General features: G+C 68.8%; 58 protein-coding genes (2 of these 58 only partly in view). 28 read left to right on the top strand and 30 right to left on the bottom strand.

The features are described 5' to 3' along the window. On the bottom strand, positions 1-488 hold the 5' end (the start) of the coding sequence (locus tag OG555_RS22500) for an MFS transporter (protein ID WP_329474491.1). It extends 745 nt beyond the left edge of the window; 488 of the gene's 1,233 nt are visible here — the first part of the coding sequence; the start codon lies at positions 486-488; the stop codon falls past the left edge of the window. Positions 489-517: 29 nt separating this feature from the next. Beyond that, entirely contained in the window at positions 518-1,279 is a 762-nt protein-coding gene (locus OG555_RS22495; RefSeq protein WP_329474490.1) for a phytanoyl-CoA dioxygenase family protein, read from the bottom strand. 116 nt (positions 1,280-1,395) lie between these two features. Between OG555_RS22495 and OG555_RS22490 the strand changes: the two genes are divergently transcribed. After that, the gene (locus OG555_RS22490) at positions 1,396-2,040 is read left to right on the top strand and encodes an AraC family transcriptional regulator (protein ID WP_329474489.1); all 645 of its coding nucleotides are present in this window, start codon (positions 1,396-1,398) and stop codon (positions 2,038-2,040) included. 14 nt (positions 2,041-2,054) lie between these two features. Next, positions 2,055-2,600, top strand: a complete 546-nt coding sequence (locus tag OG555_RS22485) for an NUDIX hydrolase family protein (RefSeq protein WP_329474488.1) — start codon at positions 2,055-2,057, stop codon at positions 2,598-2,600. A gap of 13 nt (positions 2,601-2,613) precedes the next feature. Here OG555_RS22485 and OG555_RS22480 read toward each other — a convergent pair whose 3' ends face one another. After that, positions 2,614-3,342 carry an SDR family oxidoreductase gene (locus tag OG555_RS22480; RefSeq protein WP_329474487.1) on the bottom strand — a complete coding sequence of 243 codons (729 nt, stop codon included), beginning with the start codon at positions 3,340-3,342 and terminating at the stop codon, positions 2,614-2,616. 100 nt (positions 3,343-3,442) lie between these two features. On the opposite strand from OG555_RS22480, the gene OG555_RS22475 reads away from it, so the two are divergent. Then, complete coding sequence (locus OG555_RS22475) at positions 3,443-4,282, top strand: helix-turn-helix transcriptional regulator (protein WP_329474486.1); 840 nt, start codon at positions 3,443-3,445, stop codon at positions 4,280-4,282. 9 nt (positions 4,283-4,291) lie between these two features. On the opposite strand, the gene OG555_RS22470 is transcribed toward OG555_RS22475, so the two are convergent. Beyond that, positions 4,292-6,094: a DEAD/DEAH box helicase gene (locus OG555_RS22470; protein WP_329474485.1), complete on the bottom strand. Its 1,803-nt coding sequence runs from the start codon at positions 6,092-6,094 to the stop codon at positions 4,292-4,294. A 139-nt stretch (positions 6,095-6,233) separates the two neighbouring features. Between OG555_RS22470 and OG555_RS22465 the strand changes: the two genes are divergently transcribed. Continuing rightward, positions 6,234-6,500, top strand: a complete 267-nt coding sequence (locus OG555_RS22465) for a DUF3039 domain-containing protein (RefSeq protein ID WP_329474484.1) — start codon at positions 6,234-6,236, stop codon at positions 6,498-6,500. Between the two features lie 9 nt (positions 6,501-6,509). Here the strand turns inward: OG555_RS22465 and OG555_RS22460 are convergent, their stop codons facing one another. From OG555_RS22460 to OG555_RS22435, 6 genes are all read right to left on the bottom strand, one after another. Further along, positions 6,510-7,067, bottom strand: coding sequence for a YqgE/AlgH family protein (locus OG555_RS22460; RefSeq protein ID WP_328523413.1), 558 nt, complete (start codon positions 7,065-7,067; stop codon positions 6,510-6,512). A 7-nt stretch (positions 7,068-7,074) separates the two neighbouring features. After that, positions 7,075-7,455, bottom strand: coding sequence for a VanZ family protein (locus OG555_RS22455; RefSeq protein ID WP_329474483.1), 381 nt, complete (start codon positions 7,453-7,455; stop codon positions 7,075-7,077). Positions 7,456-7,468: 13 nt separating this feature from the next. After that, positions 7,469-8,899 carry an NAD-dependent malic enzyme gene (locus OG555_RS22450; RefSeq protein ID WP_329474482.1) on the bottom strand — a complete coding sequence of 477 codons (1,431 nt, stop codon included), beginning with the start codon at positions 8,897-8,899 and terminating at the stop codon, positions 7,469-7,471. 160 nt (positions 8,900-9,059) lie between these two features. After that, complete coding sequence (locus OG555_RS22445; RefSeq protein ID WP_329474481.1) at positions 9,060-10,205, bottom strand: CaiB/BaiF CoA transferase family protein; 1,146 nt, start codon at positions 10,203-10,205, stop codon at positions 9,060-9,062. Positions 10,206-10,251: 46 nt separating this feature from the next. Then, positions 10,252-11,196 (bottom strand): alpha/beta fold hydrolase, encoded by a 945-nt coding sequence (locus OG555_RS22440; protein ID WP_329474480.1) that lies wholly within the window; start codon positions 11,194-11,196, stop codon positions 10,252-10,254. Beyond that, positions 11,193-13,016, bottom strand: coding sequence for a hypothetical protein (locus tag OG555_RS22435; protein WP_329474479.1), 1,824 nt, complete (start codon positions 13,014-13,016; stop codon positions 11,193-11,195). Before OG555_RS22435 ends, OG555_RS22440 begins: the two co-directional genes overlap by 4 nt. A gap of 74 nt (positions 13,017-13,090) precedes the next feature. On the opposite strand from OG555_RS22435, the gene OG555_RS22430 reads away from it, so the two are divergent. Then, positions 13,091-13,843 (top strand): MerR family transcriptional regulator, encoded by a 753-nt coding sequence (locus OG555_RS22430; RefSeq protein ID WP_329474478.1) that lies wholly within the window; start codon positions 13,091-13,093, stop codon positions 13,841-13,843. A gap of 516 nt (positions 13,844-14,359) precedes the next feature. After that, positions 14,360-14,581, top strand: a complete 222-nt coding sequence (locus tag OG555_RS22425; RefSeq protein ID WP_329474477.1) for a hypothetical protein — start codon at positions 14,360-14,362, stop codon at positions 14,579-14,581. A gap of 90 nt (positions 14,582-14,671) precedes the next feature. Here the strand turns inward: OG555_RS22425 and OG555_RS22420 are convergent, their stop codons facing one another. The 3 genes from OG555_RS22420 to OG555_RS22410 are packed head-to-tail and all read right to left on the bottom strand — an operon-like array spanning position 14,672 to position 17,692. Beyond that, the gene (locus tag OG555_RS22420) at positions 14,672-14,866 is read right to left on the bottom strand and encodes a hypothetical protein (RefSeq protein WP_329474476.1); all 195 of its coding nucleotides are present in this window, start codon (positions 14,864-14,866) and stop codon (positions 14,672-14,674) included. After that, positions 14,863-16,179, bottom strand: a complete 1,317-nt coding sequence (locus OG555_RS22415; protein ID WP_329474475.1) for a hypothetical protein — start codon at positions 16,177-16,179, stop codon at positions 14,863-14,865. Before OG555_RS22415 ends, OG555_RS22420 begins: the two co-directional genes overlap by 4 nt. A gap of 55 nt (positions 16,180-16,234) precedes the next feature. Beyond that, on the bottom strand, positions 16,235-17,692 hold the full coding sequence (locus tag OG555_RS22410) for a flavin-containing monooxygenase (protein WP_329474474.1): 1,458 nt from the start codon (positions 17,690-17,692) through the stop codon (positions 16,235-16,237). A gap of 72 nt (positions 17,693-17,764) precedes the next feature. On the opposite strand from OG555_RS22410, the gene OG555_RS22405 reads away from it, so the two are divergent. Both OG555_RS22405 and OG555_RS22400 read left to right on the top strand, forming a co-directional pair. Continuing rightward, positions 17,765-18,418: a TetR/AcrR family transcriptional regulator gene (locus tag OG555_RS22405; protein ID WP_329474473.1), complete on the top strand. Its 654-nt coding sequence runs from the start codon at positions 17,765-17,767 to the stop codon at positions 18,416-18,418. A gap of 18 nt (positions 18,419-18,436) precedes the next feature. Then, positions 18,437-18,895 carry an HIT family protein gene (locus tag OG555_RS22400; RefSeq protein WP_329474472.1) on the top strand — a complete coding sequence of 153 codons (459 nt, stop codon included), beginning with the start codon at positions 18,437-18,439 and terminating at the stop codon, positions 18,893-18,895. 23 nt (positions 18,896-18,918) lie between these two features. Here the strand turns inward: OG555_RS22400 and OG555_RS22395 are convergent, their stop codons facing one another. Next, positions 18,919-19,530 carry a maleylpyruvate isomerase N-terminal domain-containing protein gene (locus OG555_RS22395; protein WP_329474471.1) on the bottom strand — a complete coding sequence of 204 codons (612 nt, stop codon included), beginning with the start codon at positions 19,528-19,530 and terminating at the stop codon, positions 18,919-18,921. A gap of 206 nt (positions 19,531-19,736) precedes the next feature. On the opposite strand from OG555_RS22395, the gene rox reads away from it, so the two are divergent. Then, a complete protein-coding gene (gene rox, locus OG555_RS22390; RefSeq protein ID WP_329474470.1) occupies positions 19,737-21,164 on the top strand; it encodes a rifampin monooxygenase in 1,428 nt (475 codons plus the stop codon). 25 nt (positions 21,165-21,189) lie between these two features. Here rox and OG555_RS22385 read toward each other — a convergent pair whose 3' ends face one another. Next, positions 21,190-21,792, bottom strand: coding sequence for a class I SAM-dependent DNA methyltransferase (locus OG555_RS22385; protein ID WP_329474469.1), 603 nt, complete (start codon positions 21,790-21,792; stop codon positions 21,190-21,192). A gap of 1,064 nt (positions 21,793-22,856) precedes the next feature. Between OG555_RS22385 and OG555_RS22380 the strand changes: the two genes are divergently transcribed. The 7 genes from OG555_RS22380 (at position 22,857) to OG555_RS22350 (ending at position 29,123) form a co-directional block, all read left to right on the top strand. Beyond that, positions 22,857-24,146 (top strand): MFS transporter, encoded by a 1,290-nt coding sequence (locus tag OG555_RS22380; RefSeq protein WP_329474468.1) that lies wholly within the window; start codon positions 22,857-22,859, stop codon positions 24,144-24,146. 123 nt (positions 24,147-24,269) lie between these two features. Next, positions 24,270-25,184 (top strand): ABC transporter ATP-binding protein, encoded by a 915-nt coding sequence (locus tag OG555_RS22375; RefSeq protein WP_329474467.1) that lies wholly within the window; start codon positions 24,270-24,272, stop codon positions 25,182-25,184. Next, the gene (locus OG555_RS22370) at positions 25,181-25,915 is read left to right on the top strand and encodes an ABC transporter permease (protein WP_329474466.1); all 735 of its coding nucleotides are present in this window, start codon (positions 25,181-25,183) and stop codon (positions 25,913-25,915) included. Before OG555_RS22375 ends, OG555_RS22370 begins: the two co-directional genes overlap by 4 nt. A gap of 37 nt (positions 25,916-25,952) precedes the next feature. Beyond that, the gene (locus OG555_RS22365; RefSeq protein ID WP_329474465.1) at positions 25,953-27,080 is read left to right on the top strand and encodes a sensor histidine kinase; all 1,128 of its coding nucleotides are present in this window, start codon (positions 25,953-25,955) and stop codon (positions 27,078-27,080) included. Next, positions 27,077-27,685 (top strand): response regulator transcription factor, encoded by a 609-nt coding sequence (locus tag OG555_RS22360; RefSeq protein WP_329474464.1) that lies wholly within the window; start codon positions 27,077-27,079, stop codon positions 27,683-27,685. Before OG555_RS22365 ends, OG555_RS22360 begins: the two co-directional genes overlap by 4 nt. Positions 27,686-27,728: 43 nt before the next feature. Next, positions 27,729-28,826 (top strand): sulfite oxidase, encoded by a 1,098-nt coding sequence (locus OG555_RS22355; RefSeq protein WP_329474463.1) that lies wholly within the window; start codon positions 27,729-27,731, stop codon positions 28,824-28,826. Between the two features lie 81 nt (positions 28,827-28,907). Next, complete coding sequence (locus OG555_RS22350) at positions 28,908-29,123, top strand: hypothetical protein (protein ID WP_329474462.1); 216 nt, start codon at positions 28,908-28,910, stop codon at positions 29,121-29,123. Positions 29,124-29,126: 3 nt separating this feature from the next. Here OG555_RS22350 and OG555_RS22345 read toward each other — a convergent pair whose 3' ends face one another. Beyond that, on the bottom strand, positions 29,127-29,423 hold the full coding sequence (locus tag OG555_RS22345) for a hypothetical protein (protein WP_329474461.1): 297 nt from the start codon (positions 29,421-29,423) through the stop codon (positions 29,127-29,129). Positions 29,424-29,547: 124 nt separating this feature from the next. On the opposite strand from OG555_RS22345, the gene OG555_RS22340 reads away from it, so the two are divergent. Genes OG555_RS22340 through OG555_RS22330 form a run of 3 tightly spaced genes read left to right on the top strand, consistent with a single transcriptional unit; the run spans position 29,548 to position 31,614 of the window. After that, the gene (locus tag OG555_RS22340; protein ID WP_329474460.1) at positions 29,548-30,246 is read left to right on the top strand and encodes an ABC transporter ATP-binding protein; all 699 of its coding nucleotides are present in this window, start codon (positions 29,548-29,550) and stop codon (positions 30,244-30,246) included. Between the two features lie 11 nt (positions 30,247-30,257). After that, positions 30,258-30,989: an ABC transporter permease subunit gene (locus tag OG555_RS22335; protein WP_329474459.1), complete on the top strand. Its 732-nt coding sequence runs from the start codon at positions 30,258-30,260 to the stop codon at positions 30,987-30,989. After that, the gene (locus tag OG555_RS22330) at positions 30,979-31,614 is read left to right on the top strand and encodes a TetR/AcrR family transcriptional regulator (RefSeq protein WP_329474458.1); all 636 of its coding nucleotides are present in this window, start codon (positions 30,979-30,981) and stop codon (positions 31,612-31,614) included. The genes OG555_RS22335 and OG555_RS22330 overlap by 11 nt, the downstream gene beginning before the upstream one ends. Here the strand turns inward: OG555_RS22330 and OG555_RS22325 are convergent, their stop codons facing one another. The 7 genes from OG555_RS22325 to OG555_RS22295 form a co-directional block, all read right to left on the bottom strand. Continuing rightward, positions 31,615-33,069 (bottom strand): multicopper oxidase family protein, encoded by a 1,455-nt coding sequence (locus OG555_RS22325; protein ID WP_329474457.1) that lies wholly within the window; start codon positions 33,067-33,069, stop codon positions 31,615-31,617. Further along, complete coding sequence (locus OG555_RS22320) at positions 33,062-33,475, bottom strand: hypothetical protein (protein ID WP_329474456.1); 414 nt, start codon at positions 33,473-33,475, stop codon at positions 33,062-33,064. Before OG555_RS22320 ends, OG555_RS22325 begins: the two co-directional genes overlap by 8 nt. Beyond that, positions 33,472-33,918, bottom strand: a complete 447-nt coding sequence (locus tag OG555_RS22315) for a DUF1707 SHOCT-like domain-containing protein (protein WP_329474455.1) — start codon at positions 33,916-33,918, stop codon at positions 33,472-33,474. Before OG555_RS22315 ends, OG555_RS22320 begins: the two co-directional genes overlap by 4 nt. Before the next feature lie 170 nt (positions 33,919-34,088). Next, complete coding sequence (locus tag OG555_RS22310; protein WP_329474454.1) at positions 34,089-35,444, bottom strand: ABC transporter substrate-binding protein; 1,356 nt, start codon at positions 35,442-35,444, stop codon at positions 34,089-34,091. A gap of 8 nt (positions 35,445-35,452) precedes the next feature. Beyond that, positions 35,453-36,337 (bottom strand): carbohydrate ABC transporter permease, encoded by an 885-nt coding sequence (locus tag OG555_RS22305; RefSeq protein WP_329474453.1) that lies wholly within the window; start codon positions 36,335-36,337, stop codon positions 35,453-35,455. Continuing rightward, positions 36,334-37,275, bottom strand: a complete 942-nt coding sequence (locus OG555_RS22300) for a carbohydrate ABC transporter permease (protein WP_329474452.1) — start codon at positions 37,273-37,275, stop codon at positions 36,334-36,336. Before OG555_RS22300 ends, OG555_RS22305 begins: the two co-directional genes overlap by 4 nt. Positions 37,276-37,308: 33 nt before the next feature. After that, complete coding sequence (locus OG555_RS22295) at positions 37,309-39,432, bottom strand: alpha-galactosidase (RefSeq protein WP_329474451.1); 2,124 nt, start codon at positions 39,430-39,432, stop codon at positions 37,309-37,311. A gap of 302 nt (positions 39,433-39,734) precedes the next feature. Here OG555_RS22295 and OG555_RS22290 point away from each other — a divergent pair, with 302 nt between their 5' ends. The 3 genes from OG555_RS22290 to OG555_RS22280 all read left to right on the top strand — a co-directional run bounded on the left by OG555_RS22290 (position 39,735) and on the right by OG555_RS22280 (position 42,388). Further along, positions 39,735-40,307 (top strand): helix-turn-helix domain-containing protein, encoded by a 573-nt coding sequence (locus OG555_RS22290; protein ID WP_329474450.1) that lies wholly within the window; start codon positions 39,735-39,737, stop codon positions 40,305-40,307. Continuing rightward, positions 40,304-41,017 (top strand): SRPBCC family protein, encoded by a 714-nt coding sequence (locus OG555_RS22285; RefSeq protein WP_329474449.1) that lies wholly within the window; start codon positions 40,304-40,306, stop codon positions 41,015-41,017. The genes OG555_RS22290 and OG555_RS22285 overlap by 4 nt, the downstream gene beginning before the upstream one ends. Positions 41,018-41,236: 219 nt before the next feature. After that, positions 41,237-42,388 (top strand): hypothetical protein, encoded by a 1,152-nt coding sequence (locus tag OG555_RS22280; RefSeq protein WP_329474448.1) that lies wholly within the window; start codon positions 41,237-41,239, stop codon positions 42,386-42,388. Between the two features lie 63 nt (positions 42,389-42,451). Here the strand turns inward: OG555_RS22280 and OG555_RS22275 are convergent, their stop codons facing one another. Further along, complete coding sequence (locus OG555_RS22275) at positions 42,452-44,755, bottom strand: M4 family metallopeptidase (protein WP_329474447.1); 2,304 nt, start codon at positions 44,753-44,755, stop codon at positions 42,452-42,454. 366 nt (positions 44,756-45,121) lie between these two features. Between OG555_RS22275 and OG555_RS22270 the strand changes: the two genes are divergently transcribed. Further along, on the top strand, positions 45,122-46,822 hold the full coding sequence (locus OG555_RS22270) for an FHA domain-containing protein (RefSeq protein WP_329474446.1): 1,701 nt from the start codon (positions 45,122-45,124) through the stop codon (positions 46,820-46,822). An 18-nt stretch (positions 46,823-46,840) separates the two neighbouring features. On the opposite strand, the gene OG555_RS22265 is transcribed toward OG555_RS22270, so the two are convergent. Further along, complete coding sequence (locus tag OG555_RS22265; protein ID WP_329474445.1) at positions 46,841-47,257, bottom strand: MarR family winged helix-turn-helix transcriptional regulator; 417 nt, start codon at positions 47,255-47,257, stop codon at positions 46,841-46,843. A 110-nt stretch (positions 47,258-47,367) separates the two neighbouring features. Here OG555_RS22265 and OG555_RS22260 point away from each other — a divergent pair, with 110 nt between their 5' ends. The 3 genes from OG555_RS22260 (at position 47,368) to OG555_RS22250 (ending at position 49,967) form a co-directional block, all read left to right on the top strand. Next, positions 47,368-48,249: an MBL fold metallo-hydrolase gene (locus OG555_RS22260; protein ID WP_329474444.1), complete on the top strand. Its 882-nt coding sequence runs from the start codon at positions 47,368-47,370 to the stop codon at positions 48,247-48,249. A gap of 72 nt (positions 48,250-48,321) precedes the next feature. Then, positions 48,322-48,759, top strand: a complete 438-nt coding sequence (locus OG555_RS22255) for a MarR family transcriptional regulator (RefSeq protein ID WP_329474443.1) — start codon at positions 48,322-48,324, stop codon at positions 48,757-48,759. Then, positions 48,756-49,967, top strand: a complete 1,212-nt coding sequence (locus tag OG555_RS22250; protein ID WP_329474442.1) for an epoxide hydrolase family protein — start codon at positions 48,756-48,758, stop codon at positions 49,965-49,967. Before OG555_RS22255 ends, OG555_RS22250 begins: the two co-directional genes overlap by 4 nt. 2 nt (positions 49,968-49,969) lie before the next feature. On the opposite strand, the gene OG555_RS22245 is transcribed toward OG555_RS22250, so the two are convergent. The 3 genes from OG555_RS22245 to OG555_RS22235 are packed head-to-tail and all read right to left on the bottom strand — an operon-like array spanning position 49,970 to position 51,466. Beyond that, positions 49,970-50,176 carry a hypothetical protein gene (locus OG555_RS22245; protein ID WP_329474441.1) on the bottom strand — a complete coding sequence of 69 codons (207 nt, stop codon included), beginning with the start codon at positions 50,174-50,176 and terminating at the stop codon, positions 49,970-49,972. A 29-nt stretch (positions 50,177-50,205) separates the two neighbouring features. Then, positions 50,206-50,640 (bottom strand): MarR family winged helix-turn-helix transcriptional regulator, encoded by a 435-nt coding sequence (locus OG555_RS22240; protein WP_328523453.1) that lies wholly within the window; start codon positions 50,638-50,640, stop codon positions 50,206-50,208. A gap of 31 nt (positions 50,641-50,671) precedes the next feature. After that, positions 50,672-51,466, bottom strand: a complete 795-nt coding sequence (locus OG555_RS22235; protein WP_329484855.1) for an alpha/beta fold hydrolase — start codon at positions 51,464-51,466, stop codon at positions 50,672-50,674. Positions 51,467-51,878: 412 nt separating this feature from the next. On the opposite strand from OG555_RS22235, the gene OG555_RS22230 reads away from it, so the two are divergent. Next, a complete protein-coding gene (locus OG555_RS22230; protein WP_329474440.1) occupies positions 51,879-53,675 on the top strand; it encodes a SulP family inorganic anion transporter in 1,797 nt (598 codons plus the stop codon). Positions 53,676-53,944: 269 nt separating this feature from the next. Further along, positions 53,945-54,424: an NUDIX hydrolase gene (locus OG555_RS22225; protein WP_329474439.1), complete on the top strand. Its 480-nt coding sequence runs from the start codon at positions 53,945-53,947 to the stop codon at positions 54,422-54,424. A gap of 52 nt (positions 54,425-54,476) precedes the next feature. Here OG555_RS22225 and OG555_RS22220 read toward each other — a convergent pair whose 3' ends face one another. Then, the gene (locus tag OG555_RS22220; RefSeq protein ID WP_329474438.1) at positions 54,477-55,691 is read right to left on the bottom strand and encodes an acyl-CoA dehydrogenase family protein; all 1,215 of its coding nucleotides are present in this window, start codon (positions 55,689-55,691) and stop codon (positions 54,477-54,479) included. Then, positions 55,688-56,027, bottom strand: partial view of a DapH/DapD/GlmU-related protein gene (locus tag OG555_RS22215; protein ID WP_329474437.1) — the end only. Its footprint extends 449 nt past the window's final position; the window shows 340 of its 789 coding nt (coding positions 450-789); its start codon lies beyond the right edge, outside the window — the gene reads right to left on this strand; it ends in the stop codon at positions 55,688-55,690. The genes OG555_RS22220 and OG555_RS22215 overlap by 4 nt, the downstream gene beginning before the upstream one ends.

Genomic DNA, 56,027 nt, shown 5'->3' with positions numbered 1-56,027 from the left:
CCGAGCAGCGGCCCGGCGGTGAAGCCCAGGTTGAACGCGGCCTGGCTGAGCGTGTTCGCGGCCGGCAGCAGCTCGGGCCGGATCAGCCGCGGGATGATCGCGGACCGGGCCGGGTTGTTCACCGCGAAGCACGCCGACTGGCAGGCCACGACGGCGTACAGGATCCACACCTGGTTCCAGTGCAGCTGCGACTGCAGCACCAGGATCATCGAGAGCAGCCACAGTCCGGATGACGAGACGAGCGCGAGGGTACGCCGGTCGATCGCGTCGGCCATCGCCCCGCCGTACAGGCCGAAGACGATCAGCGGCACCAGTGCGCACAACCCGACCAGCCCGACCGCGAACGTGGAGTGCGACAGCGCGTACACCTGGATCGACACGGTCACCGCGGTCATCTGCTGGCCGAGCTGCGACACCGTCGACCCGACCCACAACCGCCGGAAGTCCGCTGACTCCTTCAGCGGGCGGATGTCAGTCAGCAGCGGCACTCTGACAACTTATGTCATAGCGTGAAGTATCAGACCCGCGGGAAGTGTTCGTCATCGAACGGTTCGCCTACGGTCAGGCCGAGACCGTCGGTGACGACATGGCCGACACCGGTGTACGTGGTGGCCGCGTCGATGTAGATGGCGACGTGGGCGATGCGCGGATCGTCGGTGAGGTTCGGCGTCGCGGAGTGGGCCAGGTAGGCGTTGTGGAAGGTGCAGTCCCCTGCCCGCAGGGGGATCGTCAGCCGCTCCTCCCAGCGCAGGTCGGGCGCGGCCCGGAACATGTCGTCCCGATCGGCCAGATCCTGGCTGCGCAGATCCTGGTGGCGCTGCGAGCCGGGGATGAACGTCATGCACCCGCGCTCCACCGGTACATCGACCAGCGCGACCCACGCCGACAGCGAGGCCCGCGACCCGGCGTGCGGCCAGTACGGCGCGTCCTGGTGGAACTCGGTCGCCGCGCCGTTGTGCGGTGGCTTGATCAACAGCTGGTCGTGCCAGATCCGCACCGGCACCCCGGCCAGCGCGGTGGCGGCCGCGGCGAGCCGCGGGTCGAGGGTGAGCTCCCGCAGTACGGCGTCGTCCCGCCAGACGTTGACGTGCTGCTTGAAGATCGGCGACCCGTTCGCGTAGTCGTCCGCCGACGCGCTCGCCGCGATCGCGGCGTCGCGGAACCGGGCCGCCTCCTCGGTGCTGATGATGTTCCGGATCCGGACCACGCCGTCGCGGCGATAGGCCGAAATGGTCTCTTCATCCAGTACCGCGGGTGCCGTAGGGTCGGTCGTGGTCATCGGTGTGCTCCTCGAAATCCGTTGCCGGGAAGGTCCTTCCAGCCTGCGGTGTACCGGCCGTGGATGACAGGCAGTGGTTGACCAAGACTTGACCGATCTTGACCTGTGAGGTGCGCGTGCACAACGTTCTGAGCAGCGAGGTGTTCCCCGACCAGCGTCTCCCGGTCGCCGGTGAGCGGCTCGAGCTGGTCGCCGACGTCGCGCCGCACAGCCACGCGTTCTTCGAGATCGCGGTCGTCGTCGCGGGCCGGGGTACGCACGTCTCGGCCGCCGGCGAGGTGACGCTCCAGCCCGACTCGGTCGTCGTGCTGCGGCCGGGCGAGTGGCACGGGTACACCGACTGCGCCGGGCTGGTGGTGCGCAACGCGTACCTCGGTCCGGACGTCTTCGGGCTGCTGTCCGGCGCCCTGGTGCCCGGCGGACGAGCGTCGTACCCGGCCCATCCGGCGGTCCAGCAGGCGATGCGCTTGCTGGAGGCAAGCATCGACGAGCCGTGGACGCTGGACCGGCTCGCCGCGCTCGTCAACCTCGCGCCCGGGTATCTGGTCCGCTTGTTCGGCCGGACCGCGGGGATCTCCCCGATCGCCTACCTGGACCGCCTCCGCGCCGAGCGGGCCGCGGGCCTGCTGATCGAGACCGAACTGCCGATCGCGACCGTCGGCGCGATGGTCGGCTGGCACGACCCGAGCCACGCCAGCCGCCGCTTCCGCGCCACCTTCGGCCTCAGCCCCTCCCGCTACCGCTCCACCTTTCGACCGTAGGCAAAGATGGGGCCATGACGTCGCTGCGTACGCCTGACCCGAACCCCGGCTGGCTGTCCGAGTTCGCGCTTGCCGAGACCCGCTCGCGGGTCCCGATCCTGTACGTCGAGGCCGTCCCGGCCCGCGTCGACACCTTCGGCCAGATCGAGCAGATCGGGGTGCTGCTGCGCAGCTCGGCCGCAACCGGCGAGATCACCCGGACGCTGGTGTCCGGCCGCGTCCTGCACGGCGAGTCGATCCGCGACGCGCTCCAGCGCAACATCGAGAAGGACCTCGGCCCGGCAGCGTTCCCCCGGCTGCCGGTCAGCCTGGTGCCGGCCACGGTCGCCGAGTACCTCCCGTTCCCGGGCGTTTCACAACTGCACGATCCCCGCCAGCACGCGGTCGCGCTCGTGTACGTCGTACCGGTCACCGGCGAGTGCGACCCGCGCCAGGACGCGCTCGAGCTCACCTGGCTGACGCCGGCCGAGGCCCTCCAGCCGAGCCTGCTCGCCGACCTCGAGGGTGGCCGCGGGCAACTGCTCAAGCAGGCCCTCGCCTGGTCCGGCGCCATCGTCTAGCCTCGCGCCCGCGTCACCACGGCAGGCGGCCCGCTTCCGCGTGCACCTCGCCCGTCGCTCCGTCAGAGCCCAGGGTCGCCAGCCGGACCGCCACGGCGGCGCCCTCCGCGGGCGTGCGCGGCGCGTCCGAGCCACCCATGTCCGTCGCGCAGTTCCCGGGGTCGGCGGCGTTCACCAGGATCCCGGTAGCACGCAGCTCGTTGGCCAGCATCACCGTGACCATGTTCACCGCAGCCTTCGACGAGTTGTAGCCGAGCGTCAGTACGGTCGACATCCGCGACTCCGGATCCCCGACCTGAGCGAACGACGCCAGTGACGTCGACAGATTGACGATCCGCGCCTGCCCAGCCCGAGACAGCAGCGGCAACAGCGCCTGCGTCACCGAGACCAGCCCGATCACGTTGGTCTCGAACGCCGACCGCAGTACGCCGGACTCCACTCGCGACACCGCGTCGTCACCGACCGGGATGATCGCGGCGTTGTTCACCAGTACGTCGAGGCGCCCGTACGTGCTCTCGATCTCCTCGGCCGCGGACCGCACCGACTGCTCGTCGGTCACCTCCAGCTGGATCCCGGTCGCATCGAGGCCCTCGGCAACCAGTTCCTTGGCGGCGGCCTCGCCGCGGGCCAGGTCTCGCGAGCCCATCAGCACGGTGAACCCGGCCTGCCCGAGCTGCCGTGCGATCTCCTTGCCGATGCCCTTGTTGGCGCCCGTGACGAGCGCGATCTTGTGCGTGGTCATGCGGTCAGGCTGCTGCGGTCCGGCGTACCGAGGCAGAGCGAGTTGAGCCTGGGATCGGCAGTCCCTGGTTGCGGTTGGCGACGGCTGCGATTCTGGGTTCATGGATCGGGGACAGCTCGCGGAGTTCCTGCGCCTCCGACGGGAGGCGTTGCAGCCGGCCGATGTCGGTCTGCCGGCGGGCCTGCGGCGACGGACGCCGGGGCTGCGGCGGGAGGAGGTCGCGAGCCTCGCCACCATGTCGACCGACTACTACACCCGGCTCGAGCAGGGCCGCGGTCCACGCCCGTCCCGCGCGGTGCTGACCGGCCTGGCCCGCGCACTGCGGCTGTCCGACGACGAACGCGATCACCTGTTCCGGCTCGGCGGCGAGCAACCCGGTCCGCCTCCGGGTCCACCGGCCGACGTGCGGACCGGCGTACTGCGGATGCTGGCGCGGCTCGACGTACCAGGGCTCGTGCTGGACGCGAAGTACGACGTCCTCGCGTGGAATCCACTGGCGGCGGCGTTGATCACGGACTTCTCCGCCCTGCCGCCGCGGGACCGGAACCTGCTGCGCCTGCGGTTCCTGACCGACCGGCAGACCCGACTGTTCGGCGAGGACGCGACCCGGGAGTTCGCGCGGGAGGCGGCCGCCGACCTGCGGGCCGCGACCAGCACCTACCCGGACGATCCGGCCATCGCCCGGCTGGTGACCGATCTGCTCGACGGCAGCGCGGAGTTCGCGGCGATCTGGGCGCGGCACGAGGTGGGCCGTCAGCAGACCCTGTGCCAGACGATCCTCCACCCGGAGGTCGGCCGGATCGACGTGATCTGCGAGGTCCTGGTCATCCCGGAGCGCGATCAGCGCGTCGTGCTGTACACCGCCGACCCCGGCTCCCCGTCCGACCAGGCGCTCCGGCTCCTCGAGGTGATCGGCACCCAGGAACTGACCCGAGGCTGAAGGCCTGGGTCAGGCGCGGCGTTGAGTGGCCCAGTCACGGATCAGCTCGATGCGTTCCTTGAGCTGGGTGGAGGAGGCGTGGGCGGCGGCGGGGCCGCCTAGTTTGCGGCGGAGGTCGTTGTGGATCACGCCGTGCGGCTGGCCGGTGCGGTGGTGCCAGGCGGCGACCAGGCCGTTCAGCTCGCGGCGCAGGAGGGCGATCTGCTCGTGGGTGGCGAGCTCGGTCGGCGTGGGGTCCTCGCGCTCCTCGGCCGCCCCGCGCCGGGTCCGCTTCTGCGCCGCCAGCGACTTCGCCTGCCGTTCGCGCAGCAACTCCCGCACCTGATCCGGCTCCAGCAACCCGGGCAGGCCGAGGAAGTCGAGCTCCTCGTCGGAGGCCTGATCGCCACCGGTCCCGTAGTCACCACCGTCGAACACGACCCGGTCGAAGCTCGCGTCCGACCCGAGCGCCTCGAACTTCGCGTCCAGTTCGTCGCTGGCCGCCTCGGTCTGGTTCGCCTTGGCGAGCAGGTCGTCCTCGAGAGCGAAGATGTCGCCGTCCTCGTTGCTGTTCTTCCGCCCGAGCACGTGGTCCCGCTCGGCCTCCATGTCGGCTGCGAACCCGAGCAGCCGGGTCACCGACGGCACGAACACCGACGCCGTCTCGCCCCGCTTCCGGGCCCGCACGAACCGCCCGACCGCCTGCGCGAAGAACAGCGGCGTCGACGTCGGCGTCGCGTACACCCCGACCGCGAGCCGTGGCACGTCCACACCCTCGCTGACCATCCGGACCGCGACCATCCACCGCGAGTCCCCCTCGGAGAACCTCGCGATCTTCTTGCTCGCCGCCTTCTCGTCGGACAGCACCACGGTCGGCGCCTCGCCGGTCAGCTCCCGCAGCGTCTTCGCGTACGCGCGGGCCGTGTTCTGATCACCCGAGATCACCAGCGCGCCCGCATCCGGCATGTGCCGCCGGACCTCGGTCAGCCGCTTGTCCGCGGCCGCCAGCACCGCCGGCATCCACTCGCCTGCCGGGTCCAGCGCCGTACGCAGGGCCTGAGCCGTCAGGTCCTTGGTCAACGGTTCACCCAGCCGGGCCGCGACCTCGTCCCCGGCCTTGGTCCGCCACCGCATCTCACCGGAGTAGGACATGAAGATCACCGGGCGTACGACGTGATCGCGCAGAGCGTGACCGTACCCGTAGGTGTAGTCCGCTTTGCTCCGCGCGACGCCGTCCGGCCCGTGCTCGTACGTGACGAACGGGATCGGGTTGTCGTCACTGCGGAACGGCGTACCGGTCAGGCACAACCGGCGGGCCGCGGGCTCGAACGCCTCCCGGACACCGTCACCCCAGCTGAGCGCGTCGCCACCGTGGTGCACCTCGTCCAGGATCACCAGCGTCTTGAACCGCTCGGTCCGGACCCGGAAGGCCAGCGGGTTCACCGCGATCCCGGCGTACGTCACCGCGACGCCCTGGAAGTCCTTGTTGGTCTTGCCGCGCCGGCCGGCGAACGCCGGGTCGATCGCGATCCCGGCCCGATCGGCCGCCTCGGCCCACTGGACCTTCAGGTGCTCGGTCGGCGTCACCACCGTGACCCGCTCGATCTGCCGCCGGTGCAACAACTCGGCGGCCACGGTCAACGCGAACGTGGTCTTACCGGCTCCTGGGGTCGCCACGGCGAGAAAGTCCCGCGGCTGCTGGTCGAGATAAAGCTTGAGCGCCTCCGCCTGCCAGGCCCGCAGCTTGCTCGCGGTCCCCCAGGCGGCACGGTCCGGATACGCCGGCGGAAGCACGGCTGGTCCAGCTGGCACGCTCGAATCCACGGACGGCATACTCCCCCGTTAGTCGACTGTCGGCCGTGCAGGAACGTTACCTGACTTCGCCGGCAAACCTCGACCGGCGTGTCGCGGTACGGGCGGTCTGTGGAGAAAGTTCCCGGGTTCGCTGGAGTTGCGTTCTACACTTTGGGGCATGAGTACTCAGCTGACCCCTGGCGCCGAGACGGTCGTCGACGAGCGGACCCAGCCGTCGCTGGAAGAGCCCGGCGATCACGAGCGGTTCTCGCACTACGTGCCGAAGGACAAGCTGACCGAGGCGATGGTGATGGGCACGCCGGTGGTCGCGCTGTGCGGCAAGGTGTGGGTGCCGAGCCGAGACCCGCAGCGCTTCCCGGTCTGCCCGGAGTGCAAGGAGATCTGGGACTCGCTCAACCCCGGTGACGGCGGCGGCGAGGAGTAGGCCCGGACCTCAGTTCAGGGTCGGATCGTCCGGGTACGTCGCCAGGTACGCCATCTGATCGTTCTGGCGGCGGAGCACCCGGCGCCACAGGGTGTCCGGGTGCAGGCTGAACACGTCGTCGGGTTCGGACTCGACGACGTACCAGGCGCCCTCGGTGATCTCGCCCTCGAGCTGCCCGCTGGACCAGCCGGCGTACCCGGCGAAGATCCGCATCCGCTGGATCGCGCCCTCGAGCAGTGCCGGCGGTACGTCGAGGTCGATCAGCCCGATCCGCCCGAAGCACTCCCGCCATCCGGGCGGGTCCGCGGACTCGATCACCTCCGCGACGGCCAGCGCGCTGTCGGTGCCGACGGGACCGCCCATGAAGAGCACGCCCGGCTCGTTCACCGTGGTGGACCAGTCCGGGAGCACCCGGTCCACGGCCAGGTCGGCCGCGCGGTTCACCACCACCCCCAGCGCGCCGTCGTCGTCGTGATCCAGCAGCAGGATCACCGACCGGCGGAAGGGCGGCTCGTCGAGCAACGGGGTCGCCACGAGCAGCGAACCGGTCAGGGTCGTGGCCGTCATGACTCCATCATGTCGTACGACGGAGCACTCGGAAGGCCAGCCAGGCACCGAAAGCAACACCGGCGAGGTCCGCGATCGCGTCGAACGGATCGCCGTCGCGTTGCGGCAGCAGGTAGTGCTGCACGATCTCGCTGACAATCGCGTTCGCGACCAGTGCCGCCAGCAACCAGCGCGCCTGTACTCCGACCTTCAGCCCGAGGAATGCGACCGACGCGAACAGGAGGAAGTGCGCGATCTTGTCCACCTGCGGGATCCCGACGTGCGGACCAGCCTCCCGCGGCGCGTAGACGCCGTACAACTGCAGCACGCAGGCGGCGACGAAGCCGATCCGCCACGCCCACACCGTCACTCGCGACCCGGCCGTCGCCCCCGTCAGAGTAGATGTCACCCAACCACCGTACTCAGAGCGCCGGAGAGTCGTCCGGGAAGCTCTCGGCCGCCGGGGCCTTGCCGCCGGCCGCGTCGCGGACGGCGTGCGCGATGATCGTGTGCACCTCCGGGTGGAACACGCTGGGCACGATGTAGTCCGCGTTCAGCTCGTCGTCGGTGACGACACCGGCCAGCGCCTTCGCGGCGGCCAGCTCCATCTGGATCGACACCTTCGACGACTGCGCGTCGAGCAGACCGCGGAAGACGCCCGGGAAGACCAGCACATTGTTGATCTGGTTCGGGAAGTCGCTGCGCCCGGTCGCCACCACGGCCGCGTGCTCGTGCGCCGCGGCCGGGTCGACCTCCGGGTCCGGGTTGGCCAGCGCGAAGACGATCGCGTCCTTGTTCATGGTGGCGATGTCGGCGCCGGTCAGGATGTTCGGCGCGGAGACGCCGATGAACACGTCCGCCCCGCTCAGCGCACCCTTCAGGTCACCGCTGTACTTCGCCGCGTTGGTGTTCTCCGCGATCCAGCGCAGCTCCGGCGACAGCCCGTCGCGTTCGGTGTGGATGACGCCGGCGATGTCGGCGACGATCGCATCCCGCACGCCGGCCTCGATCAGCAACTTCAGGATCGCGGTGCCGGCCGCGCCCGCGCCGGACAGCACCACGCGGACCTCACCGATGTCCTTGCCGACCACGCGCAGCGCGTTGAACAGCGCCGCCAGCACCACGACCGCCGTACCGTGCTGGTCGTCGTGGAAGACCGGGATGTCCAGCTCCTCGCGCAGCCGCCTCTCGATCTCGAAGCAGCGCGGCGCGGAGATGTCCTCCAGGTTGATCCCGGCGAACCCGGGTGCGATCGCCTTGACCACCTGGATGATCGCCTCGGTGTCCTGGGTGTCCAGGCACAGCGGCCACGCGTCGATCCCGGCGAACCGCTTGAACAGCGCCGCCTTGCCCTCCATCACCGGCAGCGCGGCCTTCGGGCCGATGTTGCCCAGCCCGAGTACGGCGGAACCGTCGGTGACCACCGCGACACTGTTGCGCTTGATCGTCAGCCGGCGCGCGTCGTCCGGGTTCGCCGCGATCGCCAGGCAGACCCGCGCCACCCCCGGGGTGTAGATCATCGAGAGGTCGTCGCGGTTGCGGATCGGGTGCTTGGCCTCCATCGAGATCTTGCCGCCGAGGTGCATCAGGAACGTCCGGTCCGAGACCCGGGCGATCTCGACACCCGGTACGGCCCGCATCGCCTCGACCAGCCGGCCGGCGTGCTCGGTGTCGGCCGCGGCGCAGGTGACGTCGATCCGCAGCCGCTCGTGGCCGGACGCGGTCACGTCGAGTGCGGTGACCAGACCGCCGGCCTGCTCGACCGCGGTCGTCAGCTTGCTCACCGTCGAGCCACCCGCGGGCACCTCGAGGCGAACGGTGATGGAGTACGAAACACTCGGCAAGGCAGTCACGCGGGTGATCCTCTCATGTCACTGGTAAGCCCTGGAGGTTACGTACGTAATGTGCATGACAGATCAGCTCCGGACCGCCAGGCCATCACAACCGAGCGCCGACGGCACGACCGATCCTCGCGGTTACCGGGGAACGCCAATTGTGATGGCGTGGCGGTACCTACTCCTCCAGCCAGGCTCTGACCGACTCGTTGTGCTCGCCGAGTCGTGGCGGTGGGAGGTTGGTCTCGCGGGCACCGGCGTACGGCTGGTCGTCGAAGCGTAGCGGCGGACCGGGGAGCTGGATGCGGCCGAGCGTCGGGTGGTCGACGTCGATCAGCAAGCCCTGGGACAGCGTCTGCTCCCACTCGTAGACCTGCTGGAAGTCGCGGACCTTCCCGGCCGGAATCCCCTTGTCCGCAAGGCGTTCCAGCCACACGTCCGCCGACTCGGCCGCGAACGCCGTCTCGATCGCAGCCGTCAGCTGGTCGCGATGCGCCACCCGCTGCGCGTTGACCGCGAACCGTTCGTCCTCCGCATCGAGCCCGACGATCGGCGCGAACGTCCGCCACTGCCCCTCGCTGCCGACCGCGACCTGGATGCTGTCGTCGGCGGTGCGATACATCCCGTAAGGCGCGATCTGGGCATGGTGATTGCCGACCCGCTCGGGCAACTCGTGGGCCACCGTCCACTTCGTCCCGTGGAACGCGTGTACGCCGATCGTCGACGCGAGCAGGCTGGTCCGCACCACGCGGCCCTTCCCGGTGATCGATCGCTCGTGCAACGCCGCCAGCGCACCATACGCGCCGTACATGCCGGCCAGCAGGTCCGCGATCGGTACGCCGACCTTCGTCGGCTCGAACGCGCCGGTGATGCTCATCAGACCGCCTTCGCCCTGCGCGATCTGGTCGTACCCGGCCCGCCCGCCGTCCGGACCGTCGTGCCCGAAGCCGGTGATCGACAGGATCACCAGGCCTGGGTTGAGCTCGTGCAGCTGCCTGGTGGAGAACCCGAGCCGATCGAGCACGCCCGGCCGGAAGTTCTCGATCAGGACGTCGGCCTTGCGGACCAGCTTGGTCAGGAACTCCTTGCCCTGATCCGATTTGAGGTCGGCGGTCACCGATTCCTTGTTCCGGTTCGCGGACAGGTAGTACGTCGACTCCCCTTCGACGAACGGCGGTCCCCAGCCCCGGCTGTCGTCCCCACGCTCGGGCACCTCGACCTTGATCACCCGCGCGCCGAGGTCGCCGAGCATCATCGCCGCGTGCGGCCCGGCCAAGGCTCTGGTGAGGTCGACGACAACGACATCGGAGAGGAGGTTCTGCACGCCGCCACCCTAGGCGAGGACACGCGGAGCAGCCGTGACGCGACTCTCAGGCTGACGCCTTGCGCGCCAGGGAGGCCAGGCGGTGGGTCACGTCGCGGGGGCGTTCCTGCATGAGCATGTGGCCCGCGCCGGGGTACATCCACAGGCGTGCGGTCGGGAGCTCCGCGGCCATCCGGTTGGCGTGCCGGGGCGGAAGGAGCCGGTCGCGGGTCCCGTGCATGATCTCGACCGGCACCTGGTCCAGCACCTTCAACGCGTGCGACCGCTCGTGCTGCAGGATCGCCTCGAAGAACCCGCCGTACGACGGCCCCGGCACCGCAGCCAGGTCCGCCAGGAACAGATCCACCTCGGCCGGGTCGACCTTCTTGCCGAACACCAGCTGCTGCAACGCGGGCCGCTGCAGCCGGGCCGCCAACGCACGCGATGCCAAGGCCCGGCGAGCGGCCCGCTTGGCAGCTGCGCGGCGTTCGATCCGGGCGCTGACCAGCTTCATCGCGCGGGGAGCGACCACCGCAGTTGCGGGGTCGAGACGTCTGGGGATGCCGAAGGCGCCCTCCGCGATGTGACCGGACGATGTGCTGACCAGGGCGGCGGCCCGGATTCGGGAACCGAAGAGGTCGGGTTGCGCGTCGGCGAGGGCCATCAGGGTCATGCCGCCCATCGAGTGACCGGCGTAGACGACCGGGCCGTCGCCGACCACGGTGTCGAGCACCGTCACCAGGTCGTCGGCCAACTGCTCGATCCGCATCGAACCCGGCGGCGCCGCGTCCGACCGCCCATGGCCGCGGTGGTCGTAGCTGACGACGCGTACGGCGTCCGGTCCGAGGATCCGCGGCAGGTCCTCGACCTGGTTGTGCCACGACCGCGTCGAACACGTCCACCCGTGCACGAGCAGCACCGTCACCGGCGCGTCCACAGGTCCGGTCGTCTCGACGTTCAGCCGTACGCCGTCCGGCGTCGTCACACCCGACCGCTCCAACTCGATCGTCACGCACTCTCCCGTTCCCGCTCGTCGGCGGCCAGATGAGCCGCACGCAACCGCCCACCACGGGCTCCCCGTCCGACCAGCCAGGCGATCCCGGCGAGCTCGAGCAGCCCGACCACGCCCAGCAGGGCGTAGCCGCCGTTCCACATCCATCGTGGCACGTCGGTCCGCTCCTCGCGCCGCAGCACCTGTTGCTCGTTGATGAACTCGACCGGCTGCCCGTTCGACACCTGCACCGCCGGCTTCTCGATCGCCGCGTCCGCCGGCGCGTACACCCACGTCGCCACCAGGTCCCGCTGCCCCCGGTGCAGCCGGATCATCGACTTCCACTTCCCGTACATCGGCAGCGGGTCCGCCGACCGGTAGGTGCCATCGGCAACCTTCACCATCGGGTGCAGGACCATCCCGCCACCCTGCCAGGCCATCGCCGAGAACCACCGTGCACCATCGGCCGCATCACCCGGCCGCAGCGCGACCGTGACGTACGCCGTCGGCTCGGCCCCCGTGGCCACCCGCTCCAACGACACCGTCCCGGACACCCCGGGCGCGGCCGACCGCGGCACACAGAAGAAGACCACAGCCAGTACGGCGATCAGCCCGACGGCCCCGAGTTGGTGCGTACGACGGACCACGGCCGGCCGGGTGTGCCGGATCCCGACCGCACGTCGATCCCCCGCAACCTCGGCGTACCGGGTCGCGACCCAGGCTCCGACCAGACCCGCGCCGGCCCCGACGACAACGCCGTACCCGAGGGCTGACGGGAGCATCGACGACGGCCACGCGATCGGCATCCAGACGTGACTCCAGGCGTACTCCGCGACCACGCCGACCGTGCCGATCAGGATGCCGGCGACGAGCCCGAGGCGGAAGCGCCTCTTGTTGCCCAGGGCAAACGCCACCACCTCGACCAGGATCGCCTCGATGATCAACAGCGGGAAGTGGCCGACGATCTGCCCGAGCGGCTGTGCGACGGCCCAGGCGATGCCGCCGCGGATCACCAGATACACCGCGAGCGCGGCGAACGTCGTACCGGGACCGCGCCGCGCCCGCAGGATGGTGAACCCCATCGCGGCGCCGAACACGATCAGGATCGGCTGCAGGATCAACGGGAACTGCGGCACCCCGTAGTTGAACTCGGTGCTGAACAGGTCCCACGCGATCAGCAACGCGCCGACCGACACGATCTCCTGGAACAAGCGACGCTTGTTGAGGCCGATCAACTGCTCCACCTCCGCCAGCGCCAGCAGTCGCGCGAAGATCGAGAACACCACGCCGCCGATCATCAGCAAATGGGTCGGACCCCACAGCGTGACGTCCTCGCCGAACAGGCGGTGCCACAGATCGTCCAGCGGGAACCCGACCAGTGCGAACGTCCCGCACACCGTCACGAGCGCCGCGCTGCAGGGGATCCGCCAGCCCTTGGTCAGCTTGATCGTGCGGGCCGGCAGCGGCTTGCCGGCCAGGGCGATCGGCAGGACGCCGGAGACGATCACGCCGAGGATGCCGAAGAAGATCGGGTAGTGCGCCGGCGTCCCGAACGGTCCGGTGTCACGGCCGCGGTCGATGTGCACCGCGATGTCCCACCAGACCCCGAACGCGCAGGCGAGCAGCGACACGGCGTGCACGTACGGCGTCAGCGCGGCCCATCGGGGGACTCCGTCCAGTCTCCCGATGGTGTCCGCAAGCCGCCCTACCAGCGTGACGCGCCCGGTCCGTTCCCGCCACAGCAGGACGGCGAGTGCGACGTACATCAACGAGACCAGACCGGTGACGATCGCGATCTGGTCGAACGTCGCCGTACCGGTGGTCGCCAGTGGGATCGCCATGAACGGTCTCCTTAGATCCTTCATCGCTGATGTTACATCGACTATGTAACGTTGAGTCTGGAAGACTGTCAAGGGTGGACCAGAAGCCGGACGAGGACCTCACCGTCGACCAGCTCGCCGCCAAGGTGGGTATGACGGTGCGGAACGTGCGCGCGTACGCCGGGCGCGGCCTGATTCCGCCGCCCCGCCTGGCCGGCCGGACCGGGTACTACGACCAGGACCACGTGGCCCGGCTCACCCTGGTCCGCGAGCTGCTCGGCAAGGGCTACACGCTGGCCGCGGTCGAGCGGATGATGAGCGAGCTGCCCGACGGCGCGCTGGCGCTGGGCGTCGTCGAGACCCTGGTGAACCCGTGGACCCCGGCCGAGCCCGAGGTGCTCGACGAGTTCCAGCTGGCGGAGCGGGCCGGCGTACCGCACGATCCCGCGGTGATCGACCAGCTCGTCGAGCTCGGGATCGCCGAGCGCCAGGACGACGGCCGGCTCCGGATCTCGAACCCGGACCTGCTCCGCACCGGCCTCGAGGTGATCAAGCTCGGCGTCCCGATGCAGGCGATCTTCGAGATGCTCCCCAAGCTCTTCGCCCAGGCCGACGCGGTCGCGAAGACGTACGTCGAACTGTTCCGCAGCACCGTCTGGCGCGACTTCGCCGACGCCGGCCTCCCCGCCGACGGCTGGCCCGAGATCCAGCGCACCCTGGAAGGCATCATCCCGCTGGCCGGCCAGGCGCTGGTCGCCGCGTTCCGCGAAGCCATGGCCCGCGAGATCGAACAGGTCGCCTACGAAGAACTGGGCCTGGACCCCAAGGGCCTTCCCTCAGCCGGCTAGACCCGATCGCGCGGGTCGGCGTCTGGCGGCGGTTGCGGAGTACCACTGAGGCGAGCCCTGCCCTGAGGACGGCGGCGGCCGCGATCAGGGTCGCACGGCGAGGCCGGCATCACGGCGACCAGGAAGGCGATGAGCACACCCCCGAGCACCATGAACGTAGTCACGATCACCTAGTGCCCGCCCTGCGTACGCCGGAAACCACCGGGCCCGGTCTCGTCCCCTAGTGACCCCTGGACGTATCACCAGGGGTAGCTAGGGACTCAGATAGGTAAAGATCCGCATGTGCAGGACGGGCCTTACTTGGGACTGTTCTCTTACCAGGAACTCGAGGGCGGATCAGTCCCACCGCCCGCAGCAGGCAGGAGCACGACGATGCGTCAGATTCAGATCCGCCGGCGGCCGCGCACCACGACCACGACCACCCGCCGTCAGACCAAGGACCTCGACCTCCGTACGCCGTCCGGCCGCCCGCTGCCGTTCTGATCCAGTCCGCCTGTCCCCCGGAAGCCCACGACCATGAAGCTCAGACTGCACGTCCACCACGCGTTCACCGGCGGCTGGTGCGCCGACATCGACGACGACCTCGACCGCCAGCCCGACGACCCGTACTGGTGCGTCGACCAGTGGCCCACCCTCCAGGAAGCCATCGCCGCCGGCTGCGCCCAACTGGCCAGGCTCGCCACCACCACCCACCTGACCCGAGTCAGCGGCTACGCCGAACACGCCCTCGCTGCGTGAGTGGTCTGTACCGAAGAACGGGTAGTAGTGCCTCCCTCCGGGGGCCGGCAGGCGTGGGCGAGCCATCAACTCCCCCGGCTCGGGCGACCACTACGCGTTCTTCGGTACGGCGTCCTCGGACGGCAGGTCGCCGAGGTCGGCGTCCCTGTCGTCGTGGTCGTCGGGGTCGTCGTCGGGGAGGCTCGCCTCGTTGCGGCGGGCGATCCGGATGAACGCGACGATCAGCACGATCGGCCCGAGCACCATCGCCGTCTCCGGGACACCGCCCATGTGCAGCGCGATCATGACGCCGTCACCAGCGCGATCCCGCCGGCCGTGAACGCGACCATCGCCGCCAGCATCGGGTACTGCGCCCGCCGCAACTGCCGGCGCCGGAACAGTTCGGCAGCACGATCGTGCGCGGACACGACCCCAAGTACGTGTCCGAGCACGATCGCACCGATCTGGACCCCCGCGATCAACCCCGTGCCGAGGAACGCGTAGTCGATCCGCGTCCCGCTCGTGCCGAGCAGATCCCACCCACGCCCGAACGGATCCGTTGCGAGCAGCACACCCTCCTGCCCCTGGAACATCGCGAACGAGAAGTAGTGTGCCACCGCGTACCCGATCGCGATCGGGACCAGCGAATGCACGAACGCCCCCGGCAACCCGGCCGCCCCGACCGCGTCCGACCGGACCCGCACCGATCCCGTCGTCCGCGCCGCCAGCACGAACAACGCCGCGACGATCGCGACCGCAACCATCAGACCGAGCGTGTGTACGACGATGTGCTGCGTCCGACCGAGGTCGCCAGTCAGGCGCGTCCAGGCCGACCACCGCGAGATCCCGTCGAAAGCCGTTGACCCGAGCAACAAACACAGCAGCCCGACGATGCCTGGCTGCCGCGGCATCGTGGCCAGTCCGGCCAGCGGGTTCCGCAGTTCCAGCCGCCCGTCGGCGCCGCGACCGAACGGACTCAGTCGCGCGAGCACTTCGGCGTACACCTCGAAGCTGTCGCCGATCCTGAACCAGGCCGGTCCATAAACGATGCCCGCAGCAACATTCACCAACGCGTAGCCGGTCACGAAGATCGCGACGACGACCGGCTCGGAGCCGTCCGGGTACGCGAGCTCGAGCCAGAGGAAGCCGGCCAGCCCGGCAACCGCCGGCCAGTACGCGATCCCCTCCGGCAACGTCCGGTACGACGACCGCCGGGCCAGGCCCGCGATCGTGCGCAACGGGTTGGCCAGTCGCCAGATCGGGCCGCAGAGCAGGGAGAGCGGGATGATGCCGACCCAGATCCACACGTAGAGCCAGGTCGGGGCCGGGTTCAGCGCCGGCGAGCTGCTGCCGAACCATGCGGCGCCGAGCAGCATCACGAGCGCGGCCAGACCGGCAGCCTTCAGGACCCGGCGCAGCGTGCGATTGTCGACAATCCTCGTGATGACAATCAGCGAGCGCCCAGCGGCGACGTCGAATCGCGGCCGCGACCAGAACGCGGCCAGGGCGAAGAACGAGACTGCGACCGCAGCGCCGGCGGAGTAGATCGCCAGCCAGAGCGGCACCGGCAGATCGCCACGACCGCCGATCCCGTGCAGCGGCAGCAACAACTCCACCACGACAAGGCCCTCCGATCGCCAGGTATCTGACCGATCGAATGTAACACGGACGATGTCACATAGCGAGGGTCTGATACTCCGCAGGGTTGAAGCGCCGGGTCAACTGCCGGAACCGGAACGTGAACGACGGCCAGATCGTGGTGTTGCGGCCCTGCGCGTCGAGGTACCAACTGGTGCAGCCGCCACGGGTCCAGACCGTGTTGCGCATCGACGACCGGACGCCGTCGACGAACGCGCGCTGCACCTCCGGTCGCACCTCGACCTGCCGCAGCCCCTGGGCATCCATCGTCTTCAGGGCATCCAGGATGTAGGCGATCTGGGACTCGATCATGAACACCATCGAGCTGTGGCCGAGGCCGGTGTTCGGGCCGATCAGCAGGAAGAAGTTCGGGAAGCCGGAGACCGCCGTTCCGAGGTGAGCCTCCATGCCGCCGGACCAGGCTTCGCGCAGTGAGAGGCCGTCGCGGCCGTGGACCATGTCCATCACCGGCAGGTCGGTGACCCGGAAGCCGGTGCCGTAGATGATCGTGTCGACCTCGTGCTTCACGCCGTCCTCGGTGACGATCCCGGTCGGGGTGACCTCGGCGATCCCGTCGCTGACGACCTCGACGTTCGGCTGCACGATCGCCGGGTAGTAGTCGTCGGAGATCAGCACGCGCTTGCAGCCCAGGGTGAAGTCAGGGGTCAGCTCGGCCCGCAGCAACGGGTCGCGGACCTGATGGGCGAGATGTTTCTCGGCCATCTTCTGCGCCTGCGTCATGATCGCCGGCAGCTTCGCGAACCCGAGCACCATCGACTCGCGACCCCAGTAGATCGCCGCCCGGGCAACCTTCTGCGCCAGCGGGAAGCGACGGAACACCGCCTTCTCCACCTCGGTGATCTTGCGGTCCGGCCGCGGCATCACCCACGGCGGCGTCCGCTGGAACAGATGCAGTTCCTCGACCTCGGGCTGGATCGCCGGCACGAACTGGATCGCCGACGCGCCGGTCCCGATCACCGCCACCTTCCGGCCGCTCAGATCCAGATCGTGATTCCACTGCGCCGAGTGGAACACCTCACCCTCGAACGACTCGACCCCAGGGAGCTTCGGGTACGACGGTTCCGCGAGCGGACCCATCCCGGACAGCAGCACGTCCGCGACGAACTCACCTTGACTCGTCTGGATCCGCCAGCGACCGTCCTCCCAGCGCGCGGTCTCGACCGCATGCCCGAAGCGGATGTGCGGGCGGATGCCGAACCGGTCGGTGACCTTGCGCAGGTAGTCCTCGATCTCGGGCTGGGGTGAGAACGTCGACGACCACTCCGGGTTGGGCGCGAAGGAGAACGAGTACAGGTGCGACGGCACGTCACACCGGCAGCCCGGGTAGGTGTTGTCCCGCCAGGTCCCGCCGACGTCGTCCGCACGCTCCAGTACGACGAAGTCGTCGTACCCGGCCTGCTTGAGCCTGACCGCCATCCCGATCCCGGCGAACCCGGTCCCGACCACCACGATCCGGTGTTGCGTGGTCTCCATCAGCCCTCCAGTCGAGCCCTCCTCGAGCAACTTACTCCCAGTAAGTTACTCGGAGTCAGTTAGACTACGCAAGTGACCCCGACCACGGACCAGACGGCGGCCGACGTACCGGTGAAGCGGCGGCGCAACCGGGCCGCGCGGGAACGGGAGATCCTCGAGGCGGCGGAGCGGATCTTCGGCGAGCGGGGGTATCAGGGCACGTCGATGGACGACGTCGCCGCCGACGTCGGAGTGTCGAAGCCGCTGATCTACCAGTACTACGGCTCGAAGGACGGCCTGTTCCTCGCCTGCCTGGCGCGACTCCGGACTCAACTGCTGGAGACCGTCGCCGACGCGGTGATGGCTGCCCGCGATCCCGAGGACGCGCTGTACGCCGGATTCGTCGCCTGGTTCCGGTTCCTCGACGACCACCCGCAGGCGTGGTCGGTCCTGATCGACGAGGGCATGCTCTCCACCAACCCGGCCGCCGGCCCCGCCACCGCCGCGACCGACGAGGTCCGCGCCGCCTTCATCGAACTCATCTCCACGATGGTCCGGATGAACCTCCCGCCCGGCCGCACCGCCGACGACGAGGAGATCGAGATCGTTGCCCAAAGCATCTCCGGCGCCACCGAACGCCTGGCCATCTGGCGCAGCCGCACCCCCACCCCACCCACCCCCGAGAAGGTTGCCCGCACCCTCCAAAACCTCCTCTGGCAAGGCCTCCACACCCTCCGCACCCGCTGACCCAAACGGACGTCCTGAATGTTCAATCACGAGCCGGCTGACTACGAATGCCCGTTCTGCCGGCTAGCGTCCGGGGGCGAAGATCACCTGACCAGCCAAGACGACATCGTCCTGCGGGCGGACCGGGCACTTGCGTTCGTCGCCTCGCGTTGGTGGCCGAACAACCGGGGACACGTTCTGGTGGTGCCGACCACGCACCATGAGAATCTCTACGACCTGCCGGCACCCGCTGGCCATGCCGTTCACGACGCCGTCCGCGAGATCGCCATCGCCATTCGTCACACCTATCGCTGCGAAGGCGTCTCCACCAGGCAACACAACGAACCAGCCGGCTACCAGGACGCCTGGCACTACCACGTCCACGTCTTCCCGCGGTATCCCGGTGACAACCTCTACAACACCACCCACCTCCCCGACCCAGCGACCGCAGAAGAACGCCAACCCTACGTACGTCGCCTGCGCGCGCACCTCGCATGAGTGCACTGAGAGCGGAAGGTTGGCTAGTGGTCTGCGAGTGGTGCGCTGTGCCACCGCCACTTGCTGCCGACGTCAGGCAGTCCGGGGAGCGAGATCCGGCCAGTTGCCCATTGGAGCGCGGCCCAGGGATCGACGTCTGCTGAGCCGAGTGACGCGCACTCGGCCTGCCGGTCCGGGAACATGCGGGCGAGGACCCAGGCACAGACGTCCGACGGCGGCGCGAAGGGTAGGCCGAGACCGGCCGCGATGTCGCCGCCGTGGACGAGCAGTTCGATGCAGCCCATGCCGGCGGTTCCCTCGGCGTCGGCCATGCCGTACGGATGGAAACCGCGGTCGGTCGGCTGTGCCGCGCGTACGACGGCCGACAAGAGGCGACCGCAGGCCTCGAGGAGTTCCAGAACCTGGGCAGTGGTGGAGTCCTCGATGGCGCGGGAGAAGAAGCGCACGTAGTGCGAGGGAGCACGGCTGGCGAGCTGCATCGCGTAGGCCAGTTGGCAATGCGCGACGTGCTCAGCGGTGAAACGGCACGACCAGTCGAGCGAACCCGCTGGTGTCTGCCAGTCCCGATCAATCGCAGGCGTGAGCGCCGCCACCACGCTGTCGACTGCCCGATCCAGCTCGTCGGTCGCTTGCAACGAAATTCCTTCGGTCGTCGGGCCGGACACGACAAAGGCAAGGAGTCACGAACTCCTTGCCATATACAGGATATAGCGCACCTGGGGACTTGCCGCAAGGCCCGGGTCGTGCTGGAGAATCACCAGCCGGAGTCAGAAACCCGCAGAAACAAAGGACTTGCGGAGTGACTGGCGGACGAAGCCAATCTGGTGAATCGGGGTTTTTCGTGATTGACGTGATCATTGCCGGTGGCGGACCGACTGGCATGATGCTGGCGAGTGAGTTGCGGCTGCACGGCGTCCACGTGGTTGTGGTGGAGAAGGACGTGGAGCCGACCAAGATCGAGCGCTCGACCGGATTGCACGTGCGCAGCATCGAGGTGATGGACCAGCGCGGATTGCTGGAGCGGTTCCTCGCCCTCGGGAAGCAGTACCCGGTCGGTGCGTTCGTCGGCATCCGCAAGCCGCCGCCGGACCGGCTGGACACCGCGCACGCGTACATCCTCGGCATCCCGCAGACCACGACCGACCGCCTGCTGGCCGAGCACGCCGCCGAGGTCGGCACCGAGATCCGGCGCGGGTGCGAACTGGTCGGGCTGAGCCAGGACGACGACGGCGTCACCGTCGAGCTGGCCGACGGCACGCAGCTGCGTTCGCGCTATCTCGTCGGCTGCGACGGCGGCCGCAGTACGGTGCGCAAGCTGCTCGGCGTCGCCTTCCCCGGCGAGCCGAGCACGGTCGAGACACTCCTGGGAGAGATGGCGTTGGCCGCGTCGCCCGAGACACTGGCCGAAGCGAACGAGGAGATCCGCAAGACCCAGCTGCGGTTCGGCACCGCGCCCGTCGAGGACGGGTTCTACCGCGTCGTCGTACCCGCTGAGGGATTGGCCGAGGACCCCCGGGTCCCGCCGACTTTCGAGGAGGTCAAGCAGCAGTTGCGAGTGACCGCGGGCACGGACTTCGGCGCGCACTCACCGCGCTGGCTCTCCCGCTTCGGCGACGCCACCCGGCTGGCCGAGCGCTACCGGACCGGCCGCGTCCTGCTGGCCGGCGACGCGGCCCACATCCACCCGCCGGCCGGCGGGCAGGGCCTCAACCTAGGCGTCCAGGACGCGTTCAATCTCGGATGGAAGCTGGCGGCCGAGGTCAACGGCTGGGCGCCCGAGGGCCTGCTGGACACCTATCACACCGAACGGCACCCGGTCGCCGCCGACGTCCTGGACCTCACCCGCGCCCAGATGGAACTGATGGCCCTCGAGCCAGGTCCCCAGGCCGTACGCCGACTGTTGACGCAACTCATGGACTTCGACGACGTCCACCGCTACCTGGTCGAAAGGCTCACCGCGATCGGGATCCGCTACGACTTCGGAGCGGGAGACGAACTCCTCGGTCGCCGTCTCCGCGACGTACACCTCGAACGCGGCCACCTCTACGCCCAGATGCACAGCGGCCGAGGTCTACTCCTCGACCAAGCCGGCAAACTCTCGGTCGAAGGCTGGGCAGACCGGGTCGACCACATCGTCGACACCACTGCGGAACTCGACATCCCCACAGCGGCGCTCCTACGCCCCGACGGCCACGTCGCCTGGATCGGCGAAGACCAGCAGGACCTGGTCACCCATCTCTCCCGGTGGTTCGGCCCCGCCACCACCTGACCCACGGCCGCTCGCCGAAGGTCCGTTATCGATCGACAGCTACACGCCGCGCGACGATGGCGGCATGGGGTCGTTTCCCGTCAGCGCGAGTCACCGTCGCTTCGACCTGAAAGCCCGATGCCGCCAGCCGCTGCGACATCTCCTCGACCGACCAGAAGTAGGCGGTCGTCACGGTGTGCGCGAACGGCTCGACCTGGGCGCCTTCGAACATGCCGAGCAGCAGACTGCCACCGTCGCACAGGCACCGTGCGAACTCGTCGAGGATGCGGGGCACGTCATCCGGATCGGTGTGGATGATCGAGTACCACGACAGGATCCCCGCCACCGAGCGATCGGGTACGCCGAGGTTCGTCAGCTCCCCGACACGGTAGGGAACGGCGGGAAACCGCGAGCGGGCGATGTCCACGAACCGCGGCACAAGATCGACACCCTCGACGTCACAGCCCTGCCCGCTCAGAAAGTCGGTCCACTGCCCCGGCCCGCACCCGGCGTCGATGATGCGGCCCGTGATCCCACCGGCCCACTGAGACACCAGCTTGCGGTCCAGTTCGTGCATAGCCTCCGTCGAGGCGAACCGGTCGGCGTACTCCTCCGCCCACCGGCCATACGCATCCCGCACATCATCCACAGCCACAGGCAAACCCCTAGCAACCCGACACTAGATTTCACGATGCCGCCCATCGGTACGACGTAGACCCCGAGGCGGCACGACATGCTCCCACGTCCGCGAGCCACCGCCGAACCTCCCGATCGCCGCGCTGCGGCCGCCCGCGCCGTAGGGCCCATCCCAACCGACACAACTCCGCCGGCCCCGTCCGGTCGCCGCCACCCGGCCACCCTGCCGCCCGGCCGGCTGGTCGGCTGGTCGCGCGGTCGGCTGGTCGGCCTGGTCGGCTTGGTCGGTCACTTTGTGCACGAGATCCGTACGGCGCCAGCCTCCACGCACAGAACTGGTGCACAAAGTCGATCGTGCTGTGGCCGAACCCGGTGTGGCCAGGGTTCGGGACGAGCCCGCGGTGCTGACACACGCATCAAGCGGGCCCGGTCCCGCCCCGATCACGCTCGGACCCGGGGCCGGTGGTGAGCTGACGGTGGGGTTGGCGAGTGTCGCGGGTCAGCACCCGCAACGATCCCCGCGACGGCGGCGTCAACACCGCCGAGATCAGGCAGCGACCGAACCGACAACACAGCCGGACAACCCCTCGGCTTGGGGGTTCTCCCCTCGGACACCAGCAGACAACCCAGTACGCGTTCGGCTCTCGGGTCCGCCGTCCGGGGCACCCTTTGGCGGGCGCGGACACCATGTCGGGACCTGGGACACCTCATGACGTGTCCCCCAGGTCCCGACATCTTGTGCCAGGTTCCTGCTCCTGCCCGAAATCACCGTCCGCCGTCCGCCGCCGCCCCCGTCCGCCGCCGGCCCGGACGCCCCGTCCGGCGCCGGCTGCTGCCGGCTGGTGGTGGCTGGCGGCGGCTGGTGGTGGTTGTCGTTCTGCCCGCGACTGGGCGCCACTCGGGCGTTGCAGCGGCGACTCGGTGCTTGATCGGTGCACAAAGCCGGGCGGGGCCGGCGACCCACGGAAACGACAGGAGAGCCCGAAAACCAGTCGCAACTTCGATGATCGTCGCAGAAACTTGACGCGCAATCGGCACCGTTGCCGACGTTGCCGGAGCGAGAGAAAAGACGATTGGATGAACGCCGAGACGGTTGCCCCGCGCAAACGCGCGCCCGCACCACGACGTACGCCGGTTGGCGGTCTGCTGCGGACACGGACCTTCGGCTTGTTCTGGGTCGGTGAGTCAACCAGCGGATTCGGCTCGGCGATCACGACGGTGGCCCTGCCCCTGGTGGCGGTGTCCACCCTGCACGCAGACACCAGCATGGTGGCGCTGCTGACAGCGGCGAACTGGGTACCGTTTCTGGTGATCGGGCTTCCGGCTGGGGCGTGGGTCGACCGTTGGCCAAGTCGACGCGTCTTGCTGGCCGCCGATCTCGTGTCGGCGGTGGTGCTGGCCGGTGTCCCGATCGCGGCCTGGACCGGAGTACTCACCATGGGCATGCTGCTGGCGGCAGCGCTGCTCGCCGGTATCGCCAAGGTGTTCTTCGACCTGGCGTACAACGCTTTTCTGCCCCATCTACTGGCTCCTGGGGACCTGCTCGAGGGCAACTCCAAACTGCAGACCAGCGCGTCGGCAGCCGAGCTCGCCGGCCCGGGCCTCGGGGGACTGTTGGCCCACGCTGCTGGCGCGGTCTGCGGGATCCTCATCGACGCGCTGACGTTCCTGGTCTCGGCTGCCTGCGTGGCGGGCCTGCGGGCCGGACCCGAGGCACGGCGAGACCGGGTCGGCAATCTGAGCGTGTTCCGTCAGATCGCTGAGGGTTTCGGGTTCATCCGGCGCGAGAGCTTCCTGGTGGCGATGACCGTGATGGCGGCGATCGGCAACTTCGCGATGACGGGCCTGATCGCCCTGCGTGTCGTCTACCTGGTGCGAACCGAAGGCGCGAGTCCCGGCACCGTGGGACTGGTGATCGGTGCGAGCAGCCTCGGCGGCATCCTGGGCGCCGTGCTCGCCTCCCGGATCGTGCGGCGCTTCGGCAACGCGCGCGCCTACCTGGTGTCGAATCTCGCGATCGCGCCGTTCATCCTGCTCCTTCCGGCAGCCGGTTCCGGTTGGCGGCTGTCTCTGTTCGCGGCCGGATCCCTCGTGGTGCTGACCGGCTCCACAGTCTCGAACATCATCACCGCTACCTTCCGCGGAAGCTACGTCCCCGTTCAGCTGCTCGGCCGGGTCATAGCGTCCTCTCGGTTCCTCGTCTTCGGCACAGCCCCACTCGGCGCGGCGACCGCCGGGGCGTTGGCGACCACCTTCGGAATCCGAACCGCCATGTGGGCACTGGCCGTCCTGTTCGCCTTCACCCGCACTCTCCCACTGGCCACATCAATCCGCCCCTTGCGCGACTTCCCCACCTACCGCGCCTGACAAGACTCCTTTCTGGTCCCCACGTCCCTGAGAGGCGACCCTGAGGGGTGGCTGACGGATGTCATGGGTGGGTCGTGACGGTCGATCGAGGGGCTACCCGGCGTACGACGGGAAGCTTTGGGCATGACGACAACGACTGCGGTCAGCCTGCGGGGTGTGACCAAGAAATATGGGACGGTGCAGGCGGTTGCCGGGGTGGATCTGACCATCCGGTCCGGTGAAGTGGTGGCGTTGCTGGGGCCGAACGGCGCGGGCAAGTCGACCACGATCGAGATGCTGCTCGGCCTGGTCAAGCCGGACCAGGGCACCGTCCAGGTGTACGACGGGACGCCGGTCGACGCGATCGCGCAGGGCACCGTCGGGGTGATGTTGCAGAGCGGCGGGATCATCGAGGACGCCAAGGTCGGCGAACTGATGAACCTCGTGGCCGGCCTCCACAAGAAGCCGATGCCGGTGAGCGAGGCGCTCGAGCGGGCCGGGATCGCGGACCTGACGGGCCGGACGATCAAGGGCCTGTCCGGCGGCCAGAAGCAGCGGGTTCGATTCGCGATGGCGATCATCCCGCAGCCCGACCTGATCGTCCTCGACGAACCGACGACCGGCATGGACGTCGAGTCCCGGCGCGACTTCTGGGCGTCGATGCACGACGAGACCGCGCGCGGCCGAACGGTCCTGTTCGCGACCCACTACCTGGAGGAGGCCGACGCGTACGCCGACCGCGTGGTGCTGATGCGGAACGGCAAAGTCGTTGCCGACGGCACCGCTGCGCAGATCAAGGCGAGCGTGTCCGGCCGGACCATCCGCGCGACCGTTCCCGGTGCCGACCTGGCGGCGCTTGCGTCGCTCCCCGGCGTACGGAACGTCGAGACCCGCGGCGAGGTCGTCCTGCTCCAGTGCGCGAACTCCGACGACACCCTGCGCTACCTGCTGGACAACACATCAGCCCACGACATCGAAGTAACGTCCGCCGACCTCGAGGACGCCGTCCTGGCCATCAGCGCCGGCAGTGACCTTCAAGAACGGGAGAGCCTGGCATGAACCGCGACTACCTGATCTTCGACATCCGCCGCACGCTGCGGAACCGGCGGGTGCTGATCTTCTCGATCCTGATGCCGCTGGTGCTGTTCGTGATCTTCGGTACGACGATCCCGAAGGACGCCAACGAGGCCGGCATCTCCGCGATCGCCTACGTGATGGTGAGTATGGCGATGTTCGGCTCGATGTCCGCGGCGATGAGCAGCGGTGGTGTGATCGCGGCCGAGCGCGACGGCGGCTGGAACCGGACGCTCCGGCTCACTCCACTGAAGCCGCAGGCTTACGTCGTCAACAAGGTGATCCTGTCGCTGCTGCTGGCGATCCCGCCGCTGCTGGTCGTCTTCATCTCCGGGATGACCTTCGGCCACGTGCACCTGAGCATGAACCAGTGGGCCACGGTCGCGCTGGTGTCCTGGCTCGGCGCCCTGCCGTTCGCCGCCCTCGGCCTGGTCATCGGGTACGTCGCCAAGCCGGACAGCGTGCAGCCGATCACCGGACTGAGCACGATGCTGATCGCGGCCTTCGGCGGACTGTGGTTGCCGGTCAGCCAGATGCCGTCGGCGATGAAGCACATCGCCCAGCTGACCCCGGCGTACTGGACCAGTCAGACCTCACGCAGCGCGCTGACGCAGAGCGGTCTGGACACCCACGCGCTGCTGGTGGTGCTCGGCTGGACCGTGGTCCTCGGCTTCATCGGCCTCCGCCGGTTCCGCGCCGACACCGCGCGGGCCTGAGCGCGGGAGCCCATCGAGGGGCACTACCGTGAAGTTCATGAAGACGCCGCCAACCCTGCTGGACGGCCTGGACCGCGATCGGCCCGGGCCCGGCCGGTGGGGTTGGCTGGCGGCTGCGATCTGGTTGTTCTACCTGTCCCAGCCGTTCGAGGAGATCCTCCAGCACCACGGTGCGACCCGGGTGATGGGGCTGATCGTCCTCTTCCTGTTCGCGCTCTCCTATATCGCGTTCTTCGGCTGGATCCGCTGGGTCGGCCTCGGCGCCGGCGGGCTGCCGACCTGGCAGCGGCTGGTGTACCTGGCCGGGATGCTCGCCCTGTGCTTCCTGATGCTCCCGTCGGCCGGTCAGAAGGCGCTCACCTGCCTGGTCTATATCGCCGCGATCGCGATGATGGCGCTCGACGTCCGGATCGCCGTCGTCATTGTCGCGCTGCTGCTCGGTGGGGCCGAACTGTCGATGCGGCTGGTGCCGGGCTGGACTGATGACAGCAGCTACGGGTTCGCGATCTTCCTCGGCGCACTGGCCGTGTTCGGGCTGCGGCGCGCGATCCAGCGCAGTATCGAATTGAACGCGACCCGGAAGGACATGGCCGAGCTGGCCGTCCAGGAGGAGCGGAACCGGTTCGCCCGGGACCTGCACGACATCCTCGGCCACTCGCTCACCGTGATCACGGTGAAGGCCGAGCTGGCCGGCAAGTTGATCGAGGCCAACCCAGGGCGCGCCGCGGCCGAGGTGGCCGATGTGGAGAGTCTGGCCCGGGCGGCCCTGGCCGATGTCCGGGCCGCGGTCGCCGGATATCGCGAGCTGAGCCTGGCGGGTGAGCTGGTGTCGGCCCGGGCCGCGCTGCAGGCGGCCGAGATCAAGCCGGACCTGCCGACCGCGATGGACGAGGTACCGGAGGAGAACCGCGAACTGTTCGCCTGGGTGGTCCGGGAAGGCGTGACCAACGTCGTACGGCACTCGGGCGCGAAGCGCTGCACGATCCGGATCAACGCCACGCAGATCGAAGTACTGGACGACGGGAAGGGCCCGACGCCCGGCGGAGGCGCCTCCGGGCACGGGCTGGTGGGGTTGCGCGAGCGGGCCGACCAGGCCGGCGCGAGTCTGCAGGTCGGCCAGGCGCCTGGTGGCGGTTTCCGGCTAGCTGTCAGGGTGGGCCCGTGAGCATTCGACTGCTGATCGCCGACGACCAGGCGCTGGTCCGTGGAGCGCTGGCCGCCTTGCTGGATCTCGAGCCCGACCTGGACGTGGTGTCCGAGGTCGGCCGCGGCGACGAGGTGATCGAGGCGGCGAGGGCGACCAAGCCGGACGTCGCGTTGCTCGACGTCGAGATGCCGGGACTGGACGGGATCGAGGCCGCCTCCGCGCTGCGGGCCGCCGTACCGGGGGTTCGGGTGCTGATGGTGACCACCTTCGGGCGGCCCGGGTACCTGCGCCGCGCGATGGAGGCCGGTGCGGCCGGTTTCGTCGTGAAGGACACCCCGGCGACCCAGCTGGCAGACGCCGTACGGCGGGTGCACCAAGGGCTCCGCGTGGTCGACCCCTCACTCGCCGCCGAGACCCTGGTCGCGGGTACGAGCCCGCTCACCGGCCGCGAATCCGACGTACTGCGGGCCGCCCGCGAAGGCGGCACGGTTGCCGACATCGCCAAGGAGCTCCACCTCTCCGAAGGCACCGTCCGCAACCACCTCTCCGCCGCCATCGGCAAGACCGGCGCCCGCACCCGGGCCGAAGCCGCCCGCATCGCCCTCGACAACGGGTGGTTGTAGCCGGTCCGGACCTCTAGGCTGATGCCAAGGGGAGGAATGTGCGATGTCGATCGAGCAGTTCAGTGTGCGGGGGCGGTTGGCGGACACCGGTGAGGGCATCACCGGGGACGAGTTGCAACTGGCGGCGCGAAATCACGGGATGCCGTTGGAGAGCCTGCGGTACGACGTGACGCCGCCGGGACTGCACTACGTCCTGGTGCATTACGACATCCCGGCAACCAATGCGGGCACTTGGCGACTCGAGGTGGACGGCTGCGTCGAGGAGCCCTTGTCGTTCGGGCTGACCGAGTTGCGTGCGATGGGACGCCGTACCGTCCGGGTGACTTTGGAGTGCGCAGGCAACGGTCGGGCCGCGTTGCACCCGCGGCCGATCAGCCAGCCCTGGTTGACCGAAGCCGTCGGTACGGCGGAGTGGACCGGCGCGCCGTTGTCCGATCTGCTGCGGGCGGCCGGGATTCGTGAGGACGCCGTGGACGTCGTGTTCACCGGCGCGGATCACGGTGTGGAGCGTGGGGTTGAGCAGGACTACCAGCGCGGTCTCTCGCTGACGGAGGCGATCGACTCGGGCGCGATCGTGGCGTGGGAGATGAACGGGCAGCCGCTGCCGCCGCAACACGGTTATCCGCTGCGCCTCGTCGTACCGGGGTGGTACGGGATGGCGAGCGTGAAATGGCTGCGGTCGATCGAGCTGATCGACCACGAGTTCGACGGGTTCCAGAACGCGGTCGCGTACCGGATCCGGAAGGACGCGGACGATCCCGGTGAGGCGGTGACGCGGATCGCGCCGCGGGCGCTGCTCGTCCCGCCGGGTTTCCCGGACTTCATGAGCCGGCACCGGTTCGTTGCCGCTGGCACCGTTCCGCTGTTCGGCCGGGCCTGGTCCGGCTGGGCGCCGATCGAACGGGTCGAGGTCAGCACCGACGCCGGCGTGAACTGGCACGAGGCCACGTTGGATGCCCTCGGCAACGACGAGCTCGCCTGGCGGGCCTTCGCCTACGACTGGGAGGCCACAGCGGGCGAGCATGTGCTCACGGTTCGCGCGTACGACGCCAGCGGCCGCGAGCAACCCATCGAGGCCGACTGGAACCGCGGCGGCTTCGCCAACAACACCGCCCAGCGGATCACCGTCCTGGTCACCTGAAACCCGCGTGTCGGTCGCCGATTCCGGCGTACCTGCGTCACATCCTGAAGAGGTACACGGTCTCACTCCAGGAGTGGTGCGGTGAACGAACTGGGCACGGACATCCACCTGCACGCGCGGATCTTCCGAACCGCCGGCGAGTGGTACGCCGACATCGACGACGAACTCGACCCACAGCCGGACAACCCGCTCTGGTACGGCTCCTACGAAACCCAACGAGCCGCCATCGAAGCCGCCTGCGCCCGCATCGCCGCCATGCACCTGACGCAGACCCCGGTGGCCCAGCAAGCGTCCTGAGCGTCAGAAGAAGAACATGAAGCACAGACCGGCACCAACCAGTGCGGCGAGGACGAACAACGGGTAGACGTACCAGTGGACGGTCCAGTCCGCGTCGGCCACCAAAACGTTCGACGGGTCGTCCGGATCGACGTGCACACCGATCCGATCGCCAACCGCCGGGAGTCGGTCGAGCTGGTCGGCACCGTCGATCTCCACCGCCACGCCGTCTCCGGGTGCCGCGACCACAATCGTCACGTCTCGGGACTTCGACCACTTGTCCTCGTGGACCGACAGCACCACCACCTGTTGCACCGGCATGCTCCGCGCCAGGTGCTCGTCGTGGAGGGCGGCGATGGGCCTTCTCTTGGCTCTGGACGGTTATGAGCGTACGCTCATGAGCAGGCGTTCATGAACAATCGCTCATAATGAGAAGAGGCGAACCATGACAGAGCTGTCGGTCCGCGGGCTGACGAAAGACTTCGGCTCGGTGCGAGCCGTCCACGACCTGACCTTCGACGTACCGGGCGGGAAGGTCACCGGCTTCCTGGGCCCGAACGGTGCCGGCAAGACGACGACTCTGCGGATGGCGCTCGGCCTGGTCCGACCGACCTCCGGAGAGGCACTGATCGGCGGCCGCCGGTACGACGAGCTCAGCCGCCCGCGCAGCGTGGTCGGAGCGTTGCTGGAGGCAACGAGCTTCCACCCGGGGCGCCGTGCCCGGGATCACCTTCGAATCCTCGCCCAGCCGGCCGGCGTCTCGGCCGGCCGAGTGGAGGAGATGCTCGAGCTGGTCGGCCTCACCGAGGCTGCGGATCGCCGGGTGGGCGGTTACTCGCTGGGCATGCGGCAACGCCTCGGTCTGGCCTCGGCGCTGCTGGGAGATCCCGACGTACTCATCCTCGACGAACCGGCCAACGGACTCGATCCCGCCGGCATCGCCTGGCTGCGTGACCTACTCAGGGCACAGGCAAAGGAAGGGCACGCGATCCTCGTCTCCAGCCATGTGCTCAGCGAGGTGGCGCAGACAGTCGAACAGGTGGTGATCGTGCACGAGGGGCGGCTGCGATTCGCGGGCGCTCTCGACGACCTCGGGGCGGACTCGCTGGAGATCGCCTTCCTCAACCTGACCAGCTCACAGTGAAGGAGCGACTGATGGTCGGCATCAAGAACGAGTTTCTCAAGCTGCGCACGATCCGCAGCCCACTGCTCCTCCTGGCCGCGGCGCAGGTGGTGGTGCTGGCCGGCGTGAGCGGGCTCTTCGTCAGCGGCGCGGACCTCGGCGATCCGCAGACCCCGTTGCGTGCCGTGGCGCATGCCGGCCTGGTCTCGATGTTCTCCCTGGTGCTGGGCATCGTCGGCGTCGCGGGCGAATATCGCCACAAGACGATCACCGACACCTATCTCGGGACGCCGCGGCGCGAGCGGGTGATCACCGCCAAGCTGGTGGTGTACGCGGCCGCGGGTGCGGGGTTCGGTCTCGTCAGCTCACTGGTCGCCTTCGCGGCGACGGCTGTCTGGCTTGCCGGCAAGGGCAGCTCACTCGACCTGTCGGACGCGGCGCTCTGGCGAACCCTGGCCGGATGCGTGATCTGGAACGCCTGCTTCGCCGCCATCGGTGTGGGCCTGGGCGCACTCGTCCACAATCTCGTCGGCGCGGTCGCGCTGGCTCTCGCCTGGATCGCCTTGGTGGAAGGCATCGTCGGCCAGCTGGTCGGAGGCTTCGACCGCTGGCTGCCGTTCAACAGCGGCCTCGCCCTGGAAGACGTGCCCGCGCCGGGTGTCGATCTGCTGCCCCAGTGGGGCGGGGGCCTGGTGCTCGCCGGGTACGCACTGTTGTTCGCGGTCGTGGCCGTGTCGACTACGGTTAGGCGCGATGTCTCCTAGACGTGCCAGAGCCGTACGGGGCCGGGTCGACGACGACCCGGCCACCGCGCTGCGCGAGCACCTGATCGACACCGCCGGGAAACTCCTCGGTGAGCGGCAGGTCGGCACCATCACCACCCGCGACATCGCCCGCGCTGCCGGCGTTTCCGACGGAGTTCTGTACAACTACTTCGCGGGCAAGCACGAACTCCTGGTCGCCGCTCTGGTACGGCGGCACGCCGGGTCCCTGACGCAGTTCGAAACGGACCTGCCGGCACCCGGCACCGGGTCGGTCGAGAACAATCTGATCGTCTATGCGCAAGCCGCGGTCGACCTGGTCGCCGATACCCTGCCGACCGCGGCCGGCCTGCTGTCCGAACCTGCCCTGCTGCAGGGCTATATCGAGGGGATCCATCAGCAGCCGTACGGCCCGCAACGAATGCATCGCCCGATCGCCGACTACCTCGCCGGCGAGCAGCGACTCGGACGCCTGGGGGCGTTCGACATCGAGCCCGCGGTCCACCTGATCATCGGCCCGGCGCTCATGCTCGGCTTCAGCGCGGTCGTCGCCGGCGTCTCGCGCGAAGCCCTCGCCGAGCAGATCCCGGGCATCGTCCGCACGCTGCTCACCGGCCTGCAAACCTGACTATTCCGGGGTGTTCGACGCATCCCCACCGATCCGGTACGGCGTGGTGATGCCTTCGTACATGAGATGGGTCATCAGGCCCTGGGCGGCGTGGGGGAGGTTGTGGCAGTGGTCCATCCAGAGGCCGGGGTTGTCGGCGACGAAGGCGATCTCGTAGGTCTCCTTGTTGCCCACCTCGAGGGTGTCGATCCACCAGGGTGAGCCGGTGGCGCGGACGCCGTTGCGGGACAGGACGACGGCGTGGTGGCCGTGCAGGTGCATCGGATGCGCCTGGCCGCTGGTGTTGGAGATCGTCATCCGGACAATGTCGCCCTCGGCAACCATGAACATCGGTACGTCGGGAAACTTGTGCCCGTTGATCGTCCACCACAACCCCGGCTTCCCGTCGAGGAACCCGGGCCGCCGCCCGATCCGGTACTCGAAGTTCCGATCAGCGCGAGCCGGATCGAACCCGAGCGGCGCCGGCGTGCCGTAGGTCAGCAGATCAACCGTCTCCCCCGGCAACTCGCCGGTCGGAGCGTCACCAGGACCGATCCCCAGCGACGTCGCCGCGGCACCCGCCACCAACCGCATCCCACCGGCCGGAACGACCGCCTCCAGATCCACCCGAGCCCCAGCAGCCAGCGGGTACGCCGCGGTGACCGAACTCGGCCCATGAACGTCCCGCCCGTCCACCGCGACCACCTTGTACGGCGTCCCGAGCAGGCCGACCCGCAAGATCGCGTTGTCGGTGTTGATCACCCGCACGCGCGCCGTCGTACCCGCCGGGAGATCGACGCGGCCACTTCCCGTCCGCCCGTTGATCGTCCGCTTCCCGTTGTACGTATGGATCGCGGCCACGACCTCGCCGGGCGCCGACGGTGCGATCACGATCGCCCCGAACAGTCCGCCCTTCACCTCATCACTCGACACCTGATGCGAGTGATACCAGTACGTTCCGGCCTGCTCGGCCTTGAAGCGGTACACGAACTTCCCACCCACCGGTACGGCGTCCTGCGTCACGCCGGCGACCCCATCCTCGGCATTGGGCACGTCGATCCCGTGCCAGTGCAGCGTGGCACCGTCGGGCACGGACTCGTTCACCAGAGTCACCTGGACCAACTCGCCGACGCGAGCTCGGATCAGCGGGCCCGGCGACGTCCCGTTGAGCGTGTAGCCGTCGACGGTCTCGCCGCTGGCCAGCTGGAACTTCTGTTTCCGCGCGATCAGCGTCACCGCGACGTCCGGCGTACCGGTGGTAGGCCCGGTCAGGTCCTTGACGCTCATCGCACCGTGGTGGTGCGCGTGCCCGTCTGTAGACCCGCCACCGTAGTCGGCGTACCCCATCTCGGCCGCGTTGTACGAGCCCGGGACGAGGCTGGTCGCCCAGAGATACCCCAGCGGTACGAGTACCGCCAGGGCGATCCCCAGAGCGACCAGCCGGCCCCGCCAACGGCGCGGTTTCGGCTCAGGCACTGGCCACAGTCTGCTTCGGTACGACGGCCCGTCGCGCAGCAGCACCCGCCACACCGGCGATCACCAGACCGTTGATGCCGTGCAGGACTCCGAGCGCCGGCACCCCGAACGAGACCACCGCGAGGAGGAACTGGACGACGACCAGGCCGACCACGATCCCGGCCAGCATCCGGCCGCGAGGAACATCGGTCAGGAAGGACACGATCAGGAAGACCAGCGCGAGCAGTCCGATCACCATCCCGGCGATGCTGTGGTAGGCCTGCCCGAAGTTGCTGTAGTCCGCCCCGATCGACGTCCCGTCGTCGGCGTCCTTGGCGATGGTGAATCCGCTCAGCGCGATCGACGCGACCTGCAGGACGACCGCCACCGCGATCAACTGCCCGAGCACCCGGTAGACGGCCCTCATGCCCGCCGCTCCATCCGCCGCTTGCGGATGACGACGACCGCAGCCACGATCAGCGCGATCGGCAGCACCGGCGGATGCCCGGCTCCGGTCACACACGCGATCGACGCCAGCACCCCGACCACGCCGAGCGCGATCAGCAACGGGACCGGCAGCTTGCCGATCCGCCCACGAGCCGCCGCCCACTCCGGCCGCGGCCCCCCGAACGGCGAACTCGGACCTGTCGGGCCGGCCTGCTGCCGGCCGGCCTTGTGTGCTTCTGGCAGGTCGCTGAACAACGCGGCCAGATCGGTGTCGGTCTTCGCTTCCAATGCACGGCCGACGCGCTCGGCGTGTTCCTCGGCGCTGAGGCGACCGGCTTCGTAGTGCTCGCCCAGACGCTTGACGGCGTCCTCGCGTTCGCTGTCGCCGATGCGGATCGGTCCGCCCGGCCTCTCGTCGCTCATGACACTCCTCGGTGCTCGTGGTTCTTGCGATTGCACCAAGGTTGTCGTTCGAACCACCCTCACCGCGTCGCCCGGGCGGCGACACCTCACCTACCCCCGGAGGAGCACACTGCGCCGTGCGACGCAGTACGACGTACTCCCCCGGGCGTAGGCGGGCCCCGGGTAAACCCTCAGGCGTTGGCCGAGAGGATCTTGTTCACATCGTTGTTGGCCTTGCTCAGCGACCCCGGATCCGCCTCGAACGACATCACCGCGTCCATCGCCGGCGTCATCACCGCGGTCACGTCCGCCGCGTTCGGGTTGGCCGGGTACGGGAACACGTTCCCCGCCTCGACCGGCTCCAGGAACGGCGTGACGTCCCAGCCGTTCTTCGCGAACGCCGCCTTAGCCGCCGGCATGCTCGCGACCACCGCCGGGAACACCACACCCGCCTTGGCGACGATGTCCTGCGCGGTCTGCGAGCCGAGGAACTTCACCCAGGCCCACGACGCCTCCCGCCGGGTCGTACCGGCCCAGATGGTGTCCGCGAGACCGTTCATCATCGACATCCGTTTCCCGATCGGGCCGATCGGCAGCCTGGCCAGCTTGGTCTTCACCTGCTTCAGCCCGCCGTAGGTCCCGAGCATCCAGGAGCCGTTCGGGGTCATCCCGTACTTCCCCGCGCCGAAGCTCGTGGTGACGTCCACCCCGGACTTCGCCTGCGCGTACGTCGGCATGTACCCCTTGGTGATGAGTCCGCGCCACCATCCGATCGTGTCGGTGAACTTCGGGTCGCCGTAGAAGAACTTGGTCCCCCACGGCTCGCCCTCGGAGTACTTCCAGCCGTTGATCGCGGCGTACCAGCTCCAGCTGGTCTGACCGTCGCCACCGCCGGCGTCGGCGTACCCGAGTCCGTAGACCTTGACGTCGTCCTTGTCGAACCCCGGCTGGTCACCGCGGCGCCCCTTGGAGTCGACCGTCAGCCGGCGGATGATCTGCTCGAGCGTGCCGCCGTCCTGCGGGTTCCAGGTCATCGAGTTCAGCTGCTCGGTGCTGATTCCAGCCGCCTCGGTGAACGCGCTGTTGTAGAAGTAGACCTCGGTGTCCCAGTCCTTCGGCAGGCCGTACCGCTTGCCGTCGGCCCCGATCCAGCGATCCGCGAGTCCCTTCTGGTAGATGCTCAGGTCGACATTGTCCTTGGCGACATAGTCATCGATCGGCAGCACCTGGCCCTTGTCGGCGAACAGCGGATACTTCGACGAGTGCCCGGTGAACACGTCCGGCGCGGTGTCGGAGATGAACCCGGTCACCAGCTTCGACCAGTAGTCGTTCCAGCCGTACTGCTCGATCTTCACGCTGTACTGCGGGTTCTGCTCGTGGAACACCTTCGCGCACTCGGTGTACATCGGCAGCTGGGCCGAGTCCCACAGCCAGTAGATGACCTCACCCTGACCACGCGCGGCGGCGCCGTTGTTGCACCCGGCAACCGCCGACGCGGCGAGTCCGGCCAGTCCGGCCTTCAGCAACGTCCTTCTCGAGAGTTTCATCGGATACCTCACTTGATCCCGGAGAAGCCGATGGAGTTGGTGATCCGCTTGGCGAACGCCAGGAACAGCACGATCATCGGCAGTGCCGCGATCAGCGTCGCCGCCATCAGCCCGGCCCAGTCCGGCCCACCCTGTGGAGTCTGCGACCGGAACACCCCGAGCGCGACAGTCAGCACCCGGACGTTCTCCTGCTGACCCACCAGCAGCGGCCAGAAGTAGTCGTTCCAGGAGTTGATGTAGGTCAGGATCCCCAGGGTGGCGATCGGCGCCGCGCTCATCGGGATGATCAGGCCGAAGAAGATCCGCCGGTGCCCGGCGCCGTCGATCATCGCCGCCTCCTCCAGTTCCCGGTTGATGCCGAGGAAGAACTGGCGCAGGAAGAAGATCGCGAACGGCGTCATGAACGCCCCCGGCAGGATGATGCCGGCGAAGCTGTTGAGCAGCCCGAGGTTCTTGATCAGCACGAAGTTCGGCAGCGTGGTGAAGATCGGCGGCACCATCAGCGCGGCCAGGAACAGCGCGAACACCTTGTCCCGGCCGGGCCAGCGCAGCCGGGCGAACGCGTACGCCGCCATCGCGCTGAAGAACACCTGGCAGACTGTCGTAATCGTTGCCACGACCAACGAGTTGCGCAGGTACAGCCAGAAGTTGACGGCCGCACCGGACCCGCCTTGCGCCTGCGCCTCCTCGATCGTCGACAATCCGAGCACCCGCTTGAACGCGCCGAGGGTCGTCTCCACCGGCAGCAGCGAGCTCGGGTGGCCGGGGAGCTGGGTGTTGTCGGACAGCGCCGTACGCAACATCCAGTAGAGCGGGAACAGCGTGACGATCAGCAGCACGACCAGAAAGATCCAGGCGACGGTGCGGCCGACGTTGAGTTCCTTCCTTCTCATGCCAGATCACTCTCCTTCGCGCGCAGCAGGCGGAGCTGCAGCAAGGAGACCAGCGCGAGGATCGCGAACAGTACCAGAGCCATCGCGGAGGCGTACCCGAAGTCGAAACGGGTGAAGGCCCGCTCGTAGATGTAGTAGTAGATGACCCGGGTCGCGTTGATCGGACCGCCCTGAGTGGTCACCGCGACGGTGTCGAAGATCTGGAACGACCCGATCATGGTGACCACCAGGACCATCACCAGAACAGGTCGCAACAGCGGCAGCGTGATCCGCCAGAACGTCTTCCACTCGGTCGATCCGTCCACCTCCGCCGCCTCGTAGACGTACGCCGGAATCGTCTGCAGCCCGGCGAACACCAGCAGGGCCGTGTAGCCCATGTGCCGCCAGACGTTGATGCCCGCGACCGTCGGGATCGCCCAGTGCGAGTCGCCGAAGAACGCGACCGGGTCGATTCCGATCCAGTGCAGGCCCTGGTTCACGATGCCGACCTGGAAGTCGAGCATCCAGTACCAGACCAGCGCGACGACCACGTTCGCGACCAGGTACGGCAGCAGGATCGCCGCCCGGACCGTGATCGACTTGGTCAGCCGGTACATCAGCATCGCGATGACGACCGCCAGGACCGTCTGCACGCCGATGTTGATCACGACGTACTCGACCGTGACCGCCAGGGCGTTCCAGAAGAAGCTGTCCTGGACCATCCGGCGGTAGTTGTCCAGCCCGTTGAACTGCGGCGCGGAGAGCAGGCTGTACTCGGTGAAGCTCAGGTAGGCGCCGCGCAGGGTCGGCCAGATGTAGAAGACGACGAAGCCCAGGGTCGCCGGGGCCAGGAAGATCATCGCGACCTTCAGGTCCCCCAGACTTCGCCGCCGACTCGGCGCCTCCGGATCCCCGCGACGGTTCTGCTGATGGGGCGGTGCATTGGTCGTCACGGTCACGGGGATCTCCTTCTTGGTCGGCGATCGACCGGGCTAGTCGATCGCGGTCACATCCAGCAAGATCGCGTTCTCGGGCCACTGAGCCGGGAGCAGGACCCCGACCGAGGCCAGGGCGGCACCGTTCAGTTCCACACTTCCACCGTTGGCAGACCAGGGTGCCGTCCGCGACTCGGGTCCGGGTGTCGCGGTCTTGCTGACGCGGTAGGTTCGCCGTGGGTCGAGCCCGGGCAGCCGGACCCGGCCGACCGCCGAGGTGACCGACTGCGTCAGCTGTACGGCGGCGTACACCGCGCGGGAGCCGTCCGGCGCGACCACGCCGTGCAGGAGGAAGTCCTCCGGACCGCGGTCGGCGCGGACGACCTTGCCGGTGTGCAGCAGCGGCCGCAGTTCCTTGTGCAGGGCAACCCAGCCGACCAGCTCCTCACGCTCCTGCGGCGAGGCGGACGCGATGTCCCACTCGATGCCGAAGTGGCCGAACAGCGCGGTGATCGCGCGGAACGACAGCGCCTGGGTGCGGCCGGTGGTGTGCGCCCGCGGCGGGCCGACGTGGCAGCCGATCAGCTCGGGCGGCAGCAGCAGTTCGGTGTAGCGCTGGATCGTCTGCCGCTCGAGCGCATCGTTGCTGTCGCTGCCCCAGATCCGGTCGGTGCGCTCGAGGATGCCGAGGTCGACCCGGGCGCCGCCGGACGAGCACGACTCGATCTCCAGACCGGGGTGCCGGCGCTTCAGCTCGTCGATCAGCCGGTACACGGCCAGGGTCTGTTCGTGGATACCCGCCGTACCGGTCAGCTGGTTGCCGCCGTCAACGAAGTCCCGGTTGTGGTCCCACTTCAGGTACGCGATGTCGTACTCGGTCAGCAGGCTGTCGAGCCGCTCGAGGATGTAGTTGTACGCCGCCGGGACGCCGAGGTTCAGCCCCTGCTGGTGCCGCGCGGTGGGCGGCATCCGGTGGCCGGCGGCAAGGATCCAGTCCGGGTGCTCGCGGGCCAGGTCGGAGTCCGGGTTCACCATCTCCGGCTCGACCCACAGCCCGAACTGCAGCCCGAGACCGCGGACGTGGTCGACCAGCGGGTGCAGACCCTTCGGCCAGATCCCCTCGTCGACGTACCAGTCGCCGAGCCCGGCGTGGTCGGCGCGCCGGCCGCGGAACCAGCCGTCGTCGAGCACGAACCGCTCGGCCCCGACCTCGGCGGCCGCATCCGCGAGCGCCTTCAGCTTGTCCAGGTCGAGGTCGAAGTAGACGGCTTCCCAGGTGTTCAGTACGACGGGACGCTCGGTGCGCGGGTGGTTCGGCCGGGCCCGGAGGTACTCGTGGAAACGGGCGGACAGCTGGTCGAGGCCGACGCCGTACGAGCCGTAGATCCACGGCGTGCTGTAGGTGCCCTCGGGCTGCACGCGCCCCTCGCCGGGGAGGAGCAGTTCGCCGCCGCCGATCACGGCGTACCCGCTCATGCCGCGCTCGGCGTACGAGCGGTGGTTGCCGCTCCAGGCGGTGTGCACGGCCCAGCTCTCACCAGTGCGGAAGTCGAAGCCGGGCGCGCCGGCGATCAGCAGCAGAGTGGCGTCGGCGCCGGTGCGGCCGCGACGGTTGTCGCGAATGTGCGCGCCCTGCGTGAATGCGTGCCGCTGCGGGTGCCGCTCGCCGATGTGGCGGCCGGTCAGGTCGAGCAGTTCGGTCGCCTCGGTCGGGACCGGCAGCGCGAGGACCAGACCATCGACCGTGTACGGCGTCGCGCCGGTGTTGGTGAGGTCCGCCTTGGCCCGGACGAGGCCGCTGTCGGTCAGCTCGATGATCAGGCGGATCGTCAGACCGGCCTCGGGATCAGCGGCGTCGACCTGCACAGTGTTGTCGGAGCGCGCGACGCTCGTCAGCCGGAAGCTCGCGGAGAAGTTCTGACCGTCGCGATGGCCGCTCAGACCCGGCAGCCCGAACCAGCCGGCGGCGTATTCCGGCACGATCGCGATCGGCTGGTTGTCGTCGAGGCCGTTGCCGTCCTGCACCGCGCCGGCGCCACGCCTCAGTTCCAGCAGAGCTTTCTCGGTCAACTCACCCAGATCCGCACCCCAGTGCAGGACGGACGGAAGGGCCGGACCAGAGCAGTCCAGCACCAGGCTGACGCCGGCAGCCCGGAGCTGCAGCACCTCGATGTTCGACACTGTTGATTCACTCTGCTTTCTGATTGATTTCAGGACGGAACTATTTATCTCGCCAGCTCAGATGTCAACGCCTCGTCCCAATGCTTCACGAAGTTAAGTAAGTACCTTACGGCCGCCGGCCCCATCCGCCCAGCCCCTGGGCAATCGCTCTCCGGCTCCGCACACCTCGCCCCGGCCGGACGCCCGGCCCATCACAATTGCCGCCCCACCGAATCCCCCAGCGGGCAGGCGTTCATGGGGTCGTCATTGGAATGGCCTGGCGGTCCCTTGACAGATTTTTCTGTCAAGTGGAGATTGGAGACATGCTGCGGTATGTCGAGGAGCCGGAGAAGGTGCGGATGGCGCTGTCGCCGATCAGGCGCCGGCTGCTCGAGCTGCTCCGGGAGCCCTCCTCGGCCACGCAGCTCGCGGCGGTGCTGGAGCTGCCGCGCCAGCGGGTGAACTACCACCTGCGCGAGCTCGAGAAGGCCGGCCTGGTCGAGCTGGTCGAGGAGCGGCAGCGGCGCGGGTTCACCGAGCGGATCCTGCGCGCGTCGGCCGCGATCTTGGTGGTCGACCCGGCTGTGATGGGTCGCGGGTTCACCCAGATCCAGGACCAGTACGCCGCCGAGCACCTCGTGGACGTTGCCTCCGGCACCGTTCGGGACGTGGCCCGGATGCAGAGCGCGGCCGACGCCGAGGGCAAGCGGCTGCTCACCTTCACCCTCGAGGCCGAGGTGCGGTTCGCCGAGCCGGGCGACGTGCACGCCTTCACCGACGCGTTGACCGAGGCGGTGCGACGGACGGTCGCCGAGTTCGATGCCGAGGGTGGGCGCCCGTATCGGCTGATCGCGGGCGGCCACCCCGCACCCCGTCGTACCGAAGGAGACTCATGAGCGAGGACAGGCCACAGATCGTGGTGACCGTGGCGGCGCCCGTCGAGGCGGTGTGGGACGCACTGCGCGACAAGCAGAAGATCCGGCACTGGCACGGCTGGGAGTACGAAGGCCCCGAGGGCGGCCTGGACGAGGAGATCGACCTCATCTACTTCACCCGCGCAGTCGAGGAGGGCACGACCCTGACCCTCGGCAACGGCGACGAGTTCGTGGTCGAGCCGGTCGAAGGTGGCGCGCGGATCACGCTGACCCGGGCTCCGCGCGGCGCCGACCCCAAGTGGGAGGCGTACTACGACGACGTCACCGAAGGCTGGACGACCTTCCTCAACCAGCTGCGGTTCGCCGTCGAACGCCACCCCGGCGAAGCCCGCCATACGCTGTTCTACTCCGGGACCGGCCCCGTCTCCCCGATGGCCGAGCTCGGCATCTCCCCCGGCCCCGCCGGCAGCTCCTACGAACTCGAGTTGGTCGGCGAGCAGGTGAAGGGCGAGGTCTGGTACACCTCCGAGCACCAGATCGGCCTGACGGTAGATGCCTGGGGCAACGGTCTGCTGGTGCTCAGCCACGTCCCGCCCGGTGACCAGAAACCTGACGGCGCCACGATGGCCGTCCTCAGCCTCTACGGAGACACCGACCGCACCGAACTCGACGCCCGCTGGCGTGCGTGGTGGGAGCCGCGCTACCCGGCCAAGCTCGACCTCGGCGGCTGAGCCCGGCGCGAGAGTACTGACACGGCGGTGACAGGGCGCAAAGGTGTCAGCACTCTCGGTCTACCGGTGAGTGGTTACCCGGAAGTACATTTCTGCCGACGGTGATCGGGTGGGGGGTCCTGACGATCACCGAACTCCGGCGAGAGAGGCCTTCCGGTGCGAATTTCGACCTCTACCTTTTCGTCTTGGCGTCGAGTGTCCCTGATCCTTGTGCTCTCCATGACCGGGCTCGGCCTGGTCGCATCCCCCGCGATGGCCGACGGTCCCGGGTCCGGTACGCCGTACGTCGTCACCGTCGGCGACTCCTACATCTCGGGCGAGGCCGGCCGGTGGGCCGGGAGCTCGAACAACTCCGAGGCACCGGCCGACGCGCTCGGCGCGCATGCCTATCACGACAACGCGAGCCATACCGCCGAGCTGATCCCCAAGTGCCACCGCAGCCAGTCGGCGGAGGCGTACATCGGCGGCGGGGTCGGCGGGCTGGACCTGGCCTGCTCCGGCGCCCGCACCACGACCAGTATCGGTGACGACTTCAAGCCGGGCATCGACTTCTACGACGACGGCGCCGGGCACCTCGGCCAGGCGAAGATGCTGCAGCAGTTCGCGGCCGGCCACAACGTCACGCAGGTGGTCGTCTCGATCGGCGGCAACGACTTCAACTTCGCGTCGATCGTGACGTCGTGCGTGACCGACTTCCTGACGTCGCCGTCGTGGTTCCCGGACTACTGCAAGGACGACTCGTCGGTCGTCGCCAACTTCACGTCCGCCAACGTCACCGCCGTACGCGGGCGCATCGCGACCGCCTTCCAGAACGTCCGCACCGCCATGCGGAACGCGGGGTACGGCGACAACGCGTGGACCCTGCTCGTCCAGACCTACCCGTCGCCGATCCCGGCCGCGAGCGGGTTCCGGTACGGGCAGAGCGGTTATACCCGGCAGAGCGTCGGCGGCTGCGGCTTCTGGAACTCCGACGCCGACTGGGCGAACAGCACCGCTCTCAACACCATCAACACCACGGTCCGCGCCGCGATGGGCCAGTCCGGCCTGACCAACACGCGACTGCTCGAACTCCAGTCCGCCTTCAACGGCCGCCGCCTGTGCGAGAACACGGTCGGCCTCTACGAGGAGGTCGGCCTGAGCTCCTGGACCCAGCCGACCGCGGTCGACAAGACCGAGTGGATCAACCAGATCCGCACCGTCACGACGATCGGCTCCGACTACTACATCCAGGAATCCCTCCACCCCAACTACTGGGCCCAGCTCGCCCTCCGCTCCTGCGTCCGCCAGACCTACACCCAGAACCGCGGCGGCACCTGCATCATCGCCGCCCCCGGCCTCACCAACGGCGAACCCCGGATGATCCTCAACTGACCCGAACGAACCGGCCGCCGTACCCCTGGCTGGGGTACGGCGGCCGGTGTCGTCAGGCTGGGATCAGCTCAGGTTCAGGCCCGTGTCGTCGATGACGAACGAGGTCTGGAGGGAGCTGTCCTCGGTGCCGGTGAAGCTGATCGACACCGTCTGACCGGCGAACGACGACACGTTGAACGACTTCAGCGAGTAGCCACTCGCCTTGTTCAGGTTCGAGTACGTCGCCAGCGTGGTCGAGCCCGCCTTCACCGTCAGCTTGTCGTACTGCGTCGTGGTGGTGGTCTCGGCGGAGTCGATGTGCAGGTAGAACGACAGCGTCGCGCTGCACCCGGCCGGGATCGCCACCGACTGGCTCAGCGTGTCGGTGTGCGTGCTGCCGTAGCCGTCCAGCCACGCCTTCCAGGTCCCGCTGTGCGCGGGCTGGGAAGCGGTGTTGTCGATCACTCCGGTCGACGCCGACCACGGCGTCGCCGTACCGGTCTCGAAGCCCGGGTTGCCGAGCTTCTGGCCGGAGCAGCCGCCGGTGCCACCGACGGTGATCGTGAACGACGTGCTGCCCGAACCACCGGCACTCGCGGTCGCCGTCGCGGTGACGTTGAAGGTGCCGCTGGCGGTCGGGGTGCCGGACACGGTCCCGGTGGAGGAACCGATCGTGACGCCGCCCGGCAGGCCGGTGGTCGACCAGGTGTACGGCGCCGTGCCGCCGGTCGCCGTCAGCGTGAACGGCGTGATCGCCGTACCGACGGTGCCGGTCTTGTTACCCGGGTTGTTGACCGTGACGCCGCCGCTGCTGCTGCAGGTCGGGTCGCCCGACTGCGCCGGAACGCTGACCGCGTCCCACGCCGCCTTCACGGTGTTGAACTCGGTGCAGCTGCCCGGGTACAGGTTCTTGGCCGCGGTCAGGGTCCAGGTCCGGTACTTCAGGTACGAGCTGCTGCTGGTCTTCATCAGCATCGCGTTGTACATGATCCGGATCGCCTTCTGGATGCCCAGGCCGGTGACCGTCGAGTTGTTGCAGGTCGGGACGTTCGGCGAGCCGCCGCTGCCCTGGGAGAGCAGGACGAACCAGTGGTCGCCCGGACCGGCAGCGGCGTGCACCTCGGCGCCCGGGATCGAGCTCGAGTAGCAGTTCGGGTCGCCGACCGCCGACGGGTTGTACATGTTGCGGATCGGGCCGCTGCCCACCAGGTTGACCTCTTCACCGACGAGGAAGTCCGGCGGGTCGTAGGCCGACGCCTGGTTGCTGTACCACTCGCTGGCCGCGCCGAAGGTGTCGGCGACGAACTCCTGCGTGCCCGAACCGGAGATACCGCCAGGCGTGTGGTCGTCGATGCCGTGGCCCAACTCGTGACCCACGACGTCCAGCGAACCGATCCAGCCGCCGGCTGTGTTGTGACCGACCTGCACCTGCGTGCCGTCGTAGTACGCGTTCTCGTCGTTCAGGCCGACGCGGATCGGCCAGCCGCCGCCGTTGCCGTCGAAGCCGTTACGGCCGAGCCAGTCGGTCAGCATGTGCCGCTCGGTCTGAGCGGTGAACAGCGCGTCGACGCAGCCGGTTTCCTTGCTGGTCGCGTTGCCGTTGCCCCAGTTGTCGTCCGGGCCGGAGAACGTGGTGTTGTTCGCCGCGTCCTGGCAGGACTGGTTGGTGGTGTTCGGGTCCTTCATCGAGTACGTGCTGCCGGACAGCGTGGTGTCCAGGTGGACCGGGCTCGGTCCGCTGTACGCCGCCGTACCGTTGCCGGCCATCACGTGTTCCTGGGTGCCGAGCACCTTGCCGCTCTGCGCGTCGACGTACACCGACAGGCTCGACGGCTCCTTGCCGTTGCTCCCGGTGACACGGGACTGCCACGCCAGCTTCGGCGTGCCGTTGAGGGCGTACACGGCCAGCGTCGGCGTGGTCGACGAGTCGACCCGCTTCAGTTGCTTGGTCGCGGTCGCCTTGGCGTCCGCGGCGGTGACCTTGGCGGACGTCGACAGGTCGGGTACGGCGGTGGTCTGGGCCACGGACGTGGCCTGCACCGCACCCTTTTCGTCGGTGACGACGACGAAGTCACCACCGACGACCGGGAGTCCCTTGTACGAGCGCTCGTACGGGACGTACTGCAGGCCGGACGGCTCGGAGATCACCGCTCTGGCGGTGAACTTGTCGTCCTTGCCGGCATGCAGACCGGCCGGCCGGTTCGCGACCAGCGAGGAGGCAGCGTCGGCGGCGTACGCCTTCGACTGTGCCTGCGTGGGCCGGGGAGGTGGTGCCGCATTCGGCGCGGCTCCGGCCGCTGAGGTTCCGAATCCGGCGAGCGCCGCTACCGCGAGGCTGGTGACCGCGAGAACGGCAGCTGGCGTGCGGGAACGCTGAAACAAGACCATGGATGTGGTCCCTTCGCGAAGAAGGTGCTGGGCGGGTTGCGCCTCGCCGGACTGCAGGCAGGTGCACCACCTCTGCCTGGGACCTCCGGCCTATCCACCGGTTTGTTGCCCTCGCCTTTCAATCGGCCGCCGATGGATCGCGCGGACGGACACTATGCCCGCGCCGATCACCGGGCAAGGCGCTCCGATGCCGCTGGCACGACTCGGACAATGACCGCGTTGTCATCGCGCGATTACAGAGAAAATCGGCCTTTGAGCTGACAAAGTCGGGAACATCACGCAGGTCGAGGACGGGGTGGCCTGGACCAATCGCCGATGCTGCGGGCAGAATCGCGCAGACGGGTTGGCTGCCGGGCTGGGGTGTGAGTGGAAACCGAATTCGCGCTGTCACTCGGCACGCAGCGCTGGACGCTGCCGGCCGAGAGCGACACGATCACGATCGGGCGTGCCTCGAACGCCGACATCCGGTTGCAGGCCGACGACCAGATCTCCCGGATCCACGCCCGCCTGGGCCGCACCGGCACGACCTGGACCCTGTACGACGAGTCCCGCAACGGCACCGGCCTCAACGGCCGCCGCCTGGCCTCCCCCACCCCCCTCACCGAAGGCGACCGAATCCACATCGGCCGCTCGGTCCTGACGTTCCACGAAACGCCGGTCCAGGCCCCGGCGGAGCCCGCCCCGAGCCCTGCCGCCTCCGCTCCCGGCCCCGCGGCCTCCGCGCCTGCCGCCCCGCCGCCCACCGCTGCGGTCCCACCACCCGCGGAGTTCGGCAGTCCAGGGCCCGCCACACCGCCCGCTGCCCCGGACGCACCCGGCCCGGTCCCCGAGGACCCATCCCCCTTCATCCCCGCGGACCTCACCTCACCACGCCAAACCCCACCCGCGGACGCCAACCGCCCGAGCCCCTTCGCCCCCTCGTCGGAGCCGGGCTATTTCACCCCCGCCGACCCCGAGTCAGAGGCCGGCCGGTTCACGTCGGACGCCGGGCCCTTCACCCCCGCGGATCACGGGTCGGAGCCGGGTCCGTTTGTGGCTGACGAGGCTGAGGGGAGTCCGTTCGGGTCTGCGGGCTCCGGGTCGCTCGACGACGCGGCGCCGCCGCCGGCCCCGCCGGACATCCCGCGCCGGGAGGATGCCCCCGGCAACTTCCCGCTCTTCCCGGACGAACCGTCGTACGAAGGCACCGACGAAGACGCCCCCTGGGCCGCCTACCCGTCCGACAACTCCGAGCCCGCCAACTCTCCGTGGGACCAGGACAACTCACCGGCCGCACAGCCGAGCTGGAACGAGTCGGCCAGCTGGCCCGATACCAGCCGAGCGCACCAGCCCGACCGCCTCCCGCCGACCGACCGCGTCGGGCCCGATGACGACGGCTCCGAGGAGGTCGGCACGGTCCGCCTCCTTCGCGTGCTGCTGATCGCCGGCGCGGTGATCGTCCTCGGCCTGGTGATCAACCTGATCGTCACGTTCCTCGCGGACGGCCCCGGCGGCGCGCTGCGCTGGTTCGTCCCACCGGCGATCGCCCTGGTCCTGGCCATGATCGTCGCCCTCCTCGACGCTGCCGCACCGAAAGGCCGCGCCGCCGGCCGGCTCGATGTGTCGATCGTCGTCGCGATCGTCGTCGTACTCGTCGGCGTCGGTGTCGGCGGCTTCGCCCTCACCGCGGGCGCGGAGTACGTCGGCGGCTACCTCACCGGCAACGAGTCCGGCGAGGCCCGCCTGATCAAACCCGTCGCCAAGACCGTCGACGGTCTCACCGTCACCGTCCAGAACGTCACCTACACGAGCCACTTCACCCGCGTCGACCTCCTGGTCAAGAACACCGGCGAGCAGGCGGTCAAACTGCCTCTGAAAGGCAACGCCACCTTCACCGGCGCCGAGGGCAACGCTCTGCGCGCCGACGCCTCACGCAGCCGGTGGCCCGGTAGCATCCCCGCCGGCGGGTCCGAACACGGCACCATCACCTTCACCGGTCACCTCCCCGACGCCACCACGGCGGCCGCCCTCACCCTGAAGTCCGGCGACACGGACGTCGCCGTCTCCGGCATCGTCCTGACCAAGTGACACACGCGCCTGGGCAGCTCAGCGCTTGGTGATCGCCCGGTCCAGGAGTTGCTGCAGCGTGTTCTGCTCCGCCGCGCTCAGGCCGGCCAGCGGTGATTCCTGAGCGAGGAGCTCGAGCAGGTCGGCGCGCAGCGCCGTCCCCTTCGTGGTGAGCACGAGGTGACGCGCCCGCCGGTCCGTCGGGTGTGGGCGACGTTCGATCAGGCCCTGGTTCTCCAGCTTGTCGACCACGAACGTCGCGTTCGACGGCTCGCAGCTCATCCGCTCGGCCAGCTCGCCCATCGTCATCGGGCCGGACAGCTCGCGCAGCGCGGTCGCTTGCGGAGCGGTCAGGCCGAGCTTCACCGCGCGCGCCCGCAGGTGCTCGCCGATCTGGTGGGACAGCCCGTTCACCAGCCCACACAGCTGCCGCTCGGCGGCCTCCGGACTCGTCATGCCCGCACCCTACCTTATTCATCAAGCCAGAATATTTATAGCTTGAATCTTTCAAGTCAGATGTTTTATCGTCGTCGGCGTTCGATCCGCCTTCGACGAAAGAGCGCACGATGACCACAGCATCCGGCGACCGCCTCCGCCGCCCGGCCCGCCTCCGTTCCGTCGACCTCGGCCCGATCCGGGTCAGTTACGTGCCGGACGGCGCCGTCCAACTCGTCCCGCACGGCTGGTTCCCGGAGACGACCGAGGAGACCTGGGCCCGACATCCCGAGTACGTCGACGACACGGGCCACCTGGCCGGGAGCCTCGGCGGCCTGCTGATCGAGTACGGCGAACGCGCGCTGCTCGTCGACGCCGGCTTCGGACCGGATGCCTGGCCGGCCACACCCGGCAACCCGATCGGCGTGATTCGCGGCGGCGCGCTGCTGGACAATCTCGTCGCACTGGGCCGCAAGCCGGAGGAGATCGAGGCGGTCGCCTTCACCCACCTGCACGTCGACCACCTCGGCTGGGCCTGGCACCCGGCACCGGGCAGCGACAAACCGGCGTTCGCCCATGCCGATTACTTGCTCACGGAGCCCGAGTGGTCGAATCCCGAACTGGCCGAGGCCGAAGGCACGAGCCGCGAGATCCTCGACGTACTGCGCCCCCGGGTGCGAACTGTGGCCGACGGCAACGAGATCTTCCCCGGTGTCCGCGTCCAGCTGACCGGCGGTCATACGATCGGCCACGCGGCGTACGTCGTCGAGGCGGCCGGCCGGCGCCTGATCGCGTTCGGCGACGCGCTGCACTCGCCGATCCAGATCGCCCGCCCGGAATGGTGGGCCGCGCCCGACCACGACCGCACCCTCTCCACCGCACACCGCCACCGCCTGATCAAGGAACTCTCGCAGCCGGACACGCTCGGCTTCGGCATCCATTTCGCCGACGTCCCCTTCGGCCACGTCGAAACCCACGACGGTCAGCCCGAATGGCACCCCATCGACGCCTGAGGGCCGGCCTGTCGGCCCCGGCAACCGGGACCGCTCTGCTCGCTTATATCGAAGATTGATATAGTTCAGGGCATGGCGGACGGGTTGGATGTGGATCGGCTGACCACGGTGATCGAGGACTTCAACACGATCTTCATCCGGTTGCCGTCGGTGCGGAGGATCAACTTCTCGACGTTGTCGGTGCTGCACACGCTGTCACGCAAGGGCCCGCTGCGCCTGACCGATCTGCTGGCGACCGAGCAGCTCAAGCAGCCCGCCCTGACCAGCCTGGTCGCGAAGCTGGTGCAGGACGGACTGCTGCGACGCCGCCCCGATCCGGGCGACGGGCGGGCGATGCTGCTGTCGCTGACTCGATCGGGCCGGCAGATCGTCCGCTCCCGCCATGCGAACCGGGTCGCGAAGCTCACTCGCCTCGTCGACCAGCTCACCCCCGAGGAGCGCGCCGTACTCGCGGGCTCCGTCCACGTACTGACCCGGCTGACCGAGATCGCCGCTGAGGAGCAACCATGACCGGCTTTCCCCTGGAGCCCACACCGATCCATGTCCCTGACGAGGTCCTCGACGACCTGCGCCGCCGGCTCACCGCGACCAAGTGGCCGCTCGACGTCGGGAACGACGACGGCTTCTACGGCGTACGCCGTACCCAACTGCAGGCATTGGTCGAGTACTGGGCCGACGGGTTCGACTGGCGGGCGGCGGAGCGGGCGATCAACGCGTACGAGCATTACCGCGTCGACGTCGGCGGCGTACCCGTGCACTTGATGCGCAAGGCCGGCGTCGGGCCGCGGCCGATCCCGCTGATCCTGAGTCACGGCTGGCCGTGGACGTTCTGGCACTGGTCGAAGGTGATCGATCCGCTCGCGGACCCGGCGTCGTACGGCGGTGATCCGGCCGACGCGTTCGACGTGATCGTGCCGTCGCTGCCCGGGTTCGGGTTCTCCACGCCGCTGACGAACCAGCCGGACATGAACTTCTGGAAGATCGCCGACGTCTGGCACGAGCTGATGACCGGAGTGCTCGGCTTCGAGCGGTACGCCGCCGGTGGGTGCGATGTCGGCGCGCTGGTGACCGGACAACTCGGGCACAAGTACGCCGACGAGCTCTACGGGATCCACATCGGTTCGGGGCTGAAGCTCACATTCTTCAACGGCGATCGCGGCTGGGACCTGAGCGGCGGCAACCCGATTCCACCCAACCTGCCGCCGATTGTCCACCATCGGATTGTCGAGTTCGAGCGCCGCTTCGCCGCCCACCTCGCGACTCACGTCCTCGATCCGAGCACCCTCGGGTTCGGCCTCGCCGACTCACCGGCCGGCATGCTCGCGTGGATCCTCGAGCGCTGGCTCAGCTGGTCCGAGGGCGACAAGGCGTTCAGCGACGACGACCTGCTCACCCACGCTACGATCTACTGGGCGGGCAACGCGATCGACACCTCGATCCGCACGTACGCCAACAACAACCGCTACCCGTGGACGTCGTCGCACGACCGCACGCCGGCGATCGAGGCCCCGACCGGCATCACCTTCGTCGGCTACGAGAACCCACCCGGCGTCAACACGCCGGAGGAACGCATCCAGAACTTCCTCAGCAGTGATCGCGCGGCTTGGTACAACCACGTCAACCTCACCGCCCATCCGCAGGGAGGCCACTTCATCCCGTGGGAGCTCCCCGGCGAGTGGACGGACGACCTGCGCCGTACCTTCCGCCCCTACCGCTGAACTCAGTGGTCCGCCAGGCGGGGGTGGTCGCGCCAGGCCGGCATCGTCGCCATGTAGGCGAGGGTGTCGGCCTCGATCTTCTCGCGCGGGTCGTCCGGGTTGCGGCGCTGCTGCCAGGACACCATCGACGCGAACCGGGTCTCGAAGTCCTGAAGGTTGCCGTCGGCATCGATGCAGTACGCGCAGTAGTGGCCGCTCTCGATCGGCATACTGCAACTCTCGCAGGTGGTGGTCATGGTCATCGCTCGGCTCCGTTCGATCGCACGAGATGGGACAGGGTGGTGAGCAGCACGTCGCGCTCGCCGGATGGCAGTACGGCGAACGCCTCGGCCAGCGCGGCGACACTGAGTACGTCGCGATCGGCTCGCAGTACGGCGAATCCCTCCGGCGACAGCCACACCAGCGTGCGGCGCCGGTCCTGCGGATCGCGCTCGCGTTCCAGCACACCCTTGGACTCGAGCTGTGTCACGATGTCGCTGACGACCGACTGCGCACGATCCAGATGCAGCGCGATGTCTCCGACGGTCAACGGCCCGGTCTGCGAAAGGTGCTGCAGGACGGCCCGGCTCGCGCCGGACAGCTCGTTCCGCTTGCCGTCGCGCCGGTGAAACCGCAGGTACGTCTCGCGGAACAGATCGGCGAACGCCTGGGCGTCCTCTTCGGCCGTGCTCACACAGAGAATGTCCACCCCACCTGATCCATCGTCAATCCCGATGAATCCGCGCCTGCCGGACGGCCATCGGCGCCCCGTGCTCCACGTGCGGCCGCTCCGCACGGACGATCAGACGGCGAATCTGCTGGGCCACATCATCCGGCGCGTTCTCGTCGGGCGCGTTGTGGTCGAGACCGGGAAGTACGGCGTACTCGGCGCTCGGGATGATCGCGGCGAGGCGCGGGAGGATGCCGGTCAGGTACGCGGGCGACTTCTCACCACCGAGGAGAAGAGCCCGCGACGCGATCCCGGCGTACCTGCTGCCATCGGAGTCGAGGCGCACGATCTCCCCGATCTCGGCCGGTGTCGTCGGCATCATGTCCCGCGTCTCGCGCCCGCCGGACCCGTGCAGCATCAGGAATGCGATTGCCCAGAGCAATGAGGTCGCCTTGTACGGCAGCAGATCCGTGCCCTTGAGGAATGTCGCCATCGCCGCAGTCGGATGTCCCCCATCGAGCTGCTGCGTGAACGTGTTCAGCCAACTCGCGTCGAACGACCCCTCGATACTCACCGCGGGCTCGTAAGCAACCAGCGCGTCCAAGGGCCGCCGCAGTCCCACATGCAACGCCACCAACCCGCCGTAGCTGTGCCCGAACGCCATTCGCGCACCGGTCCGCTCCATCACCGCCAGGACATCGTCGACCTCGGTCTCCACGCCGTACGACGCCCCTTGCGCCCCACTCACGCCACGGCCACGCCGCTCAACCACGTGCACCTCATGGGCCCCCGCGAGCCCTCGGGCCAGGCCTTCGTAGTGGTGGGCCCGCCGATTGTTTCCCGGAACCACCACGATCCCAGGGCCCGCCCCCAAGCTCAGAACCCCGATCGCCGCCCCATCCCCAGCCACCACAACGCCCCGCCGCCACTCACGTCTCCGCACCCCAAGCCTCCCTCGTCCGTTTCCCCACCATCCCCGCCCCCACTGTCACACCCCTGTCACCTCTCTGGCATAACCCACCCGCAGCGCGATATCTGCCCATAACGGACATATTCACTGCCAATCCGGGTCCGGATGGCTGTGCGTTCGCACGCGCGCGACGGAAAGTCACGAGGAATCGGGCGCACGCGGAACGCACTTCGGTGGGCTGGTCGCAGAAGTCGCCCAGGTGAAGTCAGCCCGTAGGGGTGATGACGGGTTACCGGCCGGCTGTGAGCCTGAGGGAAGGACGCGACCGGTCCGTTGAGGAAGCGGGATGCCAATGGTCGAAGCAGAGGGCTCGAGCGGTGAGCCTGCGAAAGTCGTCCTCGTCCCCTACGAGAGTGCCTACGAGGGTCGTTCCCCGTTCGCATCGTCGACCAAGCCACCATGGACGCGCCGCTACGTCCCGTTGGTCGACTCGCTGAAGAGCTACTCACGGGACAAGCTCCGCGTCGATGCGCTGGCAGGGCTGACGGTCGCCGCCCTTGCCCTCCCCGCGTCGATGGCATACGCCGAGCTCGCCGGGCTTCCCGTCACCGCCGGCCTGTACACCCTGCTGCTGCCCGTGCTGGCCTACGCGCTGCTCGGATCGGGCCTACGCACCGTGGTCGGTCCGGAAGGTGCCGTGGCACTGCTGGTCGCCAGTGCCCTCGCGCCGCTCGCCGCCGCGGGCTCGGCGCAGTACGCCACGTTGGCAGCCGCCCTGGCCATCGCCGTGGGCGCCATCTTCCTCATCGCTCGGCTGCTGCGCCTGGGCTGGATCGCCGACTACTTCTCGCAGTCGGTGCTGGTCGGCTACATCAGCGGCGTGGCGGTGGTGATGATCCTCGGTCAATTGGAGAAGCTGACCGGCCTGTCCAGCACGTACAGCGGTGCCATCCGGGCGACGATCGACAACGTCGCACACATCGGCCATGCGAACCTGGCGACGGTGGCCGTGGCGGGTGGCGCCTTTGTCGTCCTGATCCTGCTCGGCCGCTTCCTTCCGCGCTGGCCCGGAGCCCTGGTCGTGGTCGTCCTGGGCATCGTGGTGTCCTGGCTGCTCGATCTGGAGGCGCACGGTGTCGCCGTCACCGGCTCGATCCCGGCCGGATTGCCGTCGTTCGACCGGCCGCACATCACCGGCTCGGAGTGGCTCTCCCTGGCCCTGCCGGCCGCGGCGATCTTCCTGGTGAGCTTCTCGGACTCGATCCTGACCGCTCGATCCTTCGCAGCTCGGCACGGCGAGACCATCGACGCAGACCAGGAACTGCTCTCCTTCAGCGCGGCGGACGTCGCGGCCGGCTTCACGCACGGCATGCCAGTCGGCACCAGCGGATCCCGCACCGCCGTCAACGACTCGATGAAGGCCACCAGTCAGGTCAGTGGCCTCGTCGCCTTCGGCACCATCCTGCTGATCCTCCTGTTCCTCACCGCCCCCATTCGCTACCTGCCTTCCGCGATCCTCGGCGCGGTGATCGTCTACGCATCGCTGAAACTCATCGACCCGGCCCAGTGGCGAGAGCTGGCCAGGAGCAGCCGCACCGAGGTTGGCATCGCTGCGATCACCTCGGTGGTCGTGGTCGCCATCGGTGTGCTGCCGGCGATCGTGGTCGCCATGGGGCTGTCCATCATCGACGTGATCCGCCGCACCGCCATCCCGAGCGACGCCGTGCTGGGCTACTCAGAAGCCGACCAGCGGTACGCCGACGTCGGCACCCACCCCGACGCGGGTATCACCCCCGGAGTGGTCGTCTACCGGATCCAGGAACGGCTCTTCTTCGCCAACGCCCACTTCTTCAAACGCCGGGTATGGGCGGCCGTCGACGGCGCACCCAAGCCCGTCGGCCACCTGATCCTGGACGCCACCATGATCAGCGGGATCGACGCCGCCGCGGTCGGGGCGATCACCGAGGTCCGGACCGGACTGCACAGCCGTAACATCACGTTCGAGGTCGCGCACGCAACCGACGAACTACGCGAGCAGTTCAGCGATACGGGCCTGACCAGCGTGATCGGCGCCGAGCACTTCCATGGCACCGTCGCGGCCGCCGTGCGGGCGTGCGCCCCGCCCCCTCGATCGATCTCCCCTGAATGAACCCGGCCGATGGGGGATGTGAGCACCCGCCCGCCAGCGACGTCAGCGGTCGCGGAACGACGAAGTGCCTGGCCGATGTTGCTCTGACCAGGCACTTCTCAAGGGGTGGACCTAAATGCCGGATTGGGGGTGTCTTCTTCCGCCGACCGTCATCTCGGGCCTGTCAGAACGCTGTCACCAGCCGCAAGGTCGAGGCTAGGTAGCCCGCCCTGCCAGATGGATGGATGGATTAGCGGATCCGCCGCCGCGGCCGGGGGTAGCCTGCCGGGGTGACTTCATCGGGTGACTACACGGCGACGCTTCCCCGCAAACGTATGGGCGCTGGTGTCCTGTTCACTGACGTGGCTGGGCGTGCGCTGCTCGTCGAGCCCGTGTACAAGGACTACTGGGAGATCGTCGGCGGGTGTGTTGAGGAGAACGAGGCGCCGCGGCAAGCCGCTGTGCGCGAGATGAAAGAAGAGCTGGGCAAGACAGTCATGCCGGGGCGGCTGCTCGTGGTGGACTGGGTGCCGCCGCGACCAGATCGAACCGAGGGGGTCATGTTCGTCTATGACGGCGGCACCCTTGATGAGCAGAGCACGGCCGACATTCACTTGCCGCCGGACGAGCTGTCCCGCTGGGCGTGGTGCGACCAGGAGCAGATCGAGCAGCGGATGTCGCCGCTGCTGGCCCGGCGTGTGATCGCCTCGCTGCGGGCCAAAGCCGAGGGGACGGTGTTCGATCTGGAGAACGGCTTCCACTTGCCGTGACCGTGCTCCTTGGTGGAGCGCTCCAATCGTGGCGAGCGCGTCGTCGTGGTGCTCAGGCCGCCGGGTCGTAGTGATCAGCTGTCGCGACGTCAGCCCGGGTCGGTGCGATGCCGCCGGTCGGGGCGGCCAGGAGACTGACCCCGCCGGATCGGTAGAGGCTGTCGTGGATGCCGTCGGCGTACAGCAGCCCAGTCAGGTCGGCGCGGGCCTTGGCGACCGGATGAGCACGCTGAAACCCGGCGGCGCCGATCAGCGGCGCCAGGTCGGCCACCGCGCGGACCGCGGTGTCGACGCCGGCTGCCTTGCCGACCCGGGCAGCGAAGTCGGCGTGCGGGTGTTCGTCAGCGGCCAGGCGGCTGGTAGTGATGGCGGCCAGCAGCGCGGCGGTGATCTCGGCGTGAGTCCTGCCGAGCACTACCAGGGCGTTGTCACGGATCCTGGGTAGCACCCCGACCCTGGCCTTGGCGGCCAGGGCGCCGGTGACCAGGGTGTGTACACCGGCGGCTGTGCCTAGCGCTGTCGCGGTGACCAGGGGCCGGAACCCGGCGAAGTGACGCCGGAATACCCCGAGGCCATCACCTGGCCGGCCGATCAGGTCGGCGGCCGGATCCACCGGCACCTCGTTCAGGTGTAGCAGGCCCCACGACCAGCCCTCCAGCCCGAAAGGTTCGATGACCTCCCGCTCCACATGCGGCTGATCGGCGTCGACGACCGCCGCACTGATGCGTCCGTCGGGGTCGCGGAAGAACACCACGAATCCGGTCGACTCGATTAGCCGCGAAACCCAGCACTTCTCGCCGGTGATCTGCCAGGTCCCGTCGCGGCGCAGCACTGCGCGGGTGGTCATCTCCTGGATGCGTGAGCCGCCGTGTCGCTCGGTCGCGGCGATCCCCACCAGCTGCCCGGCCTCCACACGCGTACGCCAGCGGACAGCGGCGTCGGCGGTGCCCTCGGCGAGGATCATCGCTCCGTGGCCAGTCCCGGTCGCGTCCCGCAGGTCCAGGTCGTGGAACCCCGCGGTGAACTGCGCCAGGGTCTGCCACACCAGGCCTGCCCGCCCGGTCGGGGACCGGTGCCCGCGGCTGGCCAGGTCTCGGCGCACCTGCAGCAACCACTGTGACCGCGCCGTGGAATCTGCCAGCCGCGGCGCGGCCGCGCACAGGGCGCTGAGATCGTCGGCCAGGCGGTGCAGGTCGTGCCAGCCAGAGTCATCGACCTCGCCGATGCTGGATCGCAGCGGATCCAGCCAGATCGAAGCGCCGGTCACAGGATCACTTCCCCGTGCTGGGTGGCGGGCACGCCGTAGACGATGGCGCGGGCCCGGACATCTTTGGTCACGACCGATCCGGCGCCGACAAGTGCGTGCTCGCCGACGGCGAGGCCTGCGAGGATGACCGCGCCGGAGCCGACCTTGCACCCGTACGCGAAGGACGGCGGCACGAGCGGCTGCTCGTGATCCGGATCGCGCCAGATCAACTCCTTGTCATTGATGGTGCGCACCCCGGCACCGATGAACGCCCGGTCCGCGACCACGGTGTCGGCGGTCAGGTGCGAGCCAGGTGAGCAGCGCACGCCGTCGCCGATGACACAGCCGCGCTCGATG

The organism is Kribbella sp. NBC_01484 (assembly GCF_036227145.1).
Classification (GTDB): Bacteria; Actinomycetota; Actinomycetes; order Propionibacteriales; family Kribbellaceae; genus Kribbella.
This window is presented reverse-complemented; position numbering and strand designations above follow the sequence as displayed.

What these genes read in the sequence shown, in the direction of transcription:
- OG555_RS22280 (WP_329474448.1), top strand. Translation starts at nt 41,237, where the DNA reads ATGACCGGGCTCGGCCTGGTCGCATCCCCCGCGATGGCCGACGGTCCC.
- OG555_RS22255 (WP_329474443.1), top strand. Translation starts at nt 48,322, where the DNA reads ATGGCGGACGGGTTGGATGTGGATCGGCTGACCACGGTGATCGAGGAC.
- OG555_RS22345 (WP_329474461.1), bottom strand. Translation starts at nt 29,423, where the DNA reads ATGCCGGTGCAACAGGTGGTGGTGCTGTCGGTCCACGAGGACAAGTGG.
- OG555_RS22320 (WP_329474456.1), bottom strand. Translation starts at nt 33,475, where the DNA reads ATGAGGGCCGTCTACCGGGTGCTCGGGCAGTTGATCGCGGTGGCGGTC.
- OG555_RS22420 (WP_329474476.1), bottom strand. Translation starts at nt 14,866, where the DNA reads ATGATCGCGCTGCACATGGGCGGTGTCCCGGAGACGGCGATGGTGCTC.
- OG555_RS22370 (WP_329474466.1), top strand. Translation starts at nt 25,181, where the DNA reads ATGAACCGCGACTACCTGATCTTCGACATCCGCCGCACGCTGCGGAAC.
- OG555_RS22230 (WP_329474440.1), top strand. Translation starts at nt 51,879, where the DNA reads ATGGTCGAAGCAGAGGGCTCGAGCGGTGAGCCTGCGAAAGTCGTCCTC.
- OG555_RS22495 (WP_329474490.1), bottom strand. Translation starts at nt 1,279, where the DNA reads ATGACCACGACCGACCCTACGGCACCCGCGGTACTGGATGAAGAGACC.
- OG555_RS22260 (WP_329474444.1), top strand. Translation starts at nt 47,368, where the DNA reads ATGACCACAGCATCCGGCGACCGCCTCCGCCGCCCGGCCCGCCTCCGT.
- OG555_RS22330 (WP_329474458.1), top strand. Translation starts at nt 30,979, where the DNA reads ATGTCTCCTAGACGTGCCAGAGCCGTACGGGGCCGGGTCGACGACGAC.
- OG555_RS22460 (WP_328523413.1), bottom strand. Translation starts at nt 7,067, where the DNA reads ATGACGGCCACGACCCTGACCGGTTCGCTGCTCGTGGCGACCCCGTTG.
- OG555_RS22275 (WP_329474447.1), bottom strand. Translation starts at nt 44,755, where the DNA reads ATGGTCTTGTTTCAGCGTTCCCGCACGCCAGCTGCCGTTCTCGCGGTC.
- OG555_RS22315 (WP_329474455.1), bottom strand. Translation starts at nt 33,918, where the DNA reads ATGAGCGACGAGAGGCCGGGCGGACCGATCCGCATCGGCGACAGCGAA.
- OG555_RS22485 (WP_329474488.1), top strand. Translation starts at nt 2,055, where the DNA reads ATGACGTCGCTGCGTACGCCTGACCCGAACCCCGGCTGGCTGTCCGAG.
- OG555_RS22355 (WP_329474463.1), top strand. Translation starts at nt 27,729, where the DNA reads ATGTCGATCGAGCAGTTCAGTGTGCGGGGGCGGTTGGCGGACACCGGT.
- OG555_RS22340 (WP_329474460.1), top strand. Translation starts at nt 29,548, where the DNA reads ATGACAGAGCTGTCGGTCCGCGGGCTGACGAAAGACTTCGGCTCGGTG.
- OG555_RS22425 (WP_329474477.1), top strand. Translation starts at nt 14,360, where the DNA reads ATGAAGCTCAGACTGCACGTCCACCACGCGTTCACCGGCGGCTGGTGC.
- OG555_RS22245 (WP_329474441.1), bottom strand. Translation starts at nt 50,176, where the DNA reads ATGCCGATCGAGAGCGGCCACTACTGCGCGTACTGCATCGATGCCGAC.
- OG555_RS22375 (WP_329474467.1), top strand. Translation starts at nt 24,270, where the DNA reads ATGACGACAACGACTGCGGTCAGCCTGCGGGGTGTGACCAAGAAATAT.
- OG555_RS22380 (WP_329474468.1), top strand. Translation starts at nt 22,857, where the DNA reads ATGAACGCCGAGACGGTTGCCCCGCGCAAACGCGCGCCCGCACCACGA.
- OG555_RS22435 (WP_329474479.1), bottom strand. Translation starts at nt 13,016, where the DNA reads ATGGCGATCCCACTGGCGACCACCGGTACGGCGACGTTCGACCAGATC.
- OG555_RS22290 (WP_329474450.1), top strand. Translation starts at nt 39,735, where the DNA reads ATGCTGCGGTATGTCGAGGAGCCGGAGAAGGTGCGGATGGCGCTGTCG.
- OG555_RS22465 (WP_329474484.1), top strand. Translation starts at nt 6,234, where the DNA reads ATGAGTACTCAGCTGACCCCTGGCGCCGAGACGGTCGTCGACGAGCGG.
- OG555_RS22285 (WP_329474449.1), top strand. Translation starts at nt 40,304, where the DNA reads ATGAGCGAGGACAGGCCACAGATCGTGGTGACCGTGGCGGCGCCCGTC.
- OG555_RS22410 (WP_329474474.1), bottom strand. Translation starts at nt 17,692, where the DNA reads ATGGAGACCACGCAACACCGGATCGTGGTGGTCGGGACCGGGTTCGCC.
- OG555_RS22365 (WP_329474465.1), top strand. Translation starts at nt 25,953, where the DNA reads ATGAAGACGCCGCCAACCCTGCTGGACGGCCTGGACCGCGATCGGCCC.
- OG555_RS22475 (WP_329474486.1), top strand. Translation starts at nt 3,443, where the DNA reads ATGGATCGGGGACAGCTCGCGGAGTTCCTGCGCCTCCGACGGGAGGCG.
- OG555_RS22265 (WP_329474445.1), bottom strand. Translation starts at nt 47,257, where the DNA reads ATGACGAGTCCGGAGGCCGCCGAGCGGCAGCTGTGTGGGCTGGTGAAC.
- OG555_RS22480 (WP_329474487.1), bottom strand. Translation starts at nt 3,342, where the DNA reads ATGACCACGCACAAGATCGCGCTCGTCACGGGCGCCAACAAGGGCATC.
- OG555_RS22335 (WP_329474459.1), top strand. Translation starts at nt 30,258, where the DNA reads ATGGTCGGCATCAAGAACGAGTTTCTCAAGCTGCGCACGATCCGCAGC.
- OG555_RS22305 (WP_329474453.1), bottom strand. Translation starts at nt 36,337, where the DNA reads ATGAGAAGGAAGGAACTCAACGTCGGCCGCACCGTCGCCTGGATCTTT.
- OG555_RS22470 (WP_329474485.1), bottom strand. Translation starts at nt 6,094, where the DNA reads ATGCCGTCCGTGGATTCGAGCGTGCCAGCTGGACCAGCCGTGCTTCCG.
- OG555_RS22400 (WP_329474472.1), top strand. Translation starts at nt 18,437, where the DNA reads ATGTTCAATCACGAGCCGGCTGACTACGAATGCCCGTTCTGCCGGCTA.
- OG555_RS22310 (WP_329474454.1), bottom strand. Translation starts at nt 35,444, where the DNA reads ATGAAACTCTCGAGAAGGACGTTGCTGAAGGCCGGACTGGCCGGACTC.
- OG555_RS22250 (WP_329474442.1), top strand. Translation starts at nt 48,756, where the DNA reads ATGACCGGCTTTCCCCTGGAGCCCACACCGATCCATGTCCCTGACGAG.